The organism is Psychrobacillus sp. 05T411 (genome assembly GCF_056396485.1).
Map to the genome: position 1 here is coordinate 1 of NZ_JBFTLO010000019.1, position 57,671 is coordinate 57,671.

The following is a 57,671-nucleotide window of genomic DNA, read 5'->3' on the forward strand; positions in this document are numbered from 1 at the left end:
GATGTGGCGTTCTTAGCCTTTGTTCCTCTGCCTGAGTAAGATGAGACTTCACAACGTGATGTGGCGTTCTTAGCCTTTGTTCCTCTGCCTGAGTAAGATGAGACTTCACAACGTACGCGCAAGCGGCGGTGAAGGCTCATCACTCACCCCACGGAAAGCGTCCGTCCTGCAGCGAAAATCATAGCGGTCACTAGTCAACGCACTACGTCGCAGTTTCCCTATTATGTGCGGCATTTTATAAATTCCAATAATTACTATTTTATATATCCGGGCACCGGGCAGAGATATGCACTTTTTTCCTCACCAAAATGTGAAATCAATCAATAACTTCCTCTTTGGATAAATCTGGCTCAATATGCACAAGTACTACGGAAAAAGGCTTTACCTTCATGATTCGTTGCTCAATTTCTTCTGTTATTCGGTGACTTTCAATTACGTTAAGATTGGGATCTACGGTTACGGTTAGATCGACAAACATAAGATTACCATGCATTCTACCTTTACAATCCTTCAGAGTTTTCACCCCGTGCACAAGTTTCACAATCGTAGATAAAGTTTCTGCTTCCTCTACATTGAATCCATCCGATAATGTATAAGCCGCATCATGAAAAATAGTATAAGCAGTATAAATGATAATGATTCCGACAATTAATGCAGTAATACCATCTAAAATAGGAAAGCCGAAAATGGAACCTAGTATCCCAATTGTTGCACCAATACTAACTAAGGCATCCGAACGATTATCATATGCCGCAGCTTTTAATGCTGCACTATTGATACGATTACTTAATTTTAAATTATATTTATACACAATGTACATGGCAATGCTACTTATAAGTCCGACGATTGCAGTTAAAATGGAAGGAGTTTGTTGCACTGGGTTTGCTATATGTTGAATCGCTTGAATAATGACTTGAATACCGATGGACACCATTATAAAAGCAGCTATTAAAGAGGCAATGGTTTCCGCACGTAAATGCCCATATTGGTGATGATCATCTGGTGGTTTTTGAGAAATTCGCAGTCCGATTAGTATGGCAATAGATGCGATTATATCCGTGAAATTATTTAATCCATCTGCTTTTAAAGCTTCAGAAGAACCAAGAAAGCCCGCACTAAGTTTAAAAGTACTTAACAATATGTAGATGCAAATACTAACCCAAGCACCCTTTTCCCCTTCACGTAAATTTGTATATAGCTCCAAAGTGTTTCCTCTTTTCAACTTTTATTGGCATACGAAAACGACCCTCAATTTGAGAGTCGTTTCACGTAATTGTATCGTTTTCTATTGTTCGTCGGTTGTTTTTTCTAACTCAATATTTTCAGAAGTTGCTTTAATGATCTCCAAGTATTGAATATGATGCCCATCAATATCCTTAATCATGAAATCAAATCCTTGTTCGACAATTTTTTCGCCTTTAACAGCTTCAAAACTTTTTGTCATAAACCATCCACCAATTGTATCAATATCTTCTTCATCAATATTAATACCGAGCAAGTCATTGACATTTTCGATTAACATTTTTGCATCGATAATATAATGATTTTCTTCTAATTTTTGCACTTCTGGTAGTTCATCTGTGTCGAATTCATCGCGAATATCCCCAACGATTTCTTCAATAATGTCTTCAATTGTAACAAGACCAGAAGTACCACCATATTCATCCATTAGAATGGCCATATGAATACGTTCACGTTGGATTTTAAGCAATAAATCACCGATTGGCATATTTTCAATCACTCGTATAATTGGCTGCATATAGTCAATTACCGGAGTAGATGCATTTGCAGGGTCTTTTATATAGGCAGTTAATAAGTTTTTCATATTAACGAGACCAATAATATGGTCTTTATCCCCATCGGTTACAGGGTATCTTGTATATTGTTCCACACCAATTAATTCAAATACTTCATGTAGTGTTAAATCTTTTTCTATCGAAATAATTTCTGTTCGTGGAACCATAATTTCTTTTGCAATACGATCATCAAATTCGAAAATCTTGTTTACATATTTATATTCGGCTTGGTTTATCTCTCCACCTTTAAAGCTGTCAGAAAGAATCATGCGAAGCTCTTCCTCTGAATGGGCAACTTCCGATTCTGATACGGCTTTTAAACCAAACACTCGCGTAGCTAAAAATCGGGCGGAACCATTCATACCGTGAATAATTGGATACATAAGTCGGTCAAAAATGATAAGCGGTTTTGCAACAGCTAATGTAATTTCTTCTGACTTTTGAATTGCCATTGTTTTTGGTGTTAGTTCCCCAACAACTACATGTATATATGTTACAAGAGAAAATGCAATGATAAATGAAAGTACGGAGGTAACACTCTCCGGAAGGACAAAATACTCAAAGACTGGATGTAATATCGCTTCTATTGTAGGTTCTCCAAGCCACCCTAAACCTAAGGCTGTTATGGTAATCCCCAGCTGACAAGCAGATAAATATTCATCCAAATTAGATACGACTTTTTTTGCATTTATTGCCCTAGTGTTTCCTTCAGCGATTAGCTGATCAATTCTTGTCGTTCTTACTTTTACAATTGCAAATTCACTAGCAACGAAAAATGCAGTGAATGCGATTAAGACAGCAAATGCTGTCAATCGTATGGCTATGTCCAAATAATTACTTTGTCCCTAACCCAAATGAGGGGTAGAACAAAGTGTACACCTCCTGTTTTTATTAAAAATAGTTTATACGTTTAATAATAAAATATATAAAAAGAAAATACAAATCTTTCTTCTCACATGGAACAAATTTCTATAGAAAATTTACATAAACTTATTAATCGAATAGCACCGAAAATGTGATAATAGTAGCTGATAGATTGGGGGAATTACAATTGAAAAATAAATATGTTGAAATTATAAAAGCTTCTACGAAACTAGGGTTGACTTCCTTTGGAGGTCCAGCTGCACATATTGGATACTTTCGAGAAGAATATGTACAAAAGAGAAAATGGTTAGATGACAAAATGTATGCGGATATTGTAGCGCTGTGCCAGTTTTTACCTGGTCCCGCATCATCACAAGTTGGAATATCAATTGGTTTATTAAGAGGGGGTATACTTGGAGGAATCCTTTCTTGGATAGGTTTCACACTGCCTTCTGTTATTATGTTAATGCTTTTTGCAGCCTTCGTTACAACTACTGGATCATTTGATAGTGGCTGGATTCATGGTCTAAAAATTGTTGCAGTGGCAGTTGTTGCACATGCACTACTTGGTATGCAAAAATCACTTGCTCCTGATAAGGTACGAATTTCTATTGCAATAGCATGTGCAATTTTAACCTTGCTTATCCCAACTGCTATCGGACAAATTAGTATCATCATTGCTGCAGGGATATTTGGCTATTTATATTATAGAAAAGAGACAGTGGAACCTGCGCCTAAAATGGTACTCACTTTTGGGAAAAAGACAGGCATTATCAGTTGGATATTATTCTTGGGATTACTGATTTTATTGCCCATTTTCAAACCTTTTTTTCAAACTATCTATTATTCTATTTTTGATACGTATTATCGGGTTGGGTCGATTGTGTTTGGTGGTGGGCATGTCGTTTTACCAATGCTTGAACGAGAAGTAGAAATAGCCCCGGATGTATTTCTTGCTGGATACGGAGCGGCTCAAGCAGTTCCAGGACCGCTGTTTACACTAGCAGGCTATCTAGGGCAACTAACTGCAGGAATTCCCGGTGCTATTGTGGCAGTTATTGCTATGTTTTTGCCATCTTTTTTATTAGTAATTGGGACATTACCATTTTGGTCTTATATTAGGTCAAAAAAAGGAATTCAAGCGGCTTTAAAAGGTGTCAATGCAGCTGTAGTTGGAATTCTTCTTGCTGCTTTATACGATCCAGTGTTTACGAGTGCGGTAACAAGTACATTAGATTTTATCATTGTATTAATTACATTTACATTATTAGTCGTATATAAATGGGCGCCGATTAAAGTAGTATTAGTAAGTATACTACTTGGAGTGATTGTTCAATTTATCTAATTAATTTATTTTTTCTAAAAGTATTGACAACGGAAATTTCTGTATGCTAATGTTAAGGGACACTAAATAAATGGAAATGGAGGTATGAAAAATGATTCGTTTAAAAGATAGCTTACAAAACTGCATAATTTGTTCATACCTACCATTTAACGAAGAATGATTTAATAAGTAGACGTGTAAAGGAATACTACTGTCTATTTTTAAAGCACATTGCCGTAATATGGGTAATGTGCTTTTTTTGTATTCATTTATTTCCATTTTTTAGTAAATATGATGAAGGGAGTGTTGAATATGACTATTCAACGAACAAAACAAATTTTATTAAAGGAATCTCTAGAAGGCGGATAGCTGAATGAACTAGTAATTTTGAAAAGAAATGAGGGATTAGGGAATGTTTTCAGTTTTATTTAAATTAAAATGGTTTTTTAAAGACAATTGGTTGCGCTATACGATTGCAGTTGGACTATTAATCGTGGCAAGTGTGGTAGAAATTTTGCCTCCATGGGTTGTTGGAAACGCAATTGATACCATTACTTTAGGGGAAATGACGACAAGTCAATTATGGGAATACTTTTTCATATTTTTAGCTATTATTGTTGTAGCGTATATACTCAATTTTATATGGCAATATCAATTATTTGGTGGATCAATTTCCATTGAGCGAATTTTACGTACGAAATTAAATCGTAAGTTTTTACGAATGACACCTACTTTTTATGAAAAAAATCGTACGGGTGATTTAATGGCTCGTGCAACAAATGATTTGAATGCGGTATCCCAAACTGCAGGGTTTGGAATTATGACCTTAATCGATTCGACCATGTATATGTCTGCTCTTATACTTGCAATGGGTTTCATCATTTCATGGAAACTAACATTCTTCGCACTTTTACCTATACCGATTATGGCATTTATCATGCAATATTTAGGAAAAATCATCCATGAAAAATATATGACTGCCCAAGATGCATTCGGTGAATTGAACGACCGCGTGTTAGAATCAATCGCCGGTGTTCGAGTTATTCGCGCCTATGTGCAAGAACGTGCAGATGAAAAAAACTTTGCGGATATGAGCGAAGATGTCTATCAAAAAAATATGGTTGTGGAACGAATAGATGCCCTTTTTGGACCGATTACAAAAGTCGGTACGGGTATCAGTTATGTAGTTGCTTTAGGATATGGCGCCTACTTAGTTTCTAAAGGTGAGATGACGGTTGGGAACTTAATCACTTTTAATGTTTACTTAGGAATGGCAATCTGGCCAATGTTCGCAATTGGTGAGTTGATCAATGTCATGCAACGCGGTAATGCTTCTTTGGACCGTGTGCAGGAAACATTGGACTATGAACAAGATGTCAAAGATCCGACGAATCCAATTGCGTTAATAGATGCAAGCTCTATTGGATTTGAACAAGTTGGATTCCAATATCCATTGTCTCAAGTGAAGAACTTGGAAAATATTGGAGTAAACCTAAAAAAAGGGCAAACGCTTGGTATTGTTGGGAAAACAGGGGCTGGGAAGACGACTTTTATGAAGCAATTATTAAAAGAATATCCAATAGGCACTGGGGCATTAACAATTGGAGAAACAGCCATTTCCGAACAGACAAAAGATCAAGTTTTAGAATGGATTGGCTATGTTCCACAAGACCATGTGTTATTTTCTAGAACGATTCGTCAAAACATCTTATTCGGAAAAGAGGATGCAACGGAACAAGAGTTAGAAGATGCAATTCGCCTAGCTCATTTCCAACAAGACTTGATGAATTTGCCGATGGGACTAGAAACTTTAGTAGGAGAAAAAGGTGTTTCCTTATCGGGTGGTCAGAAGCAACGTGTATCCATTGCACGGGCACTTATTAAAAATCCAGAAATATTATTGTTAGACGATTCGCTTTCGGCAGTAGATGCAAAAACAGAAGCGAAAATTATTGAAAATATTCAAATGGAACGTAGTGGGAAGACAACAATTATTACGACGCATCGATTATCCGGTATTCAGCATGCAGACCATATTATCGTGCTTGATGAAGGACTAATTGTAGAAGAAGGCACACATGAAGAACTACTTCTGCAAAATGGCTGGTACAAAGAACAATACGATCGTCAGCAGCTTGAGGGGGTGTCGTCATGAGTACAGGAAAACGACTCTACCATTACGCGTTATTTTATAAAAAGCCAATTTTACTTGGTTTAATCTTTTTGACCATTGCTGTGATGGCCGATTTATCGGGACCGTTCATTGCTAAAACAATTATTGATGAACATATTGTAGAAGGTACGATTGAATTTAAACCAATTCTACTCTTACTTGCATTGTTTTTTGGATTAAGTGTTGTTACAGCAGTTTTTCGATACTTTATGTTTATCCAGTTACAAATTGGGGCAAATCGAGTTATACAAAAACTACGAAATGATGTATTTCAACATATCCAAACCTTACCGATTCAGTACTTTGACAACTTGCCAGCTGGTAAAGTTGTCGCTCGTGTAACAAATGATACGGAAGCAATACGTAATTTGTATGTGCAAGTGTTATCGCAATTTGCGACGAGTATTATTTCGATTTTAGGTGTTTACGTCGCACTTTTCATTTTAAATGTTCAAATGGCTTTGATGGCTTTATTTGTTCTTCCAATCATTTATATTTGGATGATAAGTTATAGGAAATATGCGTCGAAATATAATCATATTGTCCGAACAAAAATTGCCGATTTGAATGCGATGCTTAATGAATCGATCCAGGGAATGTCGATTATTCAAGCCTTTAAACGGGAAAAGCAAATGGATCGTGAATTTGAAGAGATGAATGAAGAGCATTATCGTTATCAAAAAAAATTATTAGTATTGGATTCTGCTACATCCTTTAACTTAGTAAGTGTTTTACGTTCCATTATGTTTGTTATGTTCATCACGTATTTTGGTTTACAATCGATGGAGCCAAGTAGTATCGTTTCAGCTGGTATGCTTTATGCATTTGTGGACTATACGACTCGATTATTTAATCCAATTACAGGCATTGTCAATCAGTTCTCGCAACTGGAAAGATCACTTGTAGCCGGTTCACGCGTGTTTAGATTACTCGATGAGTCAGGTGAAAAAGTTGAGGATACAAAAATGGAACGATACGAAGGAAATGTCGAGTTTCAAAATGTTTCATTTGCATACAAGGAGAAAGAGTATGTGTTGAAAAATTTGAATTTTATTGCTAATAAAGGGGAGACGGTAGCGCTTGTAGGGCATACTGGATCTGGTAAAAGTTCCATTATGAATTTATTGTTCCGTTTCTATGATCCATCGAAAGGGAAAATACTCATTGATGGTACCGATATTACGACAGTACCGAGACAAACGATTCGAGATCATATGGGAATTGTTTTGCAAGATCCGTATTTGTTCTCCGGAACGATTGCATCGAATGTGAGCTTAAATGATCCTACTATTTCACGTGAGAAAGTAGAAGCATCATTAGCTGCAGTAGGTGGAGAACGCGTGTTGAAAAACTTGGAAAAAGGATTGGATGAACCAGTTATTGAGAAGGGGAGTACATTATCCTCTGGTCAAAGACAGCTCGTCTCTTTCGCAAGAGCACTTGCCTTCGATCCAGCTATTCTAATTCTAGATGAAGCAACATCTAATATAGATACAGAAACAGAAGAAATCATCCAACATGCGATGGATGTATTGAAAAAAGGAAGAACGACTTTTATTATTGCACACCGACTTTCTACTATTAAAAATGCCGATCGTATTTTAGTATTAGATCGCGGGGAGATTGTAGAGAGTGGGACACATGAAGAATTGCTGCAATTACAAGGACGCTATGAGCAAATGTATAAATTACAAGCAGGAGTATCTTCACACGCATAAGGCGTGTGGGGGTATTCCCTTTTTATATTGTGCGGATTATAGGGATAATGCGTCTTAAGAGTGTTGAAAGAAGTGTCCGCGGGGATTTTCGCTGCAGGGAAATTACTATCTAATTTAGTGTCGACACATATCAGAGATTAAAATAATCCAATCTACTACGTAATGTTTATTAAATCTAATTAGAAAATGCGGCCTTCTAATAAAGAGCACATCTTTTAGGATAAAATTCTTATCTATAAACCACATATCGGAATAATATATCTTATCCCCAGTTATCTCACTCCAAGTCGACTTGCTGTTTTAAGAAATGGTTGCTTTCACTGGTAGTTTGGTTGCTCTTGTTCCGATTTGATTGCTTTCCAAGTAGAACTGGTTGCTTTCGATGACTAGTTGGTTGCCCTAATCCATTTATTGGATTCAAACAGTTGAAAAACGGAGGAAATTTTGTTTTTAGAGGGTTAATACTGAATAAGTAAGCAATTACCATTGATTTTCGCTACAGACGTCGACTCCTGCTGGAGGCCAACAGGACGTTGGTTACGAAGGCGTTGCCACACGATGTGGCGCTCTTAGCCTTTGTTCCACATGGGCAAATGAGCCATCTCAGGCATACGCCTAAGGGCGGCGGGGATGGCTCATCGCTCACCCGGCGGAAAGCGTACGGCTGCAGCGAAAATCACAGCGGTCACTTCGTCGCATTTTCCCTAAATGATGAAATCAATCCCTAATAGAAGAGTTTTAACTAACTAACCATCAATGCCTATTGAACTTTTCTACCGACCGTCGTATATTTAGAGAGTCGAAATAAAATAAAAAAAGAGGTCCTTTATGTTAAATTGGCTACGGGATTGGAAAATCAAAATAGCTTCCTTCAATAAAAACATTCGATTGTTTATGCTGGCGAATATGCTCATACAAACTGGGATGGGTGTATTTGCCGTTATGTATAATTTATATATTAAAGAATTAGGTTTTCCGGAAACCGTTAATGGAACGGTTATCTCGATGACTTCACTTGCAACAGCAGTCATACTTATTCCAGCAGGATTTTTAAGTGACCGCTACGGACGAAAAGGAATGATTATTCTCGGCACTATCGTAACGGTATTAACACTTTTTTATCGCAGCATCACAGTAAGCGAACAGTCCATTATATACGCTGCCTTTCTAACTGGTTTGTTTATGGCACTAGTTCAAGTTTCGGGTGTCCCTTTCCTTGCAGAAAACTCACGTGCTAGCGAGCGAATGCACTTATTTAGTATTCATTTTTCATTAGTAACGATAGCGAGTGTTATTGGAAGCTTAGGTGGCGGAGTATTGGCGGATGTATTGCACGTCTATGCAAATATGTCTGTGCTTGTATCGATAAAGTGGGTATTAATAATAGGATCCATCATATTTGGATTAGGATTAATTCCTTTATTCCAATTAAAGCCAAGTGAAAAAATAAAAGATAAAGAAAATAAGACAGATAAAGAAGTGAAAGTAATACCAAGTAATTTTAAACGAAATATTACCGTTATTATGCTGTTTGGATTTGCCAATTTACTAATAGGAACGGGTTCAGGTTTAGTCATTCCTTATTTGAATTTATACTTTTCAAATCGATTTGATGCATCGAATGCTTATATAGGACTAATCTTGTCACTTGGATCTGCGATGACTGCAGTTGCTATGTTATTAGGTCCGGCTCTTGTGAAAAGAGTAGGGCAAGTTCGTGCATTAGTTATATTTCAACTTCTGTCCATTCCATTTTTATTTATCACAGGTTTTACAAATTCACTCATCATTGCATCGCTTGGGTTTTTACTTCGCCAAGCTTTGATGAATGCTGGTAATCCAATTCAAAGTGCGATTGCGATGGATCTTGTGCATGATAAATATAAAGGACTTGCAAATTCAGTGAATCAGATGGTATTTCATGTTGGATGGGCAAGTACTGGTGGGATAGCGACTGGACTTGTAATGGCGCACGGATTTTACTGGGGCTATGCATTTGCCTTTTCCATCACAGGTGTTTTATATATTATTGCTTCTACTTATTTTTATATTTTATTTGGAAGAAAGAAATTGGGAACTGCATAAAAAAGCGCCAGGGAGAAAAAAAGTCCCTTGMGCTTTTCTTAGTCATATACATGAAAAAGCATGAGCTCATGGATCATTTTCTTAACTGCTTCTTCGTCGGCAGGAACTTCACCGATCCATTTGATTGTGCCGTCTGGTTCATACTCAGCGGCGTATCTTGTTTGTTTATAGAAGAAAGAAATAGACCAACCTGGTAATTGTTTGTTTTCATATAACGGTTTGAAACTAAAATGCTGTAGCAATTCTATCAACCTTTCATGTGGCATAATTTATTCGCATACACTAGTAGAAATGACTAATGAAGGAGCGTCTAATTGTTTACTGAAAAATTAAAACAAGCAATACTAAACGAATATGAAGATTATCACTTTTATCGTTCCATGTATAAATTAACGGATGATCCGTATTGGCAAAGTTTTATCGAGCATGTGTATACAGATGAAAAAAGCCATTACGAAATGTTCCAACAATTATATTATATGCTTACGGGGACATTTGTTCAAAATTTCCCGGAGCCTAAAGAGTGTTTTGATCTAAAGGAATGTGCAAAGAGTTCAATTAGAGACGAGCTAGAAGCGGCTGAGATGTATAAAGAAATGCTGCTCCAAATACCTATTCAGCAAGCATATGCTCCGCTATTTGTGGCCATGCATGACGAAACGGAGCATGCTATTCGTTTTTCGACCATGTATAACGCATTGTAACAGCATTGTATAATGTTTTTGAGTTTGTCCTTCCTCTGCTATAATAAGAATAAGAAAGAAGCTAGAGGAAAAAGGTGAAACAGATGAATTTTATATGGACAATCGCGTTTATGGCAGTCGTCGGAGCAGCTATCGGAGCAGTTACCAATCATTTAGCTATAAAAATGTTATTTCGACCACATAAAGCGAAATATATCGGATCATGGCGAGTCCCATTCACACCTGGTTTAATACCAAAAAGACGAGATGAATTAGCAAAACAATTAGGAAATACAGTGATTAATCACCTATTAACTCCTGACATTTTCAAACGAAAATACTTTAATGAAGAAATGCAAGAAAAGGCAACCAAATTGATCGTTCGCCAATTGAATGAAAAGATACTTCTATCCGATAAAACAATTGCAGATTGGTTAAAGCTCGGTGGTCTTGAAAATATTGCAACCATGGCAAATGAAAAAATTGAAAAACAAGTAGAGCTTCAATTTCATCAATTAAAATCAAGATTTGAGCAGGAAACAATTCGTCAGCTAGCACCTGTCGAATGGCAACAAAAAGCAGATACAAAAGTCGGAGAAATTGTTGGTTATATTCTGGAAAAGGCAGAAGACTTTTTCGAATCGGAACAAGGGAAAATGACCGTGAAAAACTTAATTGATGATTTTCTTTCGACTAAAGGAACCTTTGGAAGTATGATCCAAATGTTCGTTGGTGAATCTTCTTCACTTGCAGGGAAGGTACAACCAGAAATTTTGAAATTTTTAAAAGCCCCTGGAACGAAAGGTATGCTAGAAAATATTGTGCGAAATGAATGGGAAAAGCTGAAGGATCGTCCTGTAGTGGAGATGATAGATGGCTTTGATTTTGAACCAGTCATTGCAAATGTGAAGAAATATTTGACGGAAACATTGGCAATAGAAGACCGTTTAAGTCACAGCTTAGTTTTTTATTTCCCAGAAGCAACAGAATGGACGCAAACAAAGCTAGTTCCTAAACTTACTAATTTTGCTTTTATGGAAGCAGAAGCAAAATTAGAAGAAGTATTGCGTAAAATGAAATTAGAAGATATGGTAAAAGAGCAAGTCGATTCTTTCCCAGTTGAACGTTTGGAAGATATCGTTCTTGGCATTTCGAAAAGAGAATTTAAAATGATTACCGTTTTAGGCGGATTTCTTGGAGGTCTTATAGGGATTATTCAAGGGATTATCGTACTTATTACGGGATAAAAGGGGCTTACTATAATGATCAATATTTATGACGACATTAACAAACTAGAAGCATCATTACGTAAAACAAACGAGTTCGCTAACGTAAAGGCAGCTGTTGATGCTGTAAAAGCCGATGCAGAGGCACTCGCACTATTCCAAAGTTTCCGCAAAATCCAATTAACCCTTCAAGAAAAACAAATGCAAGGCGAAGAAATTGCAGGGGAAGAATTAGAATACGCACAAAAAACTGCACAGCTTGCCCAAAACAATGAAAAAATTGCACAGATGCTTCAAGCGGAAATGGCTTTAAGCCAGTTGATCGAAGAAGTAAATCGTGTGTTAATCAAACCAGTACAAGATTTATATGAAGGCATTTAATAAAAAGGATCTCCCCACAATTGGGTGAGATCCTTTTTGTATGATAAAGCAGGAATATTGTAAAGGATGACGAATGTATTAACAATGAACCACTATTCATTTACAAAGGGGAGAATGGAATGTTTACAACTATTAAATTAGAAAAAGAAGAACGAATCGCTACATTAACTTTAAATCGACCAGAAGCAATGAATTCGATGAATGAAGTGATGATGTTAGAGCTTGCAGAGTGCCTGGAATCTTTAAAAGAAGATACAGCTGTACAAGTATTACTAATCAAGGGAGAAGGACGAGCATTTTCAGCAGGTGGAGATATTAAAGCAATGATTGATCCGGAGATTAGATTTAATATTGAAGATGTAATGAAATATGTGTCTCGTATTGCATTAGCTCTATACACTTTACCGCAAATTACCATTGCTTCTGTTCACGGGGCAGCAGCAGGAATCGGATTCAGTCTCGTTCTAGGTTGTGACGTAATCATTGCAGAAGAAAATAGTAAGCTAGCAATGAATTTTATCGGCATTGGGCTAGTAGCAGATGGCGGTGGACATTTCTTCTTGAAGGAAAGATTAGGCGTTTCAAAAGCCAAACATTTAATATGGGAAGGCCGGAAGCTAACTGGTAATGAAGCAAAGGAGCTTGGTTTAGTGGATGAATTGGCATCCGATGGTTTAGGATGGTCAACAGCAACATCCTATGCGCACAAACTGATACAGTCTCCTATTGCTGCAATGATTGCTACGAAAGAAATCTTGCATGCAGGAAAAGTAAAAGAATTAGAATTGATCTTAGAAAAAGAAGCAGTAGCACAAATAGCGATGCGAAAAACAGCGGATCACTTAGAAGGTATAGAAGCATTTGTGGAAAAACGTCAGCCTGCGTTTAGTGGGAAATAATAAGACTATTAGATTGAGAGTCGATTTATATCGATTCTCATTTTTTGTAATATTATAGAGAATATTATGATATATTAGATATCAATCAATTGAAATAGATATTAGTAAGGGGAGTAAAAATGATGAAAGATATAAAACCTAATACGAATAACTTAAATAGACAAGTATATTTGTATATTCAAAACAAAATAATTACAAATCAGTTGAAGCCGGGAAGCCGTATTAACTATGAAGAGTTAGCACAAGAAGTAGGGGTCAGCATTACTCCGGTTCGTGACGCGTTAAATTGGTTGCAAAAAGATGGCTTCGTAGAAATTAAAGCACGTTCTGGGGCATTTGTTAAATCAGTGAATTACACAGATTCTATGGAAATTGTCCATGTTAGAAAAGCACTTGAACGAGAAGCTGTAGGTTTGGCAACACCAAACATTCCCGATGCAATTTTAGAAACTTTGCTTCAAAAAACATATGATGTGGAATCAGAAATAAATGGGGATAATTTGGAATCCTTTATTGAAGCAGATAGAGAATTGCATCGTGCAATTGCTTCTTATGCAAACAACAGTAGGATTGCAAAACTATTAGAATCGCTAGAAGCACAATCTAAATGGATAGGTACTATTCTTGTAGAAAACCGTGAGCGGTATCTTCAAGCAAATATTCATCACAGATTCATTATACTAGCTATGATGAAAAGAGATGTTGAAGAAGCGCAACGTCAAATGGATCATCATTTATCCGAAATTAAAAAAGCGATGATTAATGAGTTTTTAGAATAATATAATGTTAATCGTAATACTATATGAAAAAGAAATAGCCCTATTAAAAACTAAATTATTAGCAATTTTCAGAAATTTTTATTTACAAATGAAAACCGGAATGATAATATCTGATGTATCAGTATTAAATAGTAGTGTAAGCAGAGGGGATTATGGATAATTTGATAAGGACTTTGGGCTGTGGATTTGTTTTTCGGTTAATTGATATATCAGATATTAAAAATGAAAAGGGGGAAATAAAATGGAAACATACTTAGTAACAGAATGGACGGATTCTGTAACAGGGGCAAAGGGTTATTTATCAATAGATAAAGTTGTTGGTGGAGTAGCTGGTGGAGGAATCCGAATGAGAAAAGGAGTGACGAAGGAAGAAGTGCAACGACTTTCTCATACGATGACGCTTAAACTTGCGGGTTTGGATGTACCTCTTGGGGGCGCAAAAGCAGGTATAGATTATTCTCCAGCTGCTTCTGATAGTTATGAAGTACTGAGTAGATTTTTGGAAGCACATAAACCGTTACTTCTTCATACATGGGGAGCAAGTGAGGATATGGGCACTACAAAAGAAGAAATTACTAATATTGTTCAGTCACTTGGTTTAAATACTGGAGTGGATGCATTTCTTAACTCGATAGAAAACAAAGAAGTAATTCAAAAAAACATTAGTACCGCACTTAATTTAACAGTCGATGGTATGCCAATAACAGATGTAGTGACAGGATTAGGCGTTGCAGCGGCGGCTAAAAAAGCAATTGAATGGATAGATGTGAATATTGAGAATGCAAAAGTAGCTATCCAAGGATTTGGAAGTGTCGGGGCAAGTACTGCAAAATATCTTTTCGCAGAAGGTGCCAATATTATTGCCGTGTCGGACATTCATGGAACCGTTTTCTGCGATAAAGGATTAGATATTCCGCTGTTGTTACGGGCCAAGGATACGAAAGGAAATATTGATAGATCCAAATTACCTTCTACATATAAGCTGGAGGATGGATTTTATTGGTTGAAAAATGAAGTGGATGTGTTAATTCCGGCAGCTATTGCAGATGCGATACATACTGGAAATGTATCAGAAGTAAAAGCGAAGATTATTGTAGAAGGCGCTAATATACCGATTACAAAGGATGCTGAGCAATTGCTTTACGAAAAAGGTATCCTTGTAGTGCCAGATTTTATTGCAAATAGCGCAGGAGCAGGTCTATTTGGTGCAATTTTATATAAAGGAGTAGCACCGGATACCAATTCAATCTTTTCGTTTTTAAGTGAAAAAGTATCACGCAGTACTTCCTTAATATTAAATAAATCGAAAGAGGATAATATAACTCCGAGGGATGCAGCATTACTTATTAATAAAAGTAAAGAATTAGTTCCTCATTCTTAAATTTACTAAAACATTAATAGTGTAGTATTCCTATGAAAAATTTATTTTTAATAAGGAGAAAAGCTAATGAATCAAGGGAATAAATTATCGCTGAAAAAGAATCTAGTAATAGGTTTAATGCTATTTGCAATGTTCCTAGGTGCTGGCAATGTAATCTTTCCACCGTTACTTGGACAAATGGCAGGGGAAAAACTTTTCATAGCAATAATAGGATTTTTGCTTGCTGCTGTTGGCTTGCCCTTTCTTGCAATTGTAACTATTGCAAGAGTAGGAGATTTACAAGAACTTGGTAACCGTGTTCATCCTGTTTTTAGCATTGTTTTTGCCATACTAATCTATACAATGCTTGGACCGTTTTTCGGTATACCAAGAACGGCAACTGTTTCATATGAGATTGGAATTTATCCGTTTTTATCCGAATCATTTTCTGCAAGAGAATGGCCCTTAACTATATTTAGTATCGTCTTTTTTGGAATTACCCTTTTTTTAGCACTGAATCCGTCCAAAATTGTAGACAGGATGGGGAAATTTCTAACACCAATTCTCCTAATTATTATCGCATTATTTACGATTAAAAGTGTTCTTACTCCGATAGGTATTTTAGAAACTGCACAGGGAGTCTATGGAGAAAGCACTTTCTTTTCGAGCTTTGTTCAAGGTTATTTAACAATGGATGTTTTAGCTGCATTAATTTTAGGAATTTTCATCGTTAACTTGTACCGTGATGAAGGAATTACGGAAAGAAAAGAAATCGTTCGTTCAACATTAATAACGGGTAGTATTATCGCAATTGGCTTATCATTTGTCTATATTTCGTTAAGTTATATTGGAGCAACAAGTACATCAGCAATTGGATTTCAAGACAATGGTGGTGCTATTTTAGCGCTTTCTGCTCAACTTTTATTTGGGCAAGGAGGAGCCTATATCCTTGCATTGATCATTATTCTAGCGTGTTTAACGACATCGATTGGTTTAGTGTTAGTTATTTCTCAATTCTTTAATCGGATATTTCCAAGAGTTTCTTATAAGGCGTTTGTATATTTTTTTTCAGTAGCAGGAGCACTTGTAGCAAATGTAGGTTTAACTAATTTAATCTCCATTGCTCTTCCGGTTTTAATGATAGTTTACCCTTTAGCAATTGTCCTCGTTTTACTTTCATTTATCGATAAATTGTTTGGGCAATCGAGCATTGTATATATTACGACTATAATCTTTACTTTTTTCGTAAGTGTGTTTGAAGGAGTAAAAGCAGCCGGTATTGTATTAGCACCAATAGAAAAGCTTCTATCAAAGCTACCACTTTATGAATTTAGTATGGGTTGGGTAGTGCCTGCCTTTGTAGGCTTGTTTGTAGGAGTAATTTTACATTTTATTTTTAATAGAAAACCAGTACCTATGAAAATAAATGTTTAATTTTTTGTAATTGATATATCAGATATTAATTAATTCCAATATATGAGGAGTGATGTTATGCCTTACGAATTTAAATTGCCCGATATAGGAGAAGGTTTGCATGAGGCGGAGATTGTTAAATGGTTTATAAAACCCGGAGATCTAGTTAAAGCCGACGATACGATTATTGAAATTCAGACAGATAAAGCAACTGTTGAGATTACATCCCCAATTTCAGGAACAATCGAATCACGTAATGGGGAAGAAGGTGAAGTGATTAATGTTGGGGAGGTATTAATTACTTTTGAAGAAGACAAAGCAAATAGTAAAAAAGAAGAAGTGATGCAAGAAAAAATGGAGTTTACTATTCCAAATTCATCGAGTGACATAAAGAAAGACCCTTCTGGATTAAAGAAAAGAAATCGAGCTGCTCCTACCGTAAGGAAATTGGCAAGAGAAATGGGTGTGGATATTGAAGAGGTCACAGGAACGGGACCTTCTGGAAGAATACTAAAGGAAGATATATATGCATTTGGTCGTGAGAATAATGAAAGTCAATCAGAAAGATCCATAAAAGAAACGGATAAAAATATTGTAAGCGATTACAAACTAGAGGAACTTGAGAAGGAGATACCTATAAAAGGATTGAGAAAGAAAATAAGTGAAAAAATGTCCCAATCCGTTTACACTGCCCCCCAAGCTACTGGTATGGATGAGATAGATGTGACGAACTTAGTAGAGCTTAGAAAAAGTTTACAAGGAGATGTAATTTCACAAGGAAATAAGTTAACATTTCTTCMATTTATCATCAAAGCAGTAACGAAGAGTTTACAAAAGGAACCTTATTTTAATGCTTCTATAAACGCAGCGGGAGATAAAATCATTTTAAAAAATTATTATCATATCGGAATTGCAACTGCAACAGAAGATGGATTAATCGTTCCTGTACTGAAAGATGCAGACCAAAAATCGGTGCTTGAAATTGCCCAGGAGTTAGATTTGCTTACTGACAAAGCAAGAAATAAAAAATTAAGTCCAGCAGAACTTCAAGGTGGCACCTTTACCATTAGCAGTACTGGTAAACAAGGAGGATGGTTTGCTACTCCAATACTAAATCATCCGGAAGTGGGAATTTTAGGTATCCATTCGATTAAAGAGAAACCGGCAGTTGTAAATGGAGAAATAGTGATTCGAAATATGATGGGAATGTCCTTAACATTTGATCATCGGTTGATAGACGGTGATATTGCAGGTCAGTTCATGAATTCCATTAAAGATATCCTTGAAAACCCGCATAAGTTAATTTTGGAAGTTAAATGATGCTTTGTAAAAAAGCATAGAAGAGGAGATGGTTCGTTTGCAAAAAGCACAGGAAGTGGATGTAGATTACTATCAATTGATCGATTTAGACGGAAGTGCGGATGAGCAACAAATATCCAGTTTGAATTTAGATGATGCTAGTTTGTTCAATATGTATAAGTGGATGCTTAAAGCAAGACAAATGGACAAAAGACTTTTAAATATGCAAAGACAGGGACGAGTTGGAACCTATTCGCCTTTTAGTGGTCAAGAGGCTGCGCAAATTGGTAGTGCGATTGCTTTGAAGGAAACAGATTGGATGTTTCCTACTTATCGAGATTTAGGTGCATGCATTGTGAACGGAATTCCTATTCAACAGATTGTTAAGTATTTAAAAGGGCATCTAGAAGGAAGTAAAACTCCTGAAAATGTGAATGTTCTTCCTTTACAAATCATTATTGGGGGTCAAATACCACAGGCAGCTGGTTGTGCATGGGCTTCCAAATTAAGAGATGAAAAAGATATTACAATTGCCTATTTTGGAGATGGAGCTACGTCGCAGGGAGATTTCCACGAAGGGATGAACTTCGCTTCGGTATTTAATCTACCGATTGTATTCTTTTGCCAAAATAATCATTGGGCTATTAGTGTTCCTTTTCATAAGCAATCTGGTAGTGAAACGATTGTGCAAAAGGCAGAAGCTTATGGCATGAAAGGAATTAGAGTAGACGGAAACGATGTACTGGCTGTTTATAAAGCGACGAAAGAAGCGATAGAACGGGCTAGAAACAATGAAGGTCCAACTTTAATAGAAGCAGTCACCTATAGACAAGGTCCACATACTACATCGGATGACCCGACGAAATATCGAAATGCGGAAGAAGTTAGTGAATGGACGATTGAAAAAGATCCACTAGTGCGTTTTGAAAAGTTTTTAGAAAAGCGAAATTTGCTAACGGAAGAAAAGAAAAAGAATTTAATAGAAGCATTTGATCAGCAAATTTTATCAGATATTAAAGAAGCAGAAGATAGTAAGACAACTACTATCGACCAAGTTTTTGACTATGTATATGACCAATCTCATCCGATATTACAGGAACAAAAAAATGAAGTATTACAAAGAATTCTTGCTAAAAAGGAGAATGAGCATGGCTAATTTGACAATGGTTCAATCAATAACAGAAGCATTAAAGCAAGAGATGGAAAGTGATGATCGAGTTTTGCTATTAGGGCAAGATATAGGAAAAAATGGAGGGGTATTTAGGGCAACGGATGGACTATATGAACAGTTTGGGGAAAATCGTGTTATTGATACACCTCTTGCTGAGTCTGGAATTGTAGGGACTTCGGTTGGGCTTTCTTTAAATAATATGCGACCAGTTGCGGAAATTCAGTTCCTTGGATTTATTTATGAAACGATGGATCAAATTTGTACACAAGCAGCGAGAATGCGTTTCCGCTCAGCGGGTAGATTTACGGCTCCAATTGTTATTCGAAGTCCTTTCGGTGGGGGAGTAAGAACACCTGAAATGCATTCAGATAGTTTAGAAGCTTTGTTTGCACATACACCAGGTCTAAAAGTCGTTATCCCTTCTAATCCCTATGATGCGAAAGGTCTGCTCATTTCAGCGATAAGGGATGAAAATCCGGTAATTTTCCTTGAACCGATGAAGCTATATAGATCTTCGAGAGAAGAGGTACCAGAAGAGTCTTACACGGTGCCACTAGGGAAAGCAAAGGTAGTAAAACAAGGCGAAGATATCACTGTAGTTACATACGGTGCTAATGTTCCATTTGTTCATAAAGTAGCTGTGGAATACGAAAACAAAGGAATAAGTATGGAGGTAATAGATTTAAGAACGATTCACCCAATTGATTTTGAGGCAATCATTCAATCTGTAGAAAAAACAGGGCGCTTAATTATTATTCATGAAGCGGTAAAAACAGGAGGAGTTGGTGGAGAGATTGCGGCACATATAAGTGAAAAAGCGTTCTTCTCATTAGCAGCTCCAATTATTCGAATTACGGGTTATGATACGCCTTTTCCAGTAACTCAAGTGGAGGATGACTGGCTCCCAAACATACGAAGACTTCAAGAAGGTATCGAAGAAGTGATGAAATATTAATACGTAGAAAATGACAAGAATTGGAGTGATAAAAAGATGATTCAAGAACTAGCATCCGAATTCTATCAAGCATACAAACAAAAACAACATATAGATTTACTAAGTAGTAGAAACATAGAGATTGATGAATCGACAGCCTATAAGATTCAAGATTGCCTGACAAAATTGAAGATAGAAGAAAACGGAGAAGATTTAATTGGCTATAAAATCAGTATGACAAGTGAAGAGATGCAAAGACTTGGAAAAGCTAATTCTCCGGCTTATGGAACATTTACAACTAATAGTGTAATAGATTCTTCTATTACATTAGATGCGGCTTTTCCTTTTTTACTAGAACCTGAACTTGTATTTATCCTAACCGAGGATTTATCTGTAGGGGCAGACCAAAGCGAAATAAAACAAAAGTCGAAAATAGCAGCGGGACTAGAAATACCAGGTTCGAGATACCAGAACTGGTTTCCACCAGCTAAAGATACATTGCTAGGAGATACAATCGCAGACAATACGTATACCGGCTATATACTCATGGGAAGCCCAGTTGAAATTACGAACACTATCGATTTAGAACAAATTAAGGCAAGCCTTTATTTTAATGGAGAAAAGTTAGATGAAGGCTATTCTTCCGAAGTATTGGGAAATCCATTAAATGCTGTTAGTTGGCTAACGGGAAAACTTGCGGAAGAAAATAAATCCTTAAAAAAAGGAATGATTATTTCTTCAGGTACTTTCACAGTACCTAAAAAGCTTCAGCAAGGAACTTATAAAGTCGAGTTTGATGATGTTGGAGAATTAACTTTTAAAGTGGAGTAAGGAAGAAGATGGAGACATTGAAAATACAGCTTGTTGAAGATTTACAACAGATTGTTTCTCATGAACGCGTATCTATAAATGAAACTATTCTTAATCAGCATAGCAAAGATGAATCATTTCATTCGCCATCCCTACCAGATGCCGTGATATTTCCAATTAATTCAGTAGAGGTTGCTTCTATTATGAAGCTAGCAAATAGAAGACAGATTTCCGTAGTTCCTTTTGGAGTAGGTTCAGGGTTGGAAGGTCAAGTGATTCCGACAAAAGGTGGAATCTCACTTGACTTTCAGTTGATGAATCAAATATTGGAGATAAATCATGAAGACCTATTAGTTCGTGTTCAACCAGGAGTAACAAGAAATCAATTAAATAAAGAATTGGGAAAGCACGGATTATTTTTTCCAGTTGACCCAGGTGCAGATGCAAGTATTGGTGGAATGACATCCACAAATGCAAGTGGTACAACAGCGGTCAGATATGGAAATATGAAAGAAAATGTACGAGAACTAGAAGTAGTTCTAGCGGACGGTCGAATTATTCGTGCTGGTGGTAAATCCAAAAAGTCATCTTCAGGCTATCATCTGACAGAACTTTTCGTTGGTTCGGAAGGAACGTTAGGAGTATTCACGGAAATTACACTTCGAGTATATGGGATATCGGAAGCTATTATGGCGGCTCGTGCCGTTTTTCCTTCAGTCCAAGGTGCCACACAAGCGGCTGTTTCACTTCTTGCGATGGGTATTCCTATTGCAAGAATTGACTTAGTAGATGCTTATTCTATTAAACAAATGAATATTGCAACTGCTACTAATTATCCAGAAAATGTGACGCTTTTTCTTGAATTTCATGGTCATAAGGAAAACGTACAAAATGATATCAGACTTACAGAGGAAGCTTTTGGAGAATTCGGTTGCTATGAATTCGAGTTCRAATCCGATTCATTAGGAAGAGCAAAACTTTGGGAGGCAAGACATAATCTTTTTTATGCATATTTACACAATAATCCAGGAAAGAAAATGATGATTACGGATGTGTGCGTACCATTATCGAAACTATCAGATGCTATTGAGTCTAGTAGAAAATTTATAGACGAATCAGGTTTAGCTGGCACAGTTATAGGACATATCGGTGATGGAAATTTTCATGCAGGTTTAGTAATAGATCCAAAAAATTCATCCGATATGGAACGAGCAAATGGGGTTAATGAACAAATAGTAGATCATGCTTTAGCTTGCGGTGGAACCTGCACCGGAGAACACGGTGTAGGATTAGGCAAGAAAAAGTATCAGCGTAAGGAACATGGGGAAGCACTAAATATTATGATTAGCATGAAAGAACTTCTCGATCCAAATAACATTTTAAATCCAGATAAAATTTTCTGATTATACAAAAAAAGTGTGAGGGAGCTAAAAAATATGAAAAAGTTAATAGGGTTATTATTACTTTTGACAATTTTTATTGTCGGTTGTTCTTCTGGCGAAGCGGATGAAAGTGCTAATGCAGAAAGTGGTTCAAATGGTGATAGTGAAGAGCAATTTGAGTTATCGTTAAATACCTTTCACCCAACTACAGACCCAGCGGTTGAGTCAGTATTTGAGCAATGGTCGAAACTTGTAGACGAAGAAACAGATGGTCGCGTAACAATAACGAATTATTATGCCAATCAGTTAGGTGCCGCGGATACTGCGTTGCAGGATATAGTTGGTCAAGTATATGATATTACGCTTGTAAGTCCAATTTTGTTTAATGATTCGGAACTTTATCCTTTCACAATTGCTGCATTGCCATATGCTATTCCTGGAAATGAAGCTGGATTTAATGTATTAAAGAAGTTTTATGAAAAATATCAAAAAGAAGAGAAAGTAGAATATTTAGGAGCTGGTTTAGCAGATTCCTTTGTGCTTTGGAGTGTCGATCAAATTAAAACAGTGGATGATATTAAAGGCTTACAAGTTCGTACAGCGAGTGCTGCTCAAGTTGAGCTTGTAAAAAGTTGGGGAGCGGTACCGGTATCTATTCCAGTGGCAGACATTTATGAATCATTTCAAAAAGGGACGCTGGATGCAGCTATTTTCTCTTTAGTAGGAGGGAAGGACTGGAATTTTCATGAAGTGGCACCCTATGTCGCAACAATGCCAATTTCAACATTACCTTTCATAGCAGTAATCAATAAAGAAAAACTTGCATTACTCCCAGAGGATTTACAAGCGGTATTTAAAGATAGTTTAGGTCCAAAATTAGGAGAATTATTTRCAAAGCATTACGCAGATTCTACTATAAAAGTGAAGGACGATTTCAAGGGGAAAGAAATTATTGACTTAACGGACGAAGAATTGCAAACCTTTCAAAAACAAAACAAAGAAATTTGGGATGATTGGATAAAAGGAGCAAATGAAAAAGGATTTGATGGGGAAGCGATGATGAAAGATTTCCAACAATTCATCGAGGAAGAAGGATTAAGTCTTCCATATTAATGATCAACTTAAACTCCGATAGAAAGTTGGGGGAACATGAAGATTCTAGAAAATACGATAGGTATATTATCGGGCATTGCGAAATGGATTGGTATGGCTGTCATTATGGTTATGATGCTTATTACAACTATTTCTGTTGTTTGTCGATATTTAGGAATCACCTTTATAGGAGCAGTTGAAATTGTCCAGCTTACATTAGTAACGGCGATCATGTTCGGACTTGCTCATACTCATAGGGAAAATGGTCACATTTCTATCGGGCTGTTGGTGGATCATTTTCCGGTGAGAATTCAATATATGTTGGATATTATTGCAAATGTATTCACTCTTTTTGTCTGTTTATTATTTAGTTGGTTTTTCTTTCAATCAGCTATGGAAGAGGTAACTGGCATTGTGACAAGAACGGATTTATTAGCGATTCCGAAATATCCATTCAAGTTTGTAATTAGTATTGGGCTACTATTATGGGGGCTAGAAGCAATATTGAAAATAGTAGTTTCAGTTATTAGCTTCGGAAAGAATTCTCCAACTAATCTACAGGTGTCTAAGGAGTTGGATGAACTATGAGCGTTGAAATGATTGGTGTGATCGGTGTTCTAAGTATGTTTGTTTTGATGGCTTTAAGAGTGCCTATTGCGATAGCAATGGTACTGCCGGCTGTTGTTGGAATTTACTATTTAAAAGGTGGTGTTTCTTTAGCAACAACAATTGAATCCATTTTTTGGACTCAGAGTACGAATTATGCATTATCAACTATCCCGATGTTTATCCTAATGGGTGAATTCCTTTTTGTTTCTGGTGTTACCAATGACCTCTTTTATACATTTCGAAAATGGTTCGGTCACTTTCGAGGGGGAATGGCAATCGCTACAATCGGTGCTTCTGCAGGTTTTGCAGCAGCATCTGGTTCTAGTATTGCGACAACAGGGACAATCGGAGTGATTACAGCAAAGGAAATGTTAAAAGCTGGGTATGATAAAGCGTTAACAGGAGGGTCTATTGTAGCCGGTGGAACGCTTGGTATATTGATTCCCCCAAGTACTATTTTAATACTTTATGGGATGTTAACTGGTGAGTCTATTGGGAAGTTATTAATTGCCGGTATTATTCCAGGAATACTTTTAACTCTTTTATTCATTTTGACAATCGTTATTTCGGTTGCTCTGAATCCAAAACTTGCTCCTAAGGGGGAGTCTAGTAGTTGGAAAGAGAGATTTAGCTCACTCAAATACACTATTTGGATATTAGGATTATTTATCGTTGTAATTGGTGGAATGTATATCGGATTATTTAGTCCAACAGAGGCTGCAGCAGTTGGTGCATTCGGCTCTTTTCTAATCGCAGCGGTTAGAAGAAAAATGAGTTGGGAAAATTGTAAAATTTCACTTGTGAATACGTTAAAATCAACTGGGTTTTTGTTTGCAATTGTACTTGGTTCATTTAGCTTAAATCATTTGTTGGTTATTACGCATTTACCTGGGGCACTTGTATCATTTATAACGGATCTTGATATGTCCAAATGGATGATTTTTATCATCATTATCATTATTTACATCATTTTAGGAGCATTTATGGATTCCCTTTCCATGGTAGTAATAACTGTACCGATTTTACTTCCAGTTGTTCAAAGCTTAGGTTTTGACTTAATTTGGTTCGGTATTGTCGTTGTATTAGTAATTGAAATGGGGTTAATAACACCACCAGTAGGGATGAGTTGCTTTGTTTTGAATGGAGTTGTAAAGGAATTAGATTTAGGAACTATTTTCAAAGGTGCATTTCGATTCCTGATTCCAATATTAGTTCTACTGGCATTACTATATATTTTTCCAAACATTGTACTCTATTTACCGAATAAGATGTTCTAAATATAAGCAGAAGAGGTGTGATGGAAAATGGATTTAGGTTTGAAGGATAAAGTTGCATTAATAACGGGTGGTAGTAGGGGAATTGGAKTTGGGGCTGCACTTCAATTGGTAGAAGAAGGTGCAAAAGTTGCAATATGTGGGAGAAATGAGGAAGCGTTAATAGAAGCATCAAAAGATATTTATGAGCGCACCGGGATCCAACCTTTTCATGTAGCAGGTGATATTTCACAAGAGAAAGATTGTGAAAATATTGTCAATCAAACTGCTAATCATTTTGGGAGATTAGATATTTTAGTTAATAATGCAGGAACGAGTTCTGCAAATCCATTTGAAGAAGTAGATGCTTCGCTTTGGCAATATGATCTTGATTTGAAATTATTTGGGGCAATTCATTGTTCACGTTTTGCGATTCCATTTATGCGTGAAAATGGAGGTGGGGCAATCTTAAATGTAACTGCGGCAATAGCTAAAACACCACCTGCGTCTTCATTACCGACTACCGTCAGTCGAGCAGCTGGTATGGCATTAACTAAAGCAATGAGTAAAGATCTTGGTCCCGATAATATTAGAGTGAATACTGTTTGCATTGGTCTTATTAAGAGCGATCAAGTAGAAAAGTTTTGGAAAAATACAGCTCCGGAACTAACTTATGAAGAATATATTCGGGACGATAGACATCAAATTCCAATTGGTAGGATTGGTGATACGGAGGAAGCAGCAAAAGTGATTACTTTCCTAGTTTCAGAAGCTGCTTCCTATATTTCGGGAACATCGCTTAATATTGACGGCGGGGCTGCAGGAGTCTTATAGATTCTTAAGCATGTCTAATCTACTAGGAAGGGACGTACACTTATGAGTAATGCAAGGTTAGTTTCGTCAAATGATCGAGTTGAAGTCAAGAACTCACTACCTTTTACTTATGACGAGTGGGAAAGACTTGCACGTGAAAAAATGGATTTTGCTCCCTATTCATATCTTAAAGGTAGTGGAGGGATTGGGAGAACTTACAGCGCAAATTTAGAAGCTTTTAATAATTGGAAATTAAGCCCTAGAGTACTTCGAAATGTGGAAAATCGTGATTTATCGGTCGAGTTGTTCAATCAGACTTATAAAACACCATTTTTACTAGCACCGATTGGTGTACAATCTATTCTCCATGAAGAAGGAGAATTAGCCTCAGCTCGCGCTGCAAAAGAGATGGGAATCCCATTTATCGCAAGCACACTCACTTCTTTTTCATTAGAAGAGATAGCAAATGTGATGGGAGATGCACCAAGGTGGTTCCAATTATATTGGATTAAAGATGATGAAGTAACGATTAGTCTGTTAAAACGTGCTGAAAAAAGTGGATATAATGCAATTGTCTTAACAGTTGATCAAATTACAATGGGGTGGAGAGTGCAAGACTTAGAAAATGGGTACTCCCCTTTCAAACAAGGAATTGGACTAGCAAACTTCTTAGCAGATCCGGTTTTTTGTTCAAAATTAGTAGGAGACCCTCTAGAAGATAGAAAAGAGGCTTTAGATTATTTTTTAAGTATATTAATAAACCCTACATTAACATGGGATAATATCGCTTTTCTTAGAAAGCATACAAAGCTACCAATTATTATTAAAGGTATACTAAACCCTTTAGATGCGAAACTAGCTCTAGAAAATGGTGCCGATGGAATTATTGTTTCCAATCATGGAGGACGGCAAATCGATGGTGCAATTGCCGCAATAGACGCTTTGCCCCAAATATGTGACGTAGTTGAAGGTAATATCCCGGTATTAATGGATAGTGGTATTCGAACAGGTGCTGATGTTATAAAAGCATTTGCACTTGGCGCAACGGCAGTACTAGTAGGAAGACCCTTTGCATATGGACTTGCTGTAGCCGGAGAAGATGGGGTGAAACAAGTAATCAAAAATTTAATCGCTGATACAGATATTACATTAGCTTTATCTGGCTATGAGTCCATAGCTAATTTGGATCGATATTTACTAGTTAGATAGCATGGCATAGAAACTTTCTAACAAGTCAGTAGTAATGGAGGAAATACATTGAAATTCGATGAGTTTTCTATTGGAGATAATTTCTCTACTGAAGCAATTATAATGACAAAACAAGAGATTATTGATTTTGCAATGAAATACGATCCTCAATATTTTCATACAGATGAGGAAATGGCCAAAAGCACTCCTTTTGAAGAGATAATCGCTTCTGGATTCCATACACTTTCAGCAATTTGGGCTGCATGGATAAGGTTGGATATTATTGGTTCTGATGCGATAGCCGGCCTAGAAATGGAGCACGTAAAATGGAAACTTCCAGTAAGAGTGAATGATAAGTTAATAGGCAAATTTACAGTTGCCAAGAAAAGGAAGCTATCTGATGGTAAACGGGGATTAGTGACTTGGGATATAGCTATCAGTAACCAAAAGGCAGAAGAGGTATTAACTTTTTCCATTGTTGGGCTAATAAAAGCGAGCTGAAAAGAGAAAGGAAAATGTAAATGAGAGAAGCAGTTATTGTAGAAGCGGTTAGAACTCCATTAGGAAAAAGAAATGGAGCATTGGCGGGTATACGATCAGAAGATTTAGCTGCTAAAGCACTTGCTGAAGTAGTTAGGAGAGCTGGGATCTCTGCTGAATTAGTAGAAGATGTCATTATGGGCTGTGTGTCGCAAGTTGGAGAGCAGGCTTTAGATATAGGAAGACAGGCTGCACTAATCGCAGGTTTCCCTACAGAAGTTCCTGGAATTACAATTGATCGCCAATGCGGTTCTAGTCAGCAAGCGGTCCACTTTGCAGCACAGGCAATTATTAGTGGAGATATGGATGTTGTGATTGCTGCTGGAATAGAAAATATGTCTAGGGTACCAATGTTTTCAAATGCACAAGGGGTAGAATTTAGTGAGGAGCTAACTTCTAAATATGACATGATTAACCAAGGATTATCCGCAGAATTGATTGCTAAAAAGTGGGATATTAGTAGAGAAGAAATGGATGATTTTTCGTTAAAAAGTCATGAAAAGGCGGTTTCAGCCAGAAACAATGGTTATTTTGAAAAGGAAATCGTTCCATTAGAAGTCACACTTCCAGATGGTACAAAGACTGTGTTGAAGCATGATGAAGGGCCAAGGGATAATACTTCTGTAGAAAAACTAGCGGGATTAAAACCCTCTTTTAAAGAAAATGGAAACATTACTCCAGGTAACTCGAGTCAAATAAGTGATGGGGCGTCTGCACTTCTATTGATGTCACGAGAAAAAGCAGAAGAGCTTGGATTAAAACCTAGATTCCGTGTACTTGCTCGTTCGGTTGTTGGGTCAGATCCGACATTAATGTTAACAGGTCCTATTCCAGCAACTGAAAAAGTACTTAAAAAAGCGGGATTATCAATCGAAGATATTGATATTTTTGAAGTGAATGAAGCTTTTGCTTCTGTACCAATAGCATGGCTAAAAGAAACCGGGGCAGATGCTAGTAAATTAAACCCAAATGGTGGTGCAATCGCACTTGGGCATCCATTAGGAGCTAGCGGTGGTCGTCTAATGATAACGATGATACATGAATTGGAAAGAACTGGCGGACGTTATGGGCTCCAAACGATGTGTGAGGGTCACGGTATGGCAAATGCAACAATAATCGAAAGACTAGATGCATAGTATTAAAAGGTTTCTGTAATTTATTATTAGAATATTGAAATTATCGGGAGGGTAAACAATGAAAATAGAAAATAAAGTTGCGATTGTAACGGGGGGAGCTTCAGGGCTTGGTCTTGCAACTGTTGAAAAACTAATCGAACATGGTGCTAGAGTTGCGATTTTTGATATGAATGAAGAGAAGTCGAAAGAAGTGCAAGATAGATTAGGAGCAGATAGAGTGCTTGTTTTTAATACGGACGTAACAAACGAAGCCTCCGTAAAAGAATCAATAGACGAAACCTACAATCAGTGGGGTGGCATTCATATTTGTGTAAACTGTGCAGGCATTGCAGTCGGTGAAAAAACGTACGGAAGTAAAGGGCCATTCCGATTCGATGCATTTAAAAAAGTGATTGATATTAATTTGAATGGAACATTTAATGTATTACGTTTAGCAGCAGAAAAGATGGCGCTAAATGAAAGCACTGAAGAAGATGTGGATAGAGGTGTTATTGTAAATACCGCTTCTTGTGCTGCATTTGATGGGCAAATGGGGCAGGCTGCTTACTCTGCTAGTAAAGCAGGTATTGCAGGGATGACATTACCGATTGCAAGAGATTTATCTCAATATAATATCCGTATAAATACAATAGCTCCAGGACTATTTTTAACTCCAATGGCAGCTGGTCTACCAGAAAATGTGATGAAAACATTGGAATCACAAATGGAATATCCAAAAAGACTTGGAAGTCCTCCCGAATACGGGGCTCTTGTCGTTCATCTAGTTGAAAATGGTTATTTTAATGGAGAAGTTATTCGACTCGATGGGGCTTCACGATTACCGCCTAGATAATGTTAAGAGTGCAAGGAGGAAAGAAGATGAGTGTAAAAATGAAAGAATCATTGGAAAACGTTGAAATCCAAATGTTAAGAAAAAGTATTCAGGAGTTTGCTAAAAAAGAAATCGTCGATCATTATGATCAGTGGGAGAAGCAAGGGAATATTCCAAGGGAAATGTGGAATAAGCTTGGTGAACAAGGTTTTCTTTTAACTGAAATCCCAGAGCAGTATGGTGGTCTAGATACAACTTTTCTATACTCGGCTGTCATAATTGAAGAACTTTATAAAATGGGCTTCAATTCCATTGCAGCAAATTTATCTGTTCATGACATTATTATCGCGCAGTATATTTACAATTATGGAACGGAGAGTCAGAAGGCTTACTACTTACCTAAAATGGCTACTGGTGAACTCATTGGTGCGGTTGCGATGACAGAGCCAGGTGCAGGAAGTGATTTACAAGGGATAAAATCAACTGCAATCTATGATACAAAAAAGTCTATGTATAAATTGAGTGGAGCTAAAACATTTATAACAAATGGTCAGCATTGCGATTTTGTCTTATATGTAGCGAAGACGGATTTAGAGGCGAAACCATCTAGAGGAACAACCATATTTATCGTAGAAGTTCCGATTGAAGGGTTTGAGCGTGGAAGTAATTTAGAAAAAATCGGATTGCATTCCTGTGATACATCGGAACTTTTTTTTGATGAAGTATTTGTAAGTGAAAATGCCATATTAGGTGAAAAAAATAATGGTTTTAAGATTTTGATGAGTGAATTGCCACGTGAACGGCTTACAATTGCGATAAGTGCCGTTGCTTCCATGGAGGGGGCTTTAAATTTAACCGTCCAATATAGCAAGGAACGGGAGTTATTTGGGACAACTCTAGATACATTCCAAAACACTAGATTTGTTTTAGCAGATTTACATACGAAGACGAGGGTTCATCGTTCTTTTGTAAACGAATGCATCGAGTTAATGATGGATGATCAGTTAGATGCCACAACCGCAAGTATGGCAAAGCTTTCTTGTTCTGAAACATTAGGAGAAGTTGTTGATAAGTGCTTGCAACTTTTCGGTGGATACGGTTATATGATGGAATATCCAATCGCTCGTGCTTTTACAGATGCTCGGGTCCTGCGTATATATGGTGGTACTTCGGAGATTATGAAACAGATTATTAGTAAGGATCTTTTAGGGTAGGTATTTGGAAAAGTTGAAGGCCGATTATCATCGGTCCTCAACTTTTTTGTGGATAAAATATCCTTTTCCAACCAACCACGTCTAAATTCAAACTAAACCTATTTCCGATGCAAAACCACACAAAAAAAGACTAAAACTACAAAGGTTTTAGTCTTTTCAAAGGCTCACACATGAAATAATACAAGCTTCCCCGCACTATTTACTAAACGATGCGTCTTCTCTAGCAATCCTTTCTCCTCGATTGCTGCTTCCCCTTTTTGCTTCGCTTCCTCATCATTTTCGAAAGTCCATGTTTCTTCTACAATTAGCTTTCCTGTTGGTTCAAAGGCAGTAAATTTATACGATTTCATGAAAACACACCCCTTAATTTGTCTTAATTATATTATACATTAATAATTCTAAAAATAAATGTAAAGCAAGCTTGACAATAAATTAAATAGTAAAGTATACTTTATGTAAAGCTGGCTTTACAAAGAAGGTAGGAATTTGGATGGAAAATTTAGTGAGAGAAAAGCGAATGGCACTTGGGATGACACAAGATGAGCTATCGGTCTTGTTAGACGTTTCTCGACAAACAATAATTTCTTTAGAAAAGGGACGATATAATCCGTCTATTACATTAGCTTTTAAGCTTGCGAAATTATTCCAATGTACGATAGAAGAAATATTTATATTTAAGGGGGAATAGGTATGTATAATAATTTTGATTTATTATCATTTTTGTTAGGATTACCTTTAGCAATTGTGATAATAGCGGTAGTATTTTTGATCATGCGACGAATTGGAAAGCAAAAAAGATGGTTTGATGAGCGTTATGTAAGAATCCATGAAAAAGCCCGTTCTTTGTCTTGGATCGTTACAACGATAACTATATTATTCGTATGGATGATTATAACTTTTATGGAAGGACCGGGTTTAGCTTTTTTCTTAATGACGGCCATCTGGGTAATTCATATGCTCTCCTATGGAATTGGATCATTCATTGCTAATAGATCTAACTAAAAAACTGGAATGGAGGAGTTATGGAGATGAAAAGCAATACGAAACTAGCGTTAGATGTATCTTTATTTGCTTTGATTGGATTTCCGTTGATATTCCTGTGTATTTCATTGATGACAGATAATTGGAAGTTCTTATATTTTAGTATTTTCCCTTCTTTTTTAGCAGGATTCACCGGATTACTAGCATCCCTTCAGCAAATAAAAAAAGAACGTAATTATAATTAGAAAAAGATAGAAAAGATTGTATGCTATTCATTGTATGCAGTCTTTTCTTTATGATAAAATAAGAACAAATATTCGTTTTTTAGATGGAGTGGAACAAATGACAGAAATACGATTTCTTCATATAGCCGATTTACATTTGGACAGCCCTTTTAAAGGGATTTCTTCCATTCCACAAAGTAAGTGGAAGGATATACGTGAAAGTACATTTAACGCTTTTACAAATATAATCGAGTATGCAGTGGAAAATAAGCCAGACTTCATATTAATAGTTGGAGATATTTATGATGGGGAGAATAGGAGCTTACGTGCCCAAGCTTTATTTCAAAAAGGAATGGAAGCACTACAGGCAAAAAAAATTCCTGTTGTTATTTGTTATGGAAATCATGATCATTTAAGTGGGAATTGGGTGCGGTTCCAACTTCCAGACAATGTGCAAGTATTTGGAGAAAAAGTGGAGACAAAAACATTAAATATTAAAGGCGAAAAAGTCCATATATCGGGATTTAGCTATAAAGAGCGCCATGTTCTAGAAGGAATGCATAGCCATTACCCAGTCGCAAATGGACAACATATTCATATTGGTATGATGCATGGAAGTGTGGAAGGGAATATGGAGCATGATGTATATGCCCCTTTTCGGAAAAGTGATTTAATAGAAAAAGGCTATCATTATTGGGCACTTGGCCATATTCATAAGCGACAAACCTTGCATCATGATCCGCCAATTGTTTATCCAGGTAATACGCAAAGCCGTCACCGTAACGAACAGGGCTTCAAAGGTTTTTATGATGTTACATTAACGGAAAGTAAGGCAACGCTTCAGTTTGTCCCTTCCTCTGCATTTATATATGATGTGGTAGAAGTTTCTTGTGAGGGAATTGTTCATGCCAATGAATTAATAAACCGTCTGGAACAATCTCTAAACTCCTACAGGGAAGCAAAGGGAAACGCCATCGTCGAACTCACTTTGACCGATGTTTCGGAGGAAACAAGTGAGCTCATACAAGCATCATCTAAAGAAGAGTGGCTATCCCTTATTCAAGAAAGTTTGGAGATGGATCATGCCTTTATAATTGTAAAAGAATTACATGTAAATATACCTAAAATGGAACGAAAAGAATCGAATATGTTACTAGAAATGATGGAAGAATGGGATACTGCCGAATGGAAACATGTATTAAAAGATATATATGGGCATCCAAAAGGTAGTAGATATTTGCCTGCTATAGATGAACAGTTTATGGATGAAACGATGCAGGAAGCAAAAGAAATTCTTTCAAAAGTGGTGACAAGGGGTGAATAGTCAATGAAAATAGAAAAACTCCATATTTACGGTTTTGGAAAGCATGAGAATGTAGAAATCGATTTAATAGATGGTATTAATGTCTTTTATGGGGAAAATGAAGCCGGAAAGTCTACTATCCAACAATTCATCCTACATATGCTTTTTGGATTTCCACAAAAAAATGCGCAACTATTAAGATATGAACCGAAAAGTGGGGCCATGTATGGTGGAAGAATTCATTTAATAGATGAGTATGGGGCTCGTATCATAGTAGAACGTGTAAAAGGAAAAGCAAGTGGGGATGTCACGCTATACTTTGAAGATGGCACACGAGGCGGAGAGAAGGAACTTGCCAATTTACTTCATTCATACAGTCGCACAGATTTCGAAGCAATTTTTTCTTTTTCATTGATTCAATTGCAAGGATTCGAAAAAATGACAGAAGAAGAGCTAACAAGAACACTTCTCACTTCAGGAACGACGGGCATGGACATGCTAACAAATGTGGAGACTCAATTTATAAAAGAAATGGGAGAACTCTTTAAAGCAACTGGCAAAAAGCCATTGATCAATCAAAAAATAGAAGAGTTACGAGAATTGGAGTTTGAATGGAAGTCACAGATAGAAGAAGTACAAAAGTATGAGCCTTCCATCAAACGATTACATGAACTGGAACTTTTAATAGCGAAAATGATTGATCAAGAGAAAAATATTTCTGATGAATTACAACATTATTTACGCTGGAAGCAACTAAAGCCTATTAAAGAAAAAGAAATGGAGCTTGAACAAGCGCTAGAAAAAGTGAAGCATATAAACTTTCCAGTAGATGGAATTCGTCGCTATGAGTCCATCAAAGATAAAGAAATTAGTGTGAAAATTACGCTCGAGCAATTAAGAGAAGAACTTGCTATTACAACGAGCAACCACCAAGTCCTGACCTCAAAAGAATTAGAAGCACTACAATCCTATTTGAGTTATGAAACGCAGTGGCATGAGCTCAGAGCAAAGCGAATACAAATAGAAGAGGAACAAAGTAAAACATTGCAAAGTCAAATGCAACAACTATCTTTAGTAGGTGTGGATTGGGAGAAAAGTTTAAAGCATATTATGGATGCCGATGTGTCGATACAACAGGAGGATCAGCTCGTTTCAATCATCCAAAAACAAGAAGAACTAGAAAGACAGTTGCAACAAGAAACACGTTTATTGCAAATGAAACAAGAAGACTTCGATAAGCACCAAGCTCGTGTAAACGAATCGAAGCGAACGAGCAGATCATCTTCCCAGAACAAAAACGCCAGAGGAATAGCCCTCCTGTTTATAGGAATCATTATTATAATTGGTTTAACTTTTAGCTTCTTACAAGCGAATTGGATCATTGCCCTTATAACTGTTATTTTTAGTGCAATTGCATATATAGGATTCATGTTTATGCTGGAAACGATGCAACAAGCTGGAGACATGCAAAAGTATGAAAGTTTATTAATGAAGGAGCAGCAAACCTTAAAAGAGCAAATAGGTCAATTGGAATTTAGGATAGATAAACTCATACAAGAGCGGGAAGAAAACCAGCATTTAGTTTATGCATTTTTAAAAAGATATCATATTAGTGAACAGCTCTCACCTAGCTTATTGCCTAAAGTTTTTAATAGACTTCGAATCATTCAGGAACAACAACTAGAATTAGATCAAATGGAAACGAAATTATACGAAGTAACAACCGGACTTCAACAACTATTTGGACAAGCACAGGAAGCAGTAACTATCCATTTAATAGAAGATATGCTTTTTCATCAGTTACGAGACTATTACTTAACTGAAAAGAAAAAAGCAGAGGAACAGCAGTTTTCAGCCAAAAATATTACCCTACTGGAAACAAAACTACATGAAACAAGATTATTGCTTACTGCATACGAAGAAAAAATAGCCGAGCTCTTGAAAGAAGCAAAAGTAGAAAGAGAAGAAGATTATTACACTGCCTATCATTTACATGAAGAAAAACTAACACTCGAAAAGGAAATCGAACGGATCCAAATACAGTTAGGGGATCACCCTGTAAGTTTATACGATTATGAAGAGACTTTTGATCATGAATGTAATGAAAAACTGCAAACCCTTCAACAAGAACGGAACGAATTGCTAGAAGAAAAAGCAACCCTTTTATATAAAACCAAAAAGTTAATCGAAAACGATGAGCAAAGTGAAAAACTACAACAACTAGAACAAAAAAAGACGGAACTACACGAGCTAGTAAAAAAATGGGCTGCTTATAAAGCGGTTGTAGAAGCGATTAGAAAGACGATGATACAGTTGAAGGAAGAACGTCTTCCGGAAGTGTTAGAAAGTGCACAGCACTATTTTCAGACGCTTACAGGGCATTCATATGATGAGTTAATATTAGCGCCAGAAGGAAGCTTTGAAGCAGTGAAGGCAAATGGGCAGCGTTTCAAAATAGCCGAGCTTAGTCAAGCGACAAAAGAGCAAGCATATATTTCGCTTCGAATTGCACTTGCTGTTTCATTAAAAGAAAAAGCGGCATTTCCTATTATTATGGACGACCCTTTTGTACATTTCGATCGTTTCAGGCTGCAACACATGGTACAATTAATGACAGAGCTACAAAAAAATCATCAACTACTGTACTTTACATGTCATGAAAATATGCGATATGTCTGGAAAGAAGCACATATCGTCCAAGTAGCGGACATTTTAGCCGGAAGTGGAGGGAATGTGAAATGAAAGGTATTACACAACTACGAGTAGGGGATCCAGTAGATCATTTCTTACTAATCAAACAATCAACAAAAGGAATAACGACTGTTGGTAAACCATTTATGTCACTAGTTTTACAAGATAAGAGCGGCGATATCGAAGCAAAACTGTGGGATACAAATGAGGAGCATGAAAAACTGTACGCAGCTAGTCAAATCGTTCGCGTTGGAGGAGAAATTCAAGATTATCGAGGGAAGTTTCAGCTCCGCGTAAAAAGCATTCGACCAGCAAAATCGGATGAACAGGTAACGATTAATGACCTTGTACCATCAGCTGAAAAATCAAAAGAAGAACTTATGGAAGAACTGATGYAGTTTTTCTTCGAAATGAAAAATCCATTGATTCAACGAATTACTCGTCATTTATTAAAAATACATCAACCTGCTTTCATGACATACCCAGCAGCAACGAAAAATCACCATGATTATGCATCTGGACTAATCGACCACGTCGTATCCATGTTAAAGCTTGCCAAAGCATTATGTGATTTATATCCAACACTTAATAAAGATCTTCTTTATGCGGGGATTATTTTACATGATATCGGAAAGGTAATCGAATTATCTGGTCCAGTCGCAACAACATACACTACCGAAGGAAATTTGCTTGGCCATATTACGATTATGGTCAACGAAATTTCAAAAGCAGCAGATGAACTACAAATAGAAGGAGAAGAAGTAATGCTTCTCCAACATATGGTGCTTTCTCACCATGGTAAAGAAGAATGGGGAAGTCCAAAACGTCCAATGGTACGAGAAGCGGAGATCTTGCACTATATTGATAATATCGATGCAAAAATGAATATGCTCAATCGTGCATTAGATAAAACAAATCCTGGGGAGTTTACAGAGCGATTGTTCCCGCTTGAAAATCGTTCTTTCTACAAACCAACATTTGAATAATATAAAAAAGCGTAAAGGCACTTGTCCTTTGCGCTTTTTACATACATAATTACTTGCTTTCTTCCGTTGATGCATCTGCATCATCTGTAGTTGTATCAGTTTCAGTTGGTGCTGGAGTATCAGCAGCAGATAAAAATTCATCTAATGCTGTTTTTAAATCTTCATCCTTGATTTTGATATCAGCATCTTTCATCATTTTAGCTACTTTCGTTAATAGCGCTGAAGTATCTGCTTTTGCCAGCTTTAATTGTTTTTCAAGCTCTGCTTTTTTATCTTCGTAAGATTCTTCAATTTCACGCTTGTCCGTTACTTCAATGATGTGATAGCCAAAGCTAGATAAAATCGGATCGCTAAGGACACCTTCCTCTAATGCGAATGCACCTTCTAAGAATTGTGGATCCATATTTGTTGATTTGTTAAACCAACCCAAATCTCCACCGGTTGTTTGAGCTGCTTGTTCAACGGAATATTCTTTTGCAGCTTCTGCAAAGTCTTTTCCAGATTCAATTTCAGATTTCACCTTTTTAGCAGTCTCTTCATCTTCTACTACTATATGACGAGCTTGGATTTCATTTTTAATATTTTCGTATTCTGCTTTAATTTCATCTTCCGTTACATCTACGTCCTCAATTAATGCTTTTTCTTGCATTAAGTTAAGTTCTAAGAATTTTTTGTAAGAAGATTCTGTATAACCTTGTTGTGCGATGATTGTTTCGAAGTTATCGCCATATTGTTTCTTGTCTGCTTCTAATTGTGCGTTTACTTCATCTTCCGTTACTTTATACTTGGATGATAGCACTTTTTCAATCATTAGAAGTTGAAATGCTTGATCCCCGATTGATGCTTTCATTTCCTCATATAAATCATTCTGCGTGATATCTCCAACTTTAGAAGTAGCGATTACTTCGTCGTTAGCTGCTGAATCATTACTACAAGCGCCTAGTGCAAGAACGGATGCTGCAAGTGTAAATGTTAATACTGTTTTTTTCATGAAATTCTCTCCTAACTTCTTGTTGCTGCAGTTGTTACTATAACATAAACGAAATAAAAACAAAAATAGTTCCCGTTCATTTGCCTACCGATTGTTCAAAATATCGCATAGGATACATGGAAAAGGAGGTGTTTTTAAATGGGCGGACAATATAACGGTGGCGGTTATGGCTCTGGTTCTGGTTTTGCTTTGATTGTTGTTCTATTTATTCTTTTAATCATTGTAGGGGCAGCGTTTATCTACTAATGAAAACGTGAACTAAGATCGTGTAAAATCGATCTTAGTTCCCTATTTATTCTGTATAAAGAAAAATAGACAAAAAAGAAATGACCCTAAATCATTCTGATGATTTGGGTCCATTTTTTTCTCTTAAACTGTGTAAAATAGTTCTACATAGAAGGAAACAAGAAGAATCGTAATAAGTATGTTAATGGTACGAAAGATCTTCGGATGTTTTTCTTCTGGAATTTCTTTTGACATAACTAAGGCATATGTCATTCGATTTATTTGTAGCAAATAAAATGCTGAGAATAGAACTAACGTAAATATGATCATGTCCAGACTCCCTTCATATACTAGTAAGCATATCAAAGAAGATGTGAATTTTACAAGCGTTACTTCTTGCTAAGAATGTGTCGGAGTGATTAGTATTTCAAATCCAGCTTCCGTTTCTTCAATATATGCACTTTTTGGAGACTTGCTTAAATGTTTCACATATATTAAATCGATCAAACAAATACCGCAATGGTAGGCAAATAACATAGTGAAATAATGTGAAAAGATGGGGATTAGTAATGCCCCGACAATTAAAATAACATTAATAAAAATAAAAGGAGCTAGTAAAGAAAAAATAAATCTGTTTTTATTAATTGGTTCTACTACTCTAACAGATACGGTAGGTAAAAATCCAAATTGTTTTTTGTTTATGATCTTCACGTTATTACGAAACTTATAAAGTGGAATGAAGTGTAATAACTTGTGCAACGGATAAATACTTAAAAATGCTAGTGTAAATACTAGAAAATAGTCATCTGATTTATTTGTGTCGTTAATAATTCCTAACAAAACGTATGCGAAAGAAAAAACGATTATAACTAATAGAGAAGATAATAAAAATAACCTTTCTAAGCCATATTGTTTTTTTACATTAATTGTTTTCCAACAATGCAAAGTGTATGCAACTCCTATAAAGAGAATGAACTTCAGATACATACAATACGACTTTTGCTTTTAAAATGCAATACATAAATTATTAAAAAATATAGAGCGCTTACACGAAATAAAACTATTCTTTGTGGGTGAAGGATTCATCGATATTTTTAATAGAACGTTCAAATATTTCCATGAAGTCATCCCCATAAATATTTCGTATTACAGCCATTACATCTAAAAATTCTGGAAATTTACCGTACAATTGTTTCATTGAACGGGAGCCTTCGATAACAGAGTGCGGGGTATCATGATAGTTATCGTACATTTCGTCGAGTAATGTTTTTCCTTTTAGAGTAATCTCTACATAAGTGTTCCGTTTGTCGGCGTCTCTTTTAGAAAAAGCAAGTAAACCACGTTCTTCTAGCTTCTTGGAAAAATTAAAGGCAGTTGAAACATGCATAACCCCAAATTTTGCCACTTCGGATACAGTAGCACCTTGTAAATGATAAGAGATCCATAAAATATGGTGCTCATTAATATTCAAGTCATAAGGTTTTATCCATGCTTGCCAATCTTTTTCCACAGCTTTCCACAGTGCTTTTGATAGCTGAGCAATACGCTGACTATAGAGCATTGCTTCTTTCATCGTATAAAACTGTTCAGTCATATGAATACCTTCTTTCTCTATTATAATCTTTCAAATATTATAGCAAGAAAGTATGTAGCTGGATACATATTATCAAAAATAATTGATAGTTTCTAAACTAAAAATAGAAAAGTACAAGTGCATTATATTATTTGCTCGCCTTCTAGATAGAAGTCGATTATAAGAGCAACATACGTTATATAGAGATAATGCGTCTTAGTGCGTTGACTAGTAACCACTATGATTTTCGCTGCAGTCGTACGCTTTCCGCCGGGTGAGCGATGAGCCATTCCCGCCGCTTGCGCGTACGTTGGAACGTCTCATTTGCCCACTCATCCGGCAGGAGTCGACGCCTGCAGCGAAAATCAATAGAAAATGGCTTGCTTAATCAATATCAACTTGCTAAAAATAAATATTTATACAGTTTATGGAACTTTATTAACCAGTTAATGGATTAGGGGAACAGATCGTTCATTGAAAGCAACCAATTCCATTCCGAAAGCAATCAAATCAGCACGAGAGCAACCAAATTGCCAATGAAAGCAACCAATTCTTAAAATAGCTCTTTACTTGGATTGGGACAACGGTGACTAAGACGCATTATCCCTATATAGCGCTTAATATAAAAATAGAACATTTCTTGTTTTACGGCACACAAGAAATGTCCTATCTTATCTGAAAATGAACTTAGCTTATAGTAGCTTCTTTTTTCTTTGGTAATGCTTTTTCCATCTCTTCGATGGCGGATTGAATAGAAGAAATTTCTTCTTGCAGTTTTGCTTGTAGTGGGGCAGTTTCGTTTTTCCATTGCTCCACATCTGCTTTTATTTCTTCTATTGCATTTGGGATTACTTCTTTTGACTCTTTTGTTAGATTGCCGATTGAGTTTTTAAGATCTTGCATTTGATATTTAATATCAGATAGCTTGTCCCGAAAATCGTTTGAAGTTGATTTTAAGGAAATACGTACTTCACTACCTGACTTTGGAGTGGATAACAATACTGCAGTAGCTCCAGCTATCACTCCCGTTGCAACTCCTAAAAATAATGGTACTATTTTCATTTGAGTTCACCCCTTATGTAATATACTATTCCTTTTTATATCCTAATTAAAACATAATAAACGGAACAAAAAAAGCTTTCCTTCGAAAAGGAAAGCAATAATTTAAACTGTAAGGGCTGTTTCGAATTTGGAACGTTTGATCAACTTTCCGATAATTGGATAAATGATGAAAAATGCTATAGCGTTAATAGCAATTGCAGGAAGTACTACTACAACAAATAGTTCTCCAAATGCTGCACCTGCTMCAAAAACAAAAATCGCTGTTGATAAAAATACAGTTCCTGATACGAGCGTACCTACACATGTAAGCACGATAGCAACCGGTAACTTGTTGGCATATTTAGTAAGTAATAGTACTAATCCAAAGAAAACAAATGCTGTTACGGTTTTATCAATGATGTTTGGAACAAAACCACCTGGAAATGTAGAAAATAATCCAGAAATCACACCTGTTGAAACACCAAGTAAAAATACACTTTTTACTTCTGGGAATAACAAAATTCCGATAAACATCATCGTTAACATGAAGTCTGGTTTCATCCCACCAGCAAATCCAGGGATAATAATATACAGTACTGTACCGACCCCAATTAGTAGGGACATTAATACTAAGTTTTTCGTATTCAATTCTCATCTCTCCTCAGCTTTTCTAAGCTCAATTTGTTAAAATCCCTCTAACGTATCCTCTTGATCGTTAGCAAGAATCTTACTAGTGATTATAAGTCTTTTTTCCCGTAATTGCAATAACTAGTTTGCCAATTTTTCAGCTAATTCTTTTGCTAAGTCTTGAATAACTTCAGGTGTAAAGGTTTTTTCCTTTGTCATCCAAGTCGCACGGAAGCCATCCGTTTGATCATAACGAGGAATAAAGTGTAAGTGAAAATGGAAAACACTTTGTCCAGCAGGAGCGCCATTATTATTAAGCAAATTCATGCCGACAGGACCAAATGTTTCTTTCAAAGCAGAAGCTATTTTTGGAACTACTTTAAATAKATTACTCGCTTCTTCTTCCGATAAATCATATACATATTCTTTATGATTTTTTGGAATAACGAGCGTATGTCCTTTTGTAAGGGGCTGAATATCCATAAAGGCATAAACATGCTCATCTTCATAAATTTTCGCACTTGGAATAGAACCGTCAATTATTTTACAGAAAATACATTCACTCATGGAAAAACCTCCTATTCATTGTTACCAATAGTTTAGCATACAATAGGACAACTTAAAGAAGATTTTTCGTATAGGTTTTGGTAAACTATTTAGAAGAGATGAGGTGCGAGAGATGACAGTATTAGAACTAACTAACGTAACAGGTGGCTATACAAGAAAGCCAGTGCTACATGATTTAACTTTTTCCATTGGGAAAGGGGAGTTAGTAGGATTAATAGGATTGAATGGAGCAGGGAAGAGTACAACGATCAAACATATTATTGGAACGATGAACGCTGCAAAAGGGGAAATTCTGCTAAACGGAAAATCGTTAAAAGAAGATCCAGCAACGTATCGTACTTCTTTTTCGTATATACCGGAAACGCCCGTATTATACGATGAGTTAACATTAAAAGAACATTTAGAGCTCACTGCAATGGCTTATAATTTGGAACCAACCGTATTCGAAGCGCGAAAAGAGTCGCTATTAAAAGAGTTCCGCATGGAGAAACGATTAAATTGGTTTCCTGCACACTTTTCGAAAGGAATGCGCCAAAAAGTAATGATTATGTGTGCATTTTTAGTAAATCCTGATTTATATATTATCGATGAGCCTTTCGTAGGGCTAGATCCATTAGGTATTCAATCGTTGCTTGATCAAATGAAGGCAAGAAAAGACGAAGGTGCTTCTGTTCTCATGTCGACGCATATTTTATCGACAGCGGAGAAATATTGTGACCGAATCCTTCTGTTGCATAATGGGAAAATACGTGCACAAGGAACGATGGATGATCTAAGAATGGCTTTTAATAAGCCACATGCGACCTTAGATGATTTATATATCGAAATGACGAAGGAACAACAAGATGAACAATTTGCGTGAAATATGGAGTAAACGATTTGTCTACTATATAAATGAATTACAAAAATACTTAAAATTTATCGTCACTGGACATATAGCGATTGTATTTGTTTTCGTCATAGGTGCAGGGGGATATACCTATAGTGAATGGCTTAATACAGCTCCAAAGGATTTTCCCGCTTTTTTAGTTGTAGCATTCCTATTAAGTATTTTATTGGCAATGAGCACTCCAGTCACATTGATGAAGCACGCAGATAGTGTATATTTTTTACCGTTAGAAACGAAACTTAAAGAATATTTAAAACTTGCACTCAGATGGACCTATTTTTCATCTATTTTTCTATCGCTTGCGGCTTTTCTTGTTTCTATACCGTTACTTACGAAAGTTGCGAGTGCTACGAAAGAAGAAATCTTGTATTTCTTCATTTTTATTCTAGTGATGAAGTATTGGAGTATTCATACGGAATTTAATTATCGTTTTGCCTCGAATGGAAGATCAGTGTGGGTTGACCGTTTTATACGTTTTCTTTTGTTATTTGCAGCACTCTATTTCTTATTGAGTGGAAATTATGTATTTTTAATGGTGGTTGTTGTTATTCAACTGGTTTATACATTCGTTTGGCAGAAGAAAAAAAGCGAGGTTCCGTTTCCGTTTGATCATTTTATCGAAGTGGAACAATCCCGCATGATGCGCTTTTATCGATTTGCCAATTATTTCACCGATGTTCCGCATATACGAGGAATGACGAAAAGAAGAAAATGGTTGGATGTTGTTTATAACACAGTTCCATATGCGCAAAAAAATAGTCAACTATATTTAGTGTTGCGGACCTTTATCCGCACAAATGATTATTTCTTTTTATGGGTCCGACTTACGGCATTATCCGTTATAGGTGTCATTTTTATCCCGTTTCCGATTGTTGCCATTATTTTCACGGCTGCCCTTGCGTTTGCAACGGTTGTCCAATTGCGTCATGCCTTATTATCTGGACATGAATTTCGAATGGATCAGTTATTTCCAATTGATCCCGATGCTAGAAAACGAGCAGTCAATAAATTAATGCGCATGATTCAATTTGTACAAGCAATTTTTGCGCTTATCGTAGTGTTAATACAAGGTGAGTTCACGCTACAATTATTCCTAATACCTATTGCTGTGTACATCGTTTCAGAATTAACTATTCGAATGAGTAAGAAGTGAAAAAAGGCTGTCGATGGTGACAGCCTTTTTTTTTATTTCGTTTGATATTGAATAGCAGCTGTGCCTAATGTTTTTGCTGCAATAAGCATTGCACGTTCATCGAAGTCAAACTTTGGACTATGATGTGGGAAAGCTTCCCCTTCTGGCATTGCGCCTGTAAAGAAAAATGTCCCTGGAATCTTTTCCATATAATAGCCGAAATCTTCTCCGATCATTAGAAGCTCTGATTCTTTTACTAGTTCCACACCCGGTATGTCCCCTGCAACAGTTGCTAAAAACTCAGTTTCTTCTTTATGATTAATAACTGGTGGATACCCACGAGTATATTCGAGCGTATATGTACAATCAGCAGTAAGGCAAGTCCCTTTTAATACTCTTTCTAACTCACGCTCCATTAGATCTCTTACGTCCGCATCAAAGGTACGCACTGTGCCAGCTAGTTTTACATTGTCTGCAATGATATTAAATGCATTTTCTGCCACAAAAGAACCGACAGAAAGAACGGCAGATTGTGTAGGGCTTACTCTTCTTGCCACTAATTGCTGTAAGTTTACGACAAGTTGTGAGGCAACAACAATTGCATCGATTGCTTGGTGCGGATTAGCTCCATGTCCACCTTTTCCTTGAATTGTAATTTCAAAACGGTCCGCTGCTGCCATGATTGGTCCAGATTTATATTCGATAGATCCAAGAGGGAATAAAGACCATAAATGCGTACCGAAAATAGCATCGACCCCGTCAAGACATCCTGCTTCAATCATAGGTTTTGCTCCACCTGGCGCATATTCTTCCGCATGTTGATGAATAAATACATACTCTCCAGCTAACTCGTCTTTTAATTCATTAATTGTACGTGCAAGAATGAGCAAGGTTGCAGTATGTCCATCATGTCCACATGCATGCATCACACCATCTACCGTAGATTTATATGGGACGTCTTTTTCATCTTGAATAGGTAGTGCATCGAAATCAGCCCGTAGTGCCACTGTTTTACCAGGTAAAGCCCCTTTTACTCTTGCGACAACACCGTTTCCACCAACATTCGCTTGAAATGGAATACCTAAATCGGTATAAAAGTCTTGAATATACTTGGCTGTTTTTGTTTCTTTAAATGATACTTCAGGATGCATATGTAAATAACGACGAATTTCTACCATCTCTTCAAATGCACTATCTAATTTTTCTGTTAATTGTTTTGTCATAATGTTTAGCCTCCATTTATCTTTTTATTATTATAACAAAAAAAGAGGGCTATAGGCGCTCGGTAATAGAAACATTTCAAGCACAATTCTAAAATGATTCTATCACAGGGAATCTTTTGTTTTCAGAAAATTCTATAATGTGGTAGATTAATAGAACTGATATTGCGAAAACAAAAGTGCCTTAAGACAAAGGGGATTAAATTTTATGGGTTTTAAGGGTTTGATGTTAGGTCTTTTATTTACTGTTTTATATGCATCCGGAGCTGTTGCGATGAAATTTGGACTACAGTCTGCTCCACCACTAACACTTGCTACTCTGCGTTTTATTATTGCGGGGATATTATTGCTATTTTACATTTACGTATTGCAAAAAGGAAAATATAAAATGCCAAATAAGAGAGAGTTCGGGGTTTTATTTTGGTTAGGTTTGTTAAATACTTCCTTGTTTTTAGGATTGGGTTTAATAGCACTTCAAAGCATTTCCTCTAGTATTTTTAATCTTTTCGTGCCTGTAAATGCTCTACTTTATGCGCTACTTGCCTTTCTGTTTTTAAGGCAAACCATTCGACTTAAGGAATGGGGAGGCATAGTCATATCTCTTATAGGATTAGTCATCGCTTCCTATCCGTCTTTAGTAGGTAGTCATGCTACGATTGGCGGTATTTTACTTTTAGCTGTTGCAATTATGTCGATGGCTATAGGAAGTTTTGTTTACAAGAAAATGGATTTACAGTTACCATCTATTGTCATTAACACATGGCAGGTAGTTTTTGGTGGTCTTATTTTAGTGGTACCTACACTTTTTTTAGAGGCTGGACAACCAATTAGGCTAGATATAAATGTTATAGGTTATTTACTTTGGTCAGTTTTCGCTTTATCCATTTTTAACTTAAGCCTTTGGTTTTACCTACTTAAAAAAGACGCTATTATAGCAAACAATTGGTTGCTTTTAAATCCCGTAGCGGGTTATATTCTAGGGGCAATATTGCTAGGTGAACCTATTACACAGTTGGCTGTAATTGGAACAATTCTGGTGTTATTCGGTTTATATTTGTCAGGGAATTTTAGCATAAGACCTACCAAAGCAATAGTTACACAAGTTTCGAAAGTGAGCAGTGAGTAATATAAAATGCTTTTAGCTTTTAATTTCATATAATTACATTTGCGGAAGCCTTTCATCAGTTTACTAAACTGTCGGGAGATCTTTTCTTCTTTATTTTCGTCATTAATAGAAACATCCAAGTCTTCATAAACCATATGAAGCACCTCAGACTATATATAACTGTAATTTTTTATGGTAAAATATACTATATAAATATAAAAATAGAATGGAGAATGATTAAATGAAATCTATCAAAATGGGAGTAGGATTCTTAATTTGTTTACTGCTCCTGGGGTGGTCTAATGAAGAAGCTTACGCTGACTCAACATGTTCATCCTATGGTGAAATAAAGCCAAACCAAAATCCTACTTTTCAGCATATGAACTGTTTACTTACCAATGCGGCATTAGAAGCAAATATTCCTCCCGAAGTGGTGAAAGCTGTGGCTTCAAGGGAAAATGGGGCTTGGAAACAATTTGATGAAAATGGCCAGCCTGTCATTTCAAAAGATAATGGGATAGGACTTATGCAAATTACCAATCAATCAGACTATGATCAAGAAAGATTAAAATACGATATTAACTACAATATTCAGGCAGGTGTCGAAATTCTTACGAGTATGTATAAGCGTACAGATTTACCTAAAATAAAAGGAGCAGGACAAGAAGTAATTGAAAATTGGTACTTCCCTGTCATGGCTTATAACGGTACAAAACCTGTGAATAGCCCTCTTTATCAGTCCAGTGGATTAAACAATAGAGAAGCTTATCAAGAAAAAGTATTTGCGCATATTGAAAAAGATAGTTACTTAAACGGTACGAAATTAGGACAGTTTCCTTTCCAAACAGCTGACTTTAAATATGACTCTAACAGCAGTGAAAATATTAAATTCAGCAAGATGGAATATACAGTAACGGGTAAGTTACATTCCTCTGATTATCGATTTAAAAAAGGAGACAAAGTATCAATAACAGCGGACAAGGTAAATTTAAGAACACTACCTAATACATCTTCTGTAGCAAAAGCCGTAACAAAAGATACTACTTTAATTATTGATGGGAATTTCAAATATGACCAATCCCCAACAAGTTTGAATCAATTTGTATGGTACCCGGTTAAAACAGAGGATCAAAAACTAACAGGTTATATTTCCTCTGCTTACATTACGAAAAAGCTAGGTGTACCTCCAGTGAAAGTTATGTGGGGGAAAACAGAACTAAAAATAGGACAAATAGGTAAAGTTACGATTCTATCTAATACAAACTTGGTCAAAATGGAGAGCGATGGTTCATTGACTACAGTCCGTCCTTTGAAAAAGGGCGAAGAATACCGAGTGTATAGCTATAAGAGTAATCATGGCGGTTTATATGGTGTGGGTAACGGAAGCTTCGTTCAAAAGTCCACGAACGTAAAATACGAAACTCCTTCTAAAAGCAAGTTGGCATTACTAGCACAATAACCAAAGTATAAGTAGTAAAACTGAAGTAAATACAAACGATAGCTCAGTTCATTGGACTGGGCTATTTATTATTAGGTGCAATGTGAATTATTCAGTTAAATGAGAACGTATGTGTGGTATAATGGAAGAGTAATAGAATAGTGTGATCATGGGCGGTCAGCATTTCCTTTATTTTCATTACTATTCCTGTGCGCTTACAAGAATAGGGAAAGGAGATGTTGCATATGTCAACTTTCGAAGCCTTGATGTTCGCAGTAGCGTTCGCTGCTTTGATCGTTTCCATTCTTACTTTTTCAAAAGAAAAAAGTAAACCGTCCCTGAGCCATAGCAAGCATTGGGTGGTTTACTCATCATAATTGCTGATCGCCTTTGAAGCGATACTATTTTATTGCAAGACTATTGGGTGTTGACGCACCCAATAGTCTTTTTTAATTTATTCAATTTCTATATTTATTATACCATTTGTATAGTTGTTTTCAAATAAATTGTCTATTGTATATCTAGTTAATTTAGTCTTCTACATTCGTCGATGAGTAAGTAGAGACATAAGGCGCACTTGTAAAGAATTGTTGCTTGTCGGCGATGTTATCAAAATTCATCGGATGGGATTTTGACCATACTTCATAGCTGTTCGGACCAGACCATTCTGTTAAAATAATATAAGTGTCTGATTTGATTGGTTTTAATACACGGAGTGCGATAAACCCTGGTTCATGTATGAGGGTTTTTGATAAGTTTGTATACTTGTATTCAAAAATGGGTTTACCTTCTTCGGAAAGGGGAATATGTTGTAGGGCGAAATATCCTTTCTCGGAGAACTGTCCGGAAGCTTCTAATATTTCATATTTTCTAGGAGCTTGGAAAACGGTTTTTTTGGCAGTTTCATGGATTAGTACAGAGTTACCTATTCCATGCAGCGCAAATATTTTTTCATTTGGGTGTTTTTTTTTGATGGATTCCATAAATTCAGGTGTTCCTGAAGTTAAATATAAATTCATATGAGTGCCTCCTAATTTTGTTTATTTGATATACTTTTCCCTTAAATGCAAATTTAAAAACACTCCGCCCTAATTTTGACGCTGAAACGGGACAAATTTATGACAAATACACTATATGCATATACAATAGTAAATAGAAAGACTATAGTGGAGACGTATATTTGAAAAGAGACTACCGTTTAGATAGAAGAAAGGCAGGAATTTTGAATGACTACTTTTAATGATACGCTTCTTCGTGCGGCACGCGGAGAACAAGTGGAGCACACGCCGGTTTGGTATATGAGGCAAGCAGGAAGATCTCAACCTGAGTACAGAAAAATAAAAGAAAAGTATTCTTTAGAACAAATTACGCATGAGCCAGAATTATGTGCATATGTTACACGTTTACCAGTGGAAAATTACAATGTAGATGCAGCGATTCTGTATAAAGATATTGTAACACCTTTAATTGGTATCGGAGTAGATGTGAAGATAAAAGCTGGTGTTGGGCCGGTAATTTCGAATCCGATCAGAACGGTGCAAGATGTATACAATCTTGGTGATTTTTCCCCAGAAGATGATGTTCCATTTGTATTAGAAACGATTAAATTGTTAACAACTGAACAATTGAATGTTCCATTAATCGGATTTGGCGGGGCGCCATTCACACTTGCTAGTTATATGATTGAAGGCGGACCATCTAAGAGTTATAACAAAACAAAAGCATTTATGATTTCGGAACCACAAGCATGGTTTGCACTAATGGATAAGCTTGCAGATATGACAATCGTTTATATTAAGGCACAAGTAAAAGCAGGAGCGAAAGCGATTCAAATTTTCGACTCATGGGTTGGTGCTTTAAACGTAGCGGATTATCGTATTTTCATCAAACCAGTAATGACACGTATTTTCACAGAACTTCGTGAACTAGGTGTACCACTAATAACATTTGGTGTAGGAGCAAGCCATTTAGCAATGGAATGGCATGACTTACCTGTAGACGTAGTTGGACTAGATTGGCGTTTATCGATTGAGGAAGCGCGTGCAAAAGGATTGACGAAAACGCTTCAAGGGAACTTGGATCCATCGTATTTAATCGGAGACTGGGCAGAAATCGAAAAACGTGCGAAAGTCATTGTTGAGCAAGGTGTAGCACAGCCAGGACATATTTTTAATATTGGTCATGGTGTATTCCCAGAAGTGAATCCGGATACTTTAAAACGTTTAACCACATTTGTACATGAATATAGCCGCGAACTAATTGCAGCAAAGTCTAACTAAACTTTTTTTGAGGTGACAATGATGAAAAAAACAATGGGATTATTAGTAATGGCATATGGAACACCGTACGAAGAAGCGGATATTGAACGTTACTATACACATATTCGCCATGGTCGTAAACCAAGTGAAGAACAATTAGCGGACTTAACGGGTCGTTACAAAGCGATTGGTGGGATTTCACCATTAGCAAAAATTACGAAAAACCAAGCACAAGGTTTATGTGATCGACTAAATGAAGTACAAGATGACATCGAATTCAAAATGTATATTGGATTAAAACATATTGAACCTTACTTAGAAGATGCAGTTGCACAAATGCACAAAGACGGCATCACGGAAGCGGTTTCTATCGTGTTAGCGCCACATTTCTCTACATTCTCGATTAAATCCTATAATGGTCGCATCAAGGAAGAAGCAGAGAAATTAGGTAATTTAACGATTACTTCCGTAGAAAGCTGGTATGACGAGCCGAAATTCATCCAATATTGGAATGAAAAAGTAAGCGAGGCATTCGCAGCAATGTCTGAGGAGCAACGTGAAAAAGCTTGTTTAATCGTTTCTGCTCATTCCCTTCCTGAAAAAATTCTGGCAATGGGAGATCCATATGCAGATCAGTTAAATGAGACAGCAGATTTAATCGCAAAAGCAGCTGGCGTGAAAAACTATGCGGTTGGTTGGCAAAGTGCTGGACAAACTCCAGAGCCATGGATTGGACCAGACGTACAAGATTTAACACGTGACTTACACCAAGAAAAAGGCTATACAACATTTGTTTACACTCCAGTTGGTTTCGTAGCAGAACATTTAGAAGTGCTATACGATAATGACTATGAGTGTAAAGTGGTATGTGATGATATTGGAGCTACATATGTACGTCCAGCGATGCCGAATGATCAATCATTATTCATCGATGCAATGGCCGATGTTGTTTTAAAACAACTTCGCGCGTAATTATTAAGAAAATGTAATCCCCAAAAACTATTTCTTCTTGGTTTTTGGGGATTTTTTATTTTTAGTTGGAAATTTAACGCGTTTAGTTGTAAAATTTGAGCAGTTAGTTGGAATAGGATATTTTAACCATATTCTCCTAACATTTTTTTAATACTTGAATGGAATTTCAAACTTTTTTCACACGTATTCGGTAAAATAGCTTTAGGGGGTGGGGACTTGAGAAAGCTAAGTATATTGTTCATCTTGTTTTTGCTTGGTGCGTGTGCACAGCCCTCATTTCCATCCGTTGATCCATCGGTTGATTTTGTGGCGAGCTTAAATACGGTGGACGGCACGATAGATTTCATTTCTGCGGAGAAGGAAGTGATGGAAAGTTGGCAACTGGATGCTTCGTATACAGGTTTTACATTAGTGTCAGCCGACCTATTATTACTTTATGGATTTACGTTAAAGGAAGCGGTTCTTATCGAGTTGTCTACAGGTAAACAGCTGGCAACGTTGAATGTACGAGAAGGAACAACCTTTGCTTACGCTTATGAAGATAATATTTACATAACAAATGGAAAAGACAATACGGTCTCTCTTTTCAATAAAAAAGGGGAGTCCCTAGCAGAAGCTGCTACTGGGAATTATCCGATGTCGATGATTGCACATGACGACGATCTATATGTAGTAAACTTCAAAGATGAAATTCTTTCTATATTTTCATTAGATTTAAAAGAAAAAGTGAAATGGGATATTCCGAATTCTTCCCACGGACTGTTCATAAATGGAAACGAACTATGGCTCGGTGGACATGGTGCTGGCAGTAGTCCGAATCGGGTTGTAAAGAGATATAATTTAGCGACTGGAGAGTTACTCGGTGAAATAGAAACACCAATGATGCCAATTAATATGACGAGAGCTGTAAACGGGCATATTTTTGTGGTCAGTCATGGAAGCAGCACTGTGTATGAGATATCAGAGACGGGTGAGGTGTTAGCTTCACTCAAAGCAGGGGCAAATCCTTTTGCGATTGCAACATTCGGAGATAATATCGTACTAGCGGGTTATGAAGATCATCAACTATATTTCATTCAATCGGGAAAAGTAATGAATAAGTTGCAAGTAGGAAAAGGACCATTTCAGTTAGTCGTAAGGGAGGCGAGCAAATGACAACGATATTAGTAGTAGATGATGAACAGGATATGCGAGGACTAATTGAACTGCATTTGCAAAAAGCAGGTTTTGATGTGTTACACGCTGAAAATGGAGAAGAAGCGATGAAAATGGTTTATTCGTTTTCCGTCGATTTAATACTACTCGATGTCATGATGCCTGGGAAAAGTGGCTTTGAAGTTTGCCAAGATTTAAGAGAATTTACATTGGTACCGATTATATTTCTCACCGCCTTAGATGCGAAAACAGATTTAGTTAAAGGACTTACACTTGGTGGGGATGACTATGTCATTAAGCCGTTTACTGCGATTGAACTACTAGCGAGAATAGATGCTATTTTAAGAAGAACTGGAAAAGTATCCAAAGACAATAAGCTCATAAAAGGGATAATAGTAAATGATCCCACCTCCAGACAAATATTACGAAACGATCAAAAAATTAACCTTACGCTCAAAGAATATGAACTGCTTCATCTGTTTATGGAAAATGAAGGAAGAGCTTTTTCTAGAGAGCAACTACTAGAAAGGTTGTGGGGGTTAGATTATGAAGGTGGAACACGGACGGTAGATACACATATTAAAACGCTTCGATTGAAGCTTGGTGTCGTTGCAGGAACATATATTGAAACTGTTTGGGGAATTGGTTATCGCTTTGAGGTAAAAGAATGAAAAAGCTATCGTTTAAAATATGGATGTTGTTGCTTGTTTTTATTACAACGACGATTGTGTTTTTAGTTATATTTACGAACTTTTTATATGAAGAACTTTACGTACAACATACCGAAATGTCGATGAAGGAAGTTGCGGAAAATTTGCAGCGTACATATGATGGTGGTGTCGTTACGAATGCATTTATTAAACAAACGGAGGATTATAATCGCTTTTCAGATGTGGAAGTATTTACGGTGCGAAATCCGAGAGAACTAAGTGCATGTCTTCCTTTCGATATTGATTATGACACATTAATTGGAGCAGAAGAAAGAGCGGAATTGATAGATGGAGATGCTATAACAAAACGTGGATATGAAAAGCGATTTGACCGGGATGTAGTATCGGTTATTTATCCACTCGTTGATGAGAATAGATTAGAAGGAATTATTTATGTATACGTACCTTTAACAAAAATTACCGAAATGGCATCTAGTGATGTACTTTTTTTAATTGTCATTGTTTCTCTTTTATTAATTTGCTTGGCATATATTAGCTTGAAAAGTTTGCAAAGGGTGTTAAAACCATTGGCCGTACTCAACGAAGCAGCGCTGGATATGGCTGCAGGAAAGTATGATACACGCGTGGAAGTTGAATCTCAAGATGAAGTGGGAGAGCTAGCGCGAAGTTTTAACCATATGGCATCGTCCATTCAACAAGAAGATGATAAGAAGCGAGACTTTCTTTCGATCGTTTCGCACGAACTTCGCACTCCGATTAGTTATATTAAAGGGTACGGCGAGGCATTTGAACAACAGCTTATACCGGAAGAGAAAAAGGCAGAAATATATACACTGATCACTCGAGAAGCCAATCGTATGCAGAAGCTCACGAATGATTTGCTGACTGTTGCAAGATCAGAGACGTTAGCGGAGGTAGAAACAAGTCCGCTCGTTTTAGCGGAAACAATTCGTGAGACAGTTCAACTTGTAAAAACGATGGCGAACGAAAAAGAAATAAGGTTTGCTATTTCAATAGATGAAGAGACGATTTTATGTGCAGACGAGCAAAAAACAAAACAAATCTTTATTAACATTTTAGAAAATGCGATTAGATATTCGCCTAACCATTCCACCATCACAATTTCGAATAAAACAACGAAAAAAGAAACGACTATTCAAATTGCAGATGAAGGATGTGGAATCGAAAGGGAGCATCTAGCACATATTACAGAGCGTTTCTACCGTGTGAATAAGGCCAGAAGCCGATCAGATGGAGGAACAGGACTAGGCTTATCCATTGCGGAGCAATTAGTAGAAGTGCAAAATGGGAAACTTACATTTGAAAGCGAAGTAGGAAAAGGAACGACTGTAAATATTACATTACCAATTTGGGAGGATACATTTGCATGAAAAAACGAATAGCGACATTTACATTAACAGCGATGGTACTAACTGGTTGTGGAGCAGAAGAGGCAAGTCATACAAATCATGAAGAAACGACTTTTCAAGAAATTGTTGTACAAATACAAACTCCTGAACAATTACCGGTAGGAGAGGAAGTTGCTTTAGCTGCCAAAGTGTCCCAAGGGGAAAAAGCAGTGGACGATGCGGATAAGGTAGAATTCGAAGTATGGGAATCCGGTTTGCGTGATGAAGGAAAAATGATTGAAGGGACATTAACAAAAGACGGTGTCTATGAAGCAAATTATACATTCAATCATGATGGGGTCTATTATATGTTTGCCCACACCACTGCAAGAGGTCTTCATACAATGCCTAAACAAAAGCTAACAGTTGGTAGCCCTGATTTAGGTTCCATATTACCAGACGAAAGCGATGACACAATGCATAACGGTCATTAAAAAATACTTGCAAAAAGAATACACTGGTAGTAATATAATGACTAGATGACCGAAATGGTTTTTTGGTCATTTTTCTTTAGAGAGAAAGGAGAGTTGCTAAATGGATCGCAAAAAAGAAATTTTAGAAGCTGCAACCAGATCTTTTTCACTTTTTGGATATAAAGCCACAACGATGGATCAAATAGCGAAAATCGCGAATGTAGGTAAAGGAACTATTTATACGTTTTTTGAAAACAAAGAAGTTCTCTTTCAAGAAATTGTGAGGACAATGATTTGCGAGATGAAGCAGGAGGCAACCAATGTAATTCGCGAAGGTGTTTCTTTTCAGGAAAATGCCCATGCTGCCTTGATGAAAATGTTGGAATTTCGAGAAACCCATCAACTCTATGCAAAAATTGTGGACGAAGAAAAAGACTGGAGAACACCAGCTGCTAAACAAATGCTACTTCAAACGGAGCAAGCAATTGTTACGTTCATTAAAGAGAAAATTGATAAGTATGTGGTTAAGGGAGAATTGAGGCAAATAAATAGTGAGCTTGTAGCATATTTATTGTTTAAGGGTTATCTTGCTTTTATTAATGATTGGAATGTAACGCATGAAGAATCATTATCCGAAGTAGAAATCGCAAACTTTTTTCAGGAAACAATTTTCCGGAGTCTCTTAGTTTGAGACTTATTTTTTTGATGTTAAATGACCAAATGAACAAAATAGTCAAACAGTTTTAGGAGGAAGATAGAATGATAAAAGCACAATGGAAAGCGATATTTACGAATCGAAAATTATTGATTCCTATTATTGCGGTATTATTTATTCCCGTTTTGTATGCAGGAATGTTTTTGTGGGCATTTTGGGATCCGTATGCTGGTTTAAGTGATTTACCGGTAGCAATCGTCAATTCAGACGAAGGTGCTGAAATGGAAGGACTGGAATTAGATCTTGGAGAGACGTTAAAAGATAAGCTTATCGATAGCGAGCAATTCAATTTTATATCTGTGTCGAAAAAAGAGGCACTTCAAGGTTTAGAAAATCAGAATTATTATTTGCTCATCGAAATTCCTGAGAACTTTTCACAGCATGCAACAACCTTATTAGATGAACAGCCAGAAAAAATGGTAATTACGTATAAAGCAAATGAAGGATATAATTTCTTAGCTTCTCAAATTGGTGGAACTGCGATGGATCGAATTCGCGCGGAGGTCAATAAAGAAGTAACATCCACTTACGCAGAACAACTATTTGATTCGATTACTAAAATTGGAAATGGTTTTGCGGAAGCATCAGATGGTGCAGGTCAATTAAAAGAGGGCGCTTCAGAAATAGATAATGGCGCTAGCGATTTGAAAGGCTACTTAGAACAACTGGCAAGCAGCACAATTGAACTGAAAGATGGTACAAATACAGTAGTAGATGGTATTCAAACAGCTGCAAAAGGATCAACTCAGCTAAATGATGGAATAGCTAAACTTGCTGATGGGTCTACTCAGTTAGCAGATGGAGCAAGTCAAACTGCAACAGGAGCAGGATCATTAAAAGAAGGTATAACAGATTATACAGCAGGAGTGGCAAAACTAAATGAAAGTTATCAATTACTTAGCGAAAAAGAAAAAGCTTTAGTTGCATCATTAGCTCAGTTACAAAGTAGCTCTGAGACGGTAAACGATAGTGCCAACCAATTATCACAAGGGGCTTCTCAAGTAACTTCTGGTATTAAAGCGTTAGCCGGTCAAATGGAACAAATAGGTGCTACACTTCCAGCAGAACAAGCGGCAGCATTAACGGAAACACTGAAACAATTAGAGGCTGGAAGTTCCACTGTATCAGCTGGATTAGAAAAACTTGCAGGTGGAACAACTGCATTATCTGATGGAACAGCTCAAGTGCATAATGGGGCTGAACAATTAAGTGCAGGATATACACAAGCTGCGCAAGGTGTTGCAAAACTAAATGAATCCTCGGCAGCATTAGTAGAAGGTTCTTCCAATTTAGCGGCAGGAACAAATACATTAGCGACAAAACTGAAAGAATTTAACACTGGTATTCAGCAAGCATATACTGGTTCAACTAACTTAGTTAGTGGTCTAAACCAATTAGCCAATGGTTCAACTCAATTACAAGAAGGAACTGGGACATTAGCTGAAAAATCTGGAGAACTTGCAGACGGATCTACTAAACTAGCGGACGGTACAAAAGCATTGGTCGATGGTACCAATACATTGCAAACGAGCCTACAAGATGCAAGTAAAGAGGTAGGCGAAGTAAGTGCCAATGATGCAACATTCGATATGATTGCTTCACCAGTGGATGTAGAGACAGAGGCGGTCAATTCAGTGCCGAACTATGGTACAGGTTTCACTCCTTATTTCTTATCACTTGGTTTATTCGTAGGGGCATTATTAATTTCGATTGTATTCCCACTCGTACAACCAGCTATTAAGCCAACAAACGGGGCATCATGGTTTACAAGTAAAGTAACTGTACTTGGGGTTGTTGGGATTATTCAATCCTTAATCGCAGTAGCTATCGCCTTATTTGCGCTTAAATTAGAAACACAAAATGTTGGTATGTTCATCCTAACAGCGATTATTACAAGCTTTACATTTTTAGCGATGATCCAATTATTTGTTTCCGTTCTAAGTGATTCTGGAAGATTCTTGGCTATTCTTGTGTTAATCCTTCAATTAACAACAAGTGCAGGAACATTCCCATTAGAACTGATTCCACAGCCATTACAAATTTTTAACAAACTATTACCGATGACTTATTCTGTTCAAGCTTTTAAAGCAGCTATTTCAACAGGTAATATGAGTGATCTATGGGCAAGCAAC

The 57,671-nt window shown here is 36.6% G+C and carries 58 protein-coding genes (1 of these 58 running past the window's edge); 45 read left to right on the forward strand and 13 right to left on the reverse strand.

The window, feature by feature from the left end; translation table 11 throughout:
- Window positions 1–316 precede the first annotated feature (316 nt).
- Both AC1DFT_RS14580 and AC1DFT_RS14585 read right to left on the reverse strand, forming a co-directional pair.
- Entirely contained in the window at window positions 317–1,204 is an 888-nt protein-coding gene (locus AC1DFT_RS14580) for a cation diffusion facilitator family transporter (RefSeq protein WP_478159459.1), read from the reverse strand.
- An 81-nt stretch (window positions 1,205–1,285) separates the two neighbouring features.
- On the reverse strand, window positions 1,286–2,626 hold the full coding sequence (locus AC1DFT_RS14585) for a hemolysin family protein (RefSeq protein ID WP_478159460.1): 1,341 nt from the start codon (window positions 2,624–2,626) through the stop codon (window positions 1,286–1,288).
- Window positions 2,627–2,847: 221 nt separating this feature from the next.
- Here AC1DFT_RS14585 and chrA point away from each other — a divergent pair, with 221 nt between their 5' ends.
- The 4 genes from chrA to AC1DFT_RS14605 all read left to right on the forward strand — a co-directional run bounded on the left by chrA (window position 2,848) and on the right by AC1DFT_RS14605 (window position 9,960).
- Entirely contained in the window at window positions 2,848–4,005 is a 1,158-nt protein-coding gene (chrA, locus tag AC1DFT_RS14590; protein ID WP_478159461.1) for a chromate efflux transporter, read from the forward strand.
- 391 nt (window positions 4,006–4,396) lie between these two features.
- The gene (locus AC1DFT_RS14595) at window positions 4,397–6,139 is read left to right on the forward strand and encodes an ABC transporter ATP-binding protein (protein ID WP_478159462.1); all 1,743 of its coding nucleotides are present in this window, start codon (window positions 4,397–4,399) and stop codon (window positions 6,137–6,139) included.
- The gene (locus AC1DFT_RS14600; RefSeq protein ID WP_478159463.1) at window positions 6,136–7,875 is read left to right on the forward strand and encodes an ABC transporter ATP-binding protein; all 1,740 of its coding nucleotides are present in this window, start codon (window positions 6,136–6,138) and stop codon (window positions 7,873–7,875) included. The genes AC1DFT_RS14595 and AC1DFT_RS14600 overlap by 4 nt, the downstream gene beginning before the upstream one ends.
- Window positions 7,876–8,703: 828 nt before the next feature.
- The gene (locus AC1DFT_RS14605) at window positions 8,704–9,960 is read left to right on the forward strand and encodes an MFS transporter (protein WP_478159464.1); all 1,257 of its coding nucleotides are present in this window, start codon (window positions 8,704–8,706) and stop codon (window positions 9,958–9,960) included.
- Window positions 9,961–9,998: 38 nt separating this feature from the next.
- On the opposite strand, the gene AC1DFT_RS14610 is transcribed toward AC1DFT_RS14605, so the two are convergent.
- Entirely contained in the window at window positions 9,999–10,202 is a 204-nt protein-coding gene (locus AC1DFT_RS14610; protein WP_478159465.1) for a YheE family protein, read from the reverse strand.
- A 72-nt stretch (window positions 10,203–10,274) separates the two neighbouring features.
- On the opposite strand from AC1DFT_RS14610, the gene AC1DFT_RS14615 reads away from it, so the two are divergent.
- The 21 genes from AC1DFT_RS14615 to AC1DFT_RS14715 all read left to right on the forward strand — a co-directional run bounded on the left by AC1DFT_RS14615 (window position 10,275) and on the right by AC1DFT_RS14715 (window position 30,953).
- On the forward strand, window positions 10,275–10,664 hold the full coding sequence (locus tag AC1DFT_RS14615; protein WP_478159466.1) for a ferritin-like domain-containing protein: 390 nt from the start codon (window positions 10,275–10,277) through the stop codon (window positions 10,662–10,664).
- A gap of 83 nt (window positions 10,665–10,747) precedes the next feature.
- Window positions 10,748–11,890 carry a DUF445 domain-containing protein gene (locus AC1DFT_RS14620; protein ID WP_478159467.1) on the forward strand — a complete coding sequence of 381 codons (1,143 nt, stop codon included), beginning with the start codon at window positions 10,748–10,750 and terminating at the stop codon, window positions 11,888–11,890.
- A gap of 15 nt (window positions 11,891–11,905) precedes the next feature.
- Window positions 11,906–12,250 carry a YlbF family regulator gene (locus AC1DFT_RS14625; protein WP_478159468.1) on the forward strand — a complete coding sequence of 115 codons (345 nt, stop codon included), beginning with the start codon at window positions 11,906–11,908 and terminating at the stop codon, window positions 12,248–12,250.
- A 119-nt stretch (window positions 12,251–12,369) separates the two neighbouring features.
- A complete protein-coding gene (locus AC1DFT_RS14630; RefSeq protein WP_478159469.1) occupies window positions 12,370–13,149 on the forward strand; it encodes an enoyl-CoA hydratase in 780 nt (259 codons plus the stop codon).
- 119 nt (window positions 13,150–13,268) lie between these two features.
- Entirely contained in the window at window positions 13,269–13,928 is a 660-nt protein-coding gene (locus AC1DFT_RS14635; protein WP_478159470.1) for a GntR family transcriptional regulator, read from the forward strand.
- Between the two features lie 241 nt (window positions 13,929–14,169).
- Complete coding sequence (locus tag AC1DFT_RS14640; protein ID WP_478159471.1) at window positions 14,170–15,309, forward strand: Glu/Leu/Phe/Val dehydrogenase dimerization domain-containing protein; 1,140 nt, start codon at window positions 14,170–14,172, stop codon at window positions 15,307–15,309.
- Between the two features lie 66 nt (window positions 15,310–15,375).
- Window positions 15,376–16,722 carry a branched-chain amino acid transport system II carrier protein gene (gene brnQ, locus AC1DFT_RS14645; RefSeq protein WP_478159472.1) on the forward strand — a complete coding sequence of 449 codons (1,347 nt, stop codon included), beginning with the start codon at window positions 15,376–15,378 and terminating at the stop codon, window positions 16,720–16,722.
- Window positions 16,723–16,779: 57 nt separating this feature from the next.
- On the forward strand, window positions 16,780–18,021 hold the full coding sequence (locus tag AC1DFT_RS14650) for a dihydrolipoamide acetyltransferase family protein (RefSeq protein ID WP_478159473.1): 1,242 nt from the start codon (window positions 16,780–16,782) through the stop codon (window positions 18,019–18,021).
- Between the two features lie 28 nt (window positions 18,022–18,049).
- Complete coding sequence (gene pdhA / locus AC1DFT_RS14655; protein ID WP_478159474.1) at window positions 18,050–19,156, forward strand: pyruvate dehydrogenase (acetyl-transferring) E1 component subunit alpha; 1,107 nt, start codon at window positions 18,050–18,052, stop codon at window positions 19,154–19,156.
- A complete protein-coding gene (locus AC1DFT_RS14660; protein WP_478159475.1) occupies window positions 19,149–20,126 on the forward strand; it encodes an alpha-ketoacid dehydrogenase subunit beta in 978 nt (325 codons plus the stop codon). The genes pdhA and AC1DFT_RS14660 overlap by 8 nt, the downstream gene beginning before the upstream one ends.
- Before the next feature lie 36 nt (window positions 20,127–20,162).
- Window positions 20,163–20,936 (forward strand): 2-keto-4-pentenoate hydratase, encoded by a 774-nt coding sequence (locus AC1DFT_RS14665; RefSeq protein WP_478159476.1) that lies wholly within the window; start codon window positions 20,163–20,165, stop codon window positions 20,934–20,936.
- Between the two features lie 23 nt (window positions 20,937–20,959).
- Window positions 20,960–22,318, forward strand: a complete 1,359-nt coding sequence (locus AC1DFT_RS14670) for an FAD-binding oxidoreductase (RefSeq protein ID WP_478159515.1) — start codon at window positions 20,960–20,962, stop codon at window positions 22,316–22,318.
- Window positions 22,319–22,351: 33 nt separating this feature from the next.
- Complete coding sequence (dctP, locus tag AC1DFT_RS14675; RefSeq protein WP_478159477.1) at window positions 22,352–23,410, forward strand: TRAP transporter substrate-binding protein DctP; 1,059 nt, start codon at window positions 22,352–22,354, stop codon at window positions 23,408–23,410.
- A gap of 36 nt (window positions 23,411–23,446) precedes the next feature.
- Window positions 23,447–23,977 carry a TRAP transporter small permease gene (locus tag AC1DFT_RS14680; protein ID WP_478159478.1) on the forward strand — a complete coding sequence of 177 codons (531 nt, stop codon included), beginning with the start codon at window positions 23,447–23,449 and terminating at the stop codon, window positions 23,975–23,977.
- Window positions 23,974–25,275, forward strand: a complete 1,302-nt coding sequence (locus AC1DFT_RS14685) for a TRAP transporter large permease (protein WP_478159479.1) — start codon at window positions 23,974–23,976, stop codon at window positions 25,273–25,275. Before AC1DFT_RS14680 ends, AC1DFT_RS14685 begins: the two co-directional genes overlap by 4 nt.
- A gap of 27 nt (window positions 25,276–25,302) precedes the next feature.
- On the forward strand, window positions 25,303–26,085 hold the full coding sequence (locus AC1DFT_RS14690) for an SDR family NAD(P)-dependent oxidoreductase (RefSeq protein ID WP_478159480.1): 783 nt from the start codon (window positions 25,303–25,305) through the stop codon (window positions 26,083–26,085).
- 42 nt (window positions 26,086–26,127) lie between these two features.
- Window positions 26,128–27,273, forward strand: coding sequence for an alpha-hydroxy-acid oxidizing protein (locus AC1DFT_RS14695; RefSeq protein WP_478159481.1), 1,146 nt, complete (start codon window positions 26,128–26,130; stop codon window positions 27,271–27,273).
- A 48-nt stretch (window positions 27,274–27,321) separates the two neighbouring features.
- Window positions 27,322–27,753, forward strand: a complete 432-nt coding sequence (locus AC1DFT_RS14700; protein ID WP_478159482.1) for a MaoC/PaaZ C-terminal domain-containing protein — start codon at window positions 27,322–27,324, stop codon at window positions 27,751–27,753.
- Between the two features lie 20 nt (window positions 27,754–27,773).
- On the forward strand, window positions 27,774–28,928 hold the full coding sequence (locus AC1DFT_RS14705; protein WP_478159483.1) for a thiolase family protein: 1,155 nt from the start codon (window positions 27,774–27,776) through the stop codon (window positions 28,926–28,928).
- 58 nt (window positions 28,929–28,986) lie between these two features.
- Window positions 28,987–29,760 (forward strand): SDR family NAD(P)-dependent oxidoreductase, encoded by a 774-nt coding sequence (locus AC1DFT_RS14710; protein WP_478159484.1) that lies wholly within the window; start codon window positions 28,987–28,989, stop codon window positions 29,758–29,760.
- Window positions 29,761–29,786: 26 nt separating this feature from the next.
- Window positions 29,787–30,953, forward strand: a complete 1,167-nt coding sequence (locus AC1DFT_RS14715; protein ID WP_478159485.1) for an acyl-CoA dehydrogenase family protein — start codon at window positions 29,787–29,789, stop codon at window positions 30,951–30,953.
- Window positions 30,954–31,117: 164 nt separating this feature from the next.
- Here AC1DFT_RS14715 and AC1DFT_RS14720 read toward each other — a convergent pair whose 3' ends face one another.
- Window positions 31,118–31,303: a YhzD family protein gene (locus AC1DFT_RS14720; protein ID WP_478159486.1), complete on the reverse strand. Its 186-nt coding sequence runs from the start codon at window positions 31,301–31,303 to the stop codon at window positions 31,118–31,120.
- A gap of 140 nt (window positions 31,304–31,443) precedes the next feature.
- Here AC1DFT_RS14720 and AC1DFT_RS14725 point away from each other — a divergent pair, with 140 nt between their 5' ends.
- The 6 genes from AC1DFT_RS14725 (at window position 31,444) to yhaM (ending at window position 37,138) form a co-directional block, all read left to right on the forward strand.
- Window positions 31,444–31,641, forward strand: a complete 198-nt coding sequence (locus AC1DFT_RS14725; RefSeq protein WP_478159487.1) for a helix-turn-helix transcriptional regulator — start codon at window positions 31,444–31,446, stop codon at window positions 31,639–31,641.
- Between the two features lie 2 nt (window positions 31,642–31,643).
- Window positions 31,644–31,955, forward strand: a complete 312-nt coding sequence (locus AC1DFT_RS14730) for a DUF2178 domain-containing protein (RefSeq protein WP_478159488.1) — start codon at window positions 31,644–31,646, stop codon at window positions 31,953–31,955.
- A gap of 26 nt (window positions 31,956–31,981) precedes the next feature.
- Complete coding sequence (locus tag AC1DFT_RS14735; protein ID WP_478159489.1) at window positions 31,982–32,179, forward strand: hypothetical protein; 198 nt, start codon at window positions 31,982–31,984, stop codon at window positions 32,177–32,179.
- A gap of 97 nt (window positions 32,180–32,276) precedes the next feature.
- Window positions 32,277–33,482 (forward strand): metallophosphoesterase family protein, encoded by a 1,206-nt coding sequence (locus tag AC1DFT_RS14740; protein WP_478159490.1) that lies wholly within the window; start codon window positions 32,277–32,279, stop codon window positions 33,480–33,482.
- Between the two features lie 3 nt (window positions 33,483–33,485).
- Window positions 33,486–36,203 (forward strand): ATP-binding protein, encoded by a 2,718-nt coding sequence (locus tag AC1DFT_RS14745; RefSeq protein ID WP_478159491.1) that lies wholly within the window; start codon window positions 33,486–33,488, stop codon window positions 36,201–36,203.
- A complete protein-coding gene (gene yhaM, locus AC1DFT_RS14750) occupies window positions 36,200–37,138 on the forward strand; it encodes a 3'-5' exoribonuclease YhaM (RefSeq protein WP_478159492.1) in 939 nt (312 codons plus the stop codon). The genes AC1DFT_RS14745 and yhaM overlap by 4 nt, the downstream gene beginning before the upstream one ends.
- Before the next feature lie 49 nt (window positions 37,139–37,187).
- Here yhaM and AC1DFT_RS14755 read toward each other — a convergent pair whose 3' ends face one another.
- The gene (locus AC1DFT_RS14755; RefSeq protein WP_478159493.1) at window positions 37,188–38,129 is read right to left on the reverse strand and encodes a peptidylprolyl isomerase; all 942 of its coding nucleotides are present in this window, start codon (window positions 38,127–38,129) and stop codon (window positions 37,188–37,190) included.
- 138 nt (window positions 38,130–38,267) lie between these two features.
- Between AC1DFT_RS14755 and AC1DFT_RS14760 the strand changes: the two genes are divergently transcribed.
- Window positions 38,268–38,375: a YjcZ family sporulation protein gene (locus AC1DFT_RS14760; RefSeq protein ID WP_478159494.1), complete on the forward strand. Its 108-nt coding sequence runs from the start codon at window positions 38,268–38,270 to the stop codon at window positions 38,373–38,375.
- Window positions 38,376–38,498: 123 nt separating this feature from the next.
- On the opposite strand, the gene AC1DFT_RS14765 is transcribed toward AC1DFT_RS14760, so the two are convergent.
- From AC1DFT_RS14765 to AC1DFT_RS14790, 6 genes are all read right to left on the reverse strand, one after another.
- Entirely contained in the window at window positions 38,499–38,684 is a 186-nt protein-coding gene (locus tag AC1DFT_RS14765) for a hypothetical protein (protein ID WP_093270511.1), read from the reverse strand.
- A gap of 69 nt (window positions 38,685–38,753) precedes the next feature.
- Window positions 38,754–39,299: a DUF3267 domain-containing protein gene (locus AC1DFT_RS14770; protein WP_478159495.1), complete on the reverse strand. Its 546-nt coding sequence runs from the start codon at window positions 39,297–39,299 to the stop codon at window positions 38,754–38,756.
- A 115-nt stretch (window positions 39,300–39,414) separates the two neighbouring features.
- The gene (locus AC1DFT_RS14775) at window positions 39,415–39,948 is read right to left on the reverse strand and encodes an HTH-type transcriptional regulator Hpr (protein ID WP_478159496.1); all 534 of its coding nucleotides are present in this window, start codon (window positions 39,946–39,948) and stop codon (window positions 39,415–39,417) included.
- 666 nt (window positions 39,949–40,614) lie between these two features.
- The gene (locus AC1DFT_RS14780; RefSeq protein ID WP_478159497.1) at window positions 40,615–40,989 is read right to left on the reverse strand and encodes a YtxH domain-containing protein; all 375 of its coding nucleotides are present in this window, start codon (window positions 40,987–40,989) and stop codon (window positions 40,615–40,617) included.
- Between the two features lie 102 nt (window positions 40,990–41,091).
- On the reverse strand, window positions 41,092–41,616 hold the full coding sequence (locus AC1DFT_RS14785) for a tryptophan transporter (protein WP_478159498.1): 525 nt from the start codon (window positions 41,614–41,616) through the stop codon (window positions 41,092–41,094).
- Between the two features lie 120 nt (window positions 41,617–41,736).
- Window positions 41,737–42,162: an HIT family protein gene (locus AC1DFT_RS14790; RefSeq protein ID WP_478159499.1), complete on the reverse strand. Its 426-nt coding sequence runs from the start codon at window positions 42,160–42,162 to the stop codon at window positions 41,737–41,739.
- A gap of 112 nt (window positions 42,163–42,274) precedes the next feature.
- Here AC1DFT_RS14790 and AC1DFT_RS14795 point away from each other — a divergent pair, with 112 nt between their 5' ends.
- Together AC1DFT_RS14795 and AC1DFT_RS14800 are read left to right on the forward strand one after the other, a co-directional pair.
- Window positions 42,275–43,024 (forward strand): ABC transporter ATP-binding protein, encoded by a 750-nt coding sequence (locus AC1DFT_RS14795; protein WP_478159500.1) that lies wholly within the window; start codon window positions 42,275–42,277, stop codon window positions 43,022–43,024.
- On the forward strand, window positions 43,008–44,204 hold the full coding sequence (locus AC1DFT_RS14800; RefSeq protein ID WP_478159501.1) for an ABC transporter permease: 1,197 nt from the start codon (window positions 43,008–43,010) through the stop codon (window positions 44,202–44,204). Before AC1DFT_RS14795 ends, AC1DFT_RS14800 begins: the two co-directional genes overlap by 17 nt.
- 32 nt (window positions 44,205–44,236) lie before the next feature.
- Here the strand turns inward: AC1DFT_RS14800 and AC1DFT_RS14805 are convergent, their stop codons facing one another.
- Window positions 44,237–45,406, reverse strand: coding sequence for a M20 metallopeptidase family protein (locus AC1DFT_RS14805; RefSeq protein WP_478159502.1), 1,170 nt, complete (start codon window positions 45,404–45,406; stop codon window positions 44,237–44,239).
- A 205-nt stretch (window positions 45,407–45,611) separates the two neighbouring features.
- Here AC1DFT_RS14805 and AC1DFT_RS14810 point away from each other — a divergent pair, with 205 nt between their 5' ends.
- The 3 genes from AC1DFT_RS14810 to AC1DFT_RS14820 all read left to right on the forward strand — a co-directional run bounded on the left by AC1DFT_RS14810 (window position 45,612) and on the right by AC1DFT_RS14820 (window position 48,323).
- Window positions 45,612–46,529, forward strand: a complete 918-nt coding sequence (locus tag AC1DFT_RS14810) for a DMT family transporter (RefSeq protein WP_478159503.1) — start codon at window positions 45,612–45,614, stop codon at window positions 46,527–46,529.
- 220 nt (window positions 46,530–46,749) lie between these two features.
- The gene (locus tag AC1DFT_RS14815) at window positions 46,750–47,967 is read left to right on the forward strand and encodes a transglycosylase SLT domain-containing protein (RefSeq protein ID WP_478159504.1); all 1,218 of its coding nucleotides are present in this window, start codon (window positions 46,750–46,752) and stop codon (window positions 47,965–47,967) included.
- A gap of 224 nt (window positions 47,968–48,191) precedes the next feature.
- On the forward strand, window positions 48,192–48,323 hold the full coding sequence (locus tag AC1DFT_RS14820; protein ID WP_478159505.1) for a putative holin-like toxin: 132 nt from the start codon (window positions 48,192–48,194) through the stop codon (window positions 48,321–48,323).
- Window positions 48,324–48,476: 153 nt separating this feature from the next.
- On the opposite strand, the gene AC1DFT_RS14825 is transcribed toward AC1DFT_RS14820, so the two are convergent.
- Complete coding sequence (locus AC1DFT_RS14825) at window positions 48,477–48,965, reverse strand: antibiotic biosynthesis monooxygenase family protein (RefSeq protein ID WP_478159506.1); 489 nt, start codon at window positions 48,963–48,965, stop codon at window positions 48,477–48,479.
- A 207-nt stretch (window positions 48,966–49,172) separates the two neighbouring features.
- On the opposite strand from AC1DFT_RS14825, the gene hemE reads away from it, so the two are divergent.
- From hemE to AC1DFT_RS14865, 8 genes are all read left to right on the forward strand, one after another.
- Complete coding sequence (gene hemE / locus AC1DFT_RS14830; RefSeq protein ID WP_478159507.1) at window positions 49,173–50,225, forward strand: uroporphyrinogen decarboxylase; 1,053 nt, start codon at window positions 49,173–49,175, stop codon at window positions 50,223–50,225.
- Between the two features lie 18 nt (window positions 50,226–50,243).
- A complete protein-coding gene (gene hemH / locus AC1DFT_RS14835; RefSeq protein ID WP_478159508.1) occupies window positions 50,244–51,176 on the forward strand; it encodes a ferrochelatase in 933 nt (310 codons plus the stop codon).
- Between the two features lie 216 nt (window positions 51,177–51,392).
- Entirely contained in the window at window positions 51,393–52,331 is a 939-nt protein-coding gene (locus AC1DFT_RS14840; protein ID WP_478159509.1) for a YncE family protein, read from the forward strand.
- On the forward strand, window positions 52,328–53,002 hold the full coding sequence (locus AC1DFT_RS14845; RefSeq protein ID WP_478159510.1) for a response regulator transcription factor: 675 nt from the start codon (window positions 52,328–52,330) through the stop codon (window positions 53,000–53,002). Before AC1DFT_RS14840 ends, AC1DFT_RS14845 begins: the two co-directional genes overlap by 4 nt.
- The gene (locus AC1DFT_RS14850) at window positions 52,999–54,393 is read left to right on the forward strand and encodes a sensor histidine kinase (protein ID WP_478159511.1); all 1,395 of its coding nucleotides are present in this window, start codon (window positions 52,999–53,001) and stop codon (window positions 54,391–54,393) included. The genes AC1DFT_RS14845 and AC1DFT_RS14850 overlap by 4 nt, the downstream gene beginning before the upstream one ends.
- Window positions 54,390–54,845: a FixH family protein gene (locus AC1DFT_RS14855; protein WP_478159512.1), complete on the forward strand. Its 456-nt coding sequence runs from the start codon at window positions 54,390–54,392 to the stop codon at window positions 54,843–54,845. The genes AC1DFT_RS14850 and AC1DFT_RS14855 overlap by 4 nt, the downstream gene beginning before the upstream one ends.
- 100 nt (window positions 54,846–54,945) lie before the next feature.
- The gene (locus AC1DFT_RS14860; protein ID WP_478159513.1) at window positions 54,946–55,515 is read left to right on the forward strand and encodes a TetR/AcrR family transcriptional regulator; all 570 of its coding nucleotides are present in this window, start codon (window positions 54,946–54,948) and stop codon (window positions 55,513–55,515) included.
- A gap of 68 nt (window positions 55,516–55,583) precedes the next feature.
- On the forward strand, window positions 55,584–57,671 hold the 5' portion of the coding sequence (locus AC1DFT_RS14865) for a YhgE/Pip family protein (RefSeq protein WP_478159514.1). The gene runs 102 nt beyond the window's last position; only the first 2,088 of its 2,190 coding nucleotides appear in the window; the start codon lies at window positions 55,584–55,586; its stop codon lies beyond the right edge, outside the window.

Bases quoted from the DNA above. Each gene is read 5' to 3' on its own strand.
- AC1DFT_RS14825 (WP_478159506.1), bottom strand. From the start codon at position 48,965: ATGAATTTATATTTAACTTCAGGAACACCTGAATTTATGGAATCCATC.
- AC1DFT_RS14620 (WP_478159467.1), top strand. From the start codon at position 10,748: ATGAATTTTATATGGACAATCGCGTTTATGGCAGTCGTCGGAGCAGCT.
- AC1DFT_RS14605 (WP_478159464.1), top strand. From the start codon at position 8,704: ATGTTAAATTGGCTACGGGATTGGAAAATCAAAATAGCTTCCTTCAAT.
- AC1DFT_RS14765 (WP_093270511.1), bottom strand. From the start codon at position 38,684: ATGATCATATTTACGTTAGTTCTATTCTCAGCATTTTATTTGCTACAA.
- AC1DFT_RS14625 (WP_478159468.1), top strand. From the start codon at position 11,906: ATGATCAATATTTATGACGACATTAACAAACTAGAAGCATCATTACGT.
- AC1DFT_RS14630 (WP_478159469.1), top strand. From the start codon at position 12,370: ATGTTTACAACTATTAAATTAGAAAAAGAAGAACGAATCGCTACATTA.
- AC1DFT_RS14815 (WP_478159504.1), top strand. From the start codon at position 46,750: ATGAAATCTATCAAAATGGGAGTAGGATTCTTAATTTGTTTACTGCTC.
- AC1DFT_RS14710 (WP_478159484.1), top strand. From the start codon at position 28,987: ATGAAAATAGAAAATAAAGTTGCGATTGTAACGGGGGGAGCTTCAGGG.
- AC1DFT_RS14685 (WP_478159479.1), top strand. From the start codon at position 23,974: ATGAGCGTTGAAATGATTGGTGTGATCGGTGTTCTAAGTATGTTTGTT.
- hemH (WP_478159508.1), top strand. From the start codon at position 50,244: ATGATGAAAAAAACAATGGGATTATTAGTAATGGCATATGGAACACCG.
- AC1DFT_RS14795 (WP_478159500.1), top strand. From the start codon at position 42,275: ATGACAGTATTAGAACTAACTAACGTAACAGGTGGCTATACAAGAAAG.
- AC1DFT_RS14635 (WP_478159470.1), top strand. From the start codon at position 13,269: ATGATGAAAGATATAAAACCTAATACGAATAACTTAAATAGACAAGTA.
- AC1DFT_RS14755 (WP_478159493.1), bottom strand. From the start codon at position 38,129: ATGAAAAAAACAGTATTAACATTTACACTTGCAGCATCCGTTCTTGCA.
- AC1DFT_RS14820 (WP_478159505.1), top strand. From the start codon at position 48,192: ATGTCAACTTTCGAAGCCTTGATGTTCGCAGTAGCGTTCGCTGCTTTG.
- AC1DFT_RS14705 (WP_478159483.1), top strand. From the start codon at position 27,774: ATGAGAGAAGCAGTTATTGTAGAAGCGGTTAGAACTCCATTAGGAAAA.
- AC1DFT_RS14810 (WP_478159503.1), top strand. From the start codon at position 45,612: ATGGGTTTTAAGGGTTTGATGTTAGGTCTTTTATTTACTGTTTTATAT.
- AC1DFT_RS14730 (WP_478159488.1), top strand. From the start codon at position 31,644: ATGTATAATAATTTTGATTTATTATCATTTTTGTTAGGATTACCTTTA.
- AC1DFT_RS14600 (WP_478159463.1), top strand. From the start codon at position 6,136: ATGAGTACAGGAAAACGACTCTACCATTACGCGTTATTTTATAAAAAG.
- AC1DFT_RS14860 (WP_478159513.1), top strand. From the start codon at position 54,946: ATGGATCGCAAAAAAGAAATTTTAGAAGCTGCAACCAGATCTTTTTCA.
- AC1DFT_RS14775 (WP_478159496.1), bottom strand. From the start codon at position 39,948: ATGACTGAACAGTTTTATACGATGAAAGAAGCAATGCTCTATAGTCAG.
- AC1DFT_RS14725 (WP_478159487.1), top strand. From the start codon at position 31,444: ATGGAAAATTTAGTGAGAGAAAAGCGAATGGCACTTGGGATGACACAA.
- AC1DFT_RS14740 (WP_478159490.1), top strand. From the start codon at position 32,277: ATGACAGAAATACGATTTCTTCATATAGCCGATTTACATTTGGACAGC.
- AC1DFT_RS14845 (WP_478159510.1), top strand. From the start codon at position 52,328: ATGACAACGATATTAGTAGTAGATGATGAACAGGATATGCGAGGACTA.
- pdhA (WP_478159474.1), top strand. From the start codon at position 18,050: ATGGTTCGTTTGCAAAAAGCACAGGAAGTGGATGTAGATTACTATCAA.
- AC1DFT_RS14665 (WP_478159476.1), top strand. From the start codon at position 20,163: ATGATTCAAGAACTAGCATCCGAATTCTATCAAGCATACAAACAAAAA.
- AC1DFT_RS14760 (WP_478159494.1), top strand. From the start codon at position 38,268: ATGGGCGGACAATATAACGGTGGCGGTTATGGCTCTGGTTCTGGTTTT.
- hemE (WP_478159507.1), top strand. From the start codon at position 49,173: ATGACTACTTTTAATGATACGCTTCTTCGTGCGGCACGCGGAGAACAA.
- AC1DFT_RS14855 (WP_478159512.1), top strand. From the start codon at position 54,390: ATGAAAAAACGAATAGCGACATTTACATTAACAGCGATGGTACTAACT.
- AC1DFT_RS14595 (WP_478159462.1), top strand. From the start codon at position 4,397: ATGTTTTCAGTTTTATTTAAATTAAAATGGTTTTTTAAAGACAATTGG.
- AC1DFT_RS14805 (WP_478159502.1), bottom strand. From the start codon at position 45,406: ATGACAAAACAATTAACAGAAAAATTAGATAGTGCATTTGAAGAGATG.
- AC1DFT_RS14715 (WP_478159485.1), top strand. From the start codon at position 29,787: ATGAGTGTAAAAATGAAAGAATCATTGGAAAACGTTGAAATCCAAATG.
- AC1DFT_RS14850 (WP_478159511.1), top strand. From the start codon at position 52,999: ATGAAAAAGCTATCGTTTAAAATATGGATGTTGTTGCTTGTTTTTATT.
- AC1DFT_RS14680 (WP_478159478.1), top strand. From the start codon at position 23,447: ATGAAGATTCTAGAAAATACGATAGGTATATTATCGGGCATTGCGAAA.
- AC1DFT_RS14800 (WP_478159501.1), top strand. From the start codon at position 43,008: ATGAACAATTTGCGTGAAATATGGAGTAAACGATTTGTCTACTATATA.
- AC1DFT_RS14695 (WP_478159481.1), top strand. From the start codon at position 26,128: ATGAGTAATGCAAGGTTAGTTTCGTCAAATGATCGAGTTGAAGTCAAG.
- AC1DFT_RS14735 (WP_478159489.1), top strand. From the start codon at position 31,982: ATGAAAAGCAATACGAAACTAGCGTTAGATGTATCTTTATTTGCTTTG.
- AC1DFT_RS14745 (WP_478159491.1), top strand. From the start codon at position 33,486: ATGAAAATAGAAAAACTCCATATTTACGGTTTTGGAAAGCATGAGAAT.
- AC1DFT_RS14640 (WP_478159471.1), top strand. From the start codon at position 14,170: ATGGAAACATACTTAGTAACAGAATGGACGGATTCTGTAACAGGGGCA.
- AC1DFT_RS14720 (WP_478159486.1), bottom strand. From the start codon at position 31,303: ATGAAATCGTATAAATTTACTGCCTTTGAACCAACAGGAAAGCTAATT.
- brnQ (WP_478159472.1), top strand. From the start codon at position 15,376: ATGAATCAAGGGAATAAATTATCGCTGAAAAAGAATCTAGTAATAGGT.
- AC1DFT_RS14780 (WP_478159497.1), bottom strand. From the start codon at position 40,989: ATGAAAATAGTACCATTATTTTTAGGAGTTGCAACGGGAGTGATAGCT.
- AC1DFT_RS14660 (WP_478159475.1), top strand. From the start codon at position 19,149: ATGGCTAATTTGACAATGGTTCAATCAATAACAGAAGCATTAAAGCAA.